At 63.1% G+C, this 45,951-nt stretch carries 43 protein-coding genes and 2 pseudogenes; 26 read left to right on the top strand and 19 right to left on the bottom strand.

Features of this window, described 5'->3' with window-relative positions:
• From B5F88_RS08660 to B5F88_RS08570, 19 genes and pseudogenes are all read left to right on the top strand, one after another.
• A partial coding sequence (locus tag B5F88_RS08660) for a transglutaminase domain-containing protein (RefSeq protein WP_275532925.1) occupies positions 1–719 on the top strand: 719 nt, incomplete at its 5' end.
• A gap of 18 nt (positions 720–737) precedes the next feature.
• Positions 738–1,289: pseudogene (gene rsmD / locus B5F88_RS08655) on the top strand (16S rRNA (guanine(966)-N(2))-methyltransferase RsmD); the annotation flags it as partial.
• A 26-nt stretch (positions 1,290–1,315) separates the two neighbouring features.
• On the top strand, positions 1,316–1,813 hold the full coding sequence (gene coaD, locus B5F88_RS08650; RefSeq protein WP_087344391.1) for a pantetheine-phosphate adenylyltransferase: 498 nt from the start codon (positions 1,316–1,318) through the stop codon (positions 1,811–1,813).
• Positions 1,813–2,319: a hypothetical protein gene (locus B5F88_RS08645; RefSeq protein WP_087344388.1), complete on the top strand. Its 507-nt coding sequence runs from the start codon at positions 1,813–1,815 to the stop codon at positions 2,317–2,319. The genes coaD and B5F88_RS08645 overlap by 1 nt, the downstream gene beginning before the upstream one ends.
• Positions 2,320–2,603: 284 nt before the next feature.
• Positions 2,604–3,020, top strand: coding sequence for a division/cell wall cluster transcriptional repressor MraZ (gene mraZ, locus B5F88_RS08640; protein ID WP_087344385.1), 417 nt, complete (start codon positions 2,604–2,606; stop codon positions 3,018–3,020).
• Entirely contained in the window at positions 3,020–3,961 is a 942-nt protein-coding gene (gene rsmH, locus B5F88_RS08635) for a 16S rRNA (cytosine(1402)-N(4))-methyltransferase RsmH (protein ID WP_087344382.1), read from the top strand. Before mraZ ends, rsmH begins: the two co-directional genes overlap by 1 nt.
• 28 nt (positions 3,962–3,989) lie before the next feature.
• Positions 3,990–4,544 carry a hypothetical protein gene (locus tag B5F88_RS08630; RefSeq protein ID WP_087344379.1) on the top strand — a complete coding sequence of 185 codons (555 nt, stop codon included), beginning with the start codon at positions 3,990–3,992 and terminating at the stop codon, positions 4,542–4,544.
• A 152-nt stretch (positions 4,545–4,696) separates the two neighbouring features.
• Positions 4,697–7,063 carry a penicillin-binding transpeptidase domain-containing protein gene (locus B5F88_RS08625; RefSeq protein WP_087344376.1) on the top strand — a complete coding sequence of 789 codons (2,367 nt, stop codon included), beginning with the start codon at positions 4,697–4,699 and terminating at the stop codon, positions 7,061–7,063.
• A 36-nt stretch (positions 7,064–7,099) separates the two neighbouring features.
• Positions 7,100–8,539 (top strand): UDP-N-acetylmuramoyl-L-alanyl-D-glutamate--2,6-diaminopimelate ligase, encoded by a 1,440-nt coding sequence (locus tag B5F88_RS08620; protein ID WP_087344374.1) that lies wholly within the window; start codon positions 7,100–7,102, stop codon positions 8,537–8,539.
• Positions 8,540–8,659: 120 nt separating this feature from the next.
• Positions 8,660–9,646: a phospho-N-acetylmuramoyl-pentapeptide-transferase gene (gene mraY, locus B5F88_RS08615; protein ID WP_087344371.1), complete on the top strand. Its 987-nt coding sequence runs from the start codon at positions 8,660–8,662 to the stop codon at positions 9,644–9,646.
• Between the two features lie 35 nt (positions 9,647–9,681).
• Positions 9,682–10,890 carry a putative peptidoglycan glycosyltransferase FtsW gene (locus B5F88_RS08610; protein ID WP_242959695.1) on the top strand — a complete coding sequence of 403 codons (1,209 nt, stop codon included), beginning with the start codon at positions 9,682–9,684 and terminating at the stop codon, positions 10,888–10,890.
• Positions 10,891–10,916: 26 nt separating this feature from the next.
• Entirely contained in the window at positions 10,917–12,053 is a 1,137-nt protein-coding gene (gene murG, locus B5F88_RS08605) for an undecaprenyldiphospho-muramoylpentapeptide beta-N-acetylglucosaminyltransferase (RefSeq protein ID WP_087344368.1), read from the top strand.
• 60 nt (positions 12,054–12,113) lie between these two features.
• The gene (murA, locus tag B5F88_RS08600; protein ID WP_087344365.1) at positions 12,114–13,379 is read left to right on the top strand and encodes a UDP-N-acetylglucosamine 1-carboxyvinyltransferase; all 1,266 of its coding nucleotides are present in this window, start codon (positions 12,114–12,116) and stop codon (positions 13,377–13,379) included.
• A gap of 74 nt (positions 13,380–13,453) precedes the next feature.
• Positions 13,454–14,338, top strand: a complete 885-nt coding sequence (locus tag B5F88_RS08595; protein ID WP_087344362.1) for an FtsQ-type POTRA domain-containing protein — start codon at positions 13,454–13,456, stop codon at positions 14,336–14,338.
• Positions 14,331–15,083, top strand: a complete 753-nt coding sequence (locus B5F88_RS08590) for a DUF881 domain-containing protein (protein WP_242959693.1) — start codon at positions 14,331–14,333, stop codon at positions 15,081–15,083. Before B5F88_RS08595 ends, B5F88_RS08590 begins: the two co-directional genes overlap by 8 nt.
• Entirely contained in the window at positions 15,083–15,469 is a 387-nt protein-coding gene (locus tag B5F88_RS08585) for a DUF1290 domain-containing protein (protein ID WP_087344356.1), read from the top strand. Before B5F88_RS08590 ends, B5F88_RS08585 begins: the two co-directional genes overlap by 1 nt.
• A gap of 62 nt (positions 15,470–15,531) precedes the next feature.
• Complete coding sequence (gene ftsZ / locus B5F88_RS08580; RefSeq protein WP_087344353.1) at positions 15,532–16,665, top strand: cell division protein FtsZ; 1,134 nt, start codon at positions 15,532–15,534, stop codon at positions 16,663–16,665.
• 332 nt (positions 16,666–16,997) lie between these two features.
• A complete protein-coding gene (locus tag B5F88_RS08575; protein ID WP_191396571.1) occupies positions 16,998–17,924 on the top strand; it encodes a magnesium transporter CorA family protein in 927 nt (308 codons plus the stop codon).
• 150 nt (positions 17,925–18,074) lie between these two features.
• Complete coding sequence (locus B5F88_RS08570) at positions 18,075–19,439, top strand: citrate/2-methylcitrate synthase (protein WP_087344350.1); 1,365 nt, start codon at positions 18,075–18,077, stop codon at positions 19,437–19,439.
• 44 nt (positions 19,440–19,483) lie between these two features.
• Here B5F88_RS08570 and B5F88_RS08565 read toward each other — a convergent pair whose 3' ends face one another.
• Together B5F88_RS08565 and B5F88_RS08560 are read right to left on the bottom strand one after the other, a co-directional pair.
• Positions 19,484–21,085, bottom strand: coding sequence for a hypothetical protein (locus tag B5F88_RS08565; RefSeq protein ID WP_140402078.1), 1,602 nt, complete (start codon positions 21,083–21,085; stop codon positions 19,484–19,486).
• A complete protein-coding gene (locus B5F88_RS08560; protein WP_087344345.1) occupies positions 21,078–21,563 on the bottom strand; it encodes an RNA polymerase sigma factor in 486 nt (161 codons plus the stop codon). Before B5F88_RS08560 ends, B5F88_RS08565 begins: the two co-directional genes overlap by 8 nt.
• A 137-nt stretch (positions 21,564–21,700) precedes the next feature.
• On the opposite strand from B5F88_RS08560, the gene B5F88_RS08555 reads away from it, so the two are divergent.
• Both B5F88_RS08555 and B5F88_RS08550 read left to right on the top strand, forming a co-directional pair.
• The gene (locus B5F88_RS08555) at positions 21,701–22,060 is read left to right on the top strand and encodes a helix-turn-helix domain-containing protein (RefSeq protein ID WP_087344343.1); all 360 of its coding nucleotides are present in this window, start codon (positions 21,701–21,703) and stop codon (positions 22,058–22,060) included.
• A gap of 89 nt (positions 22,061–22,149) precedes the next feature.
• Positions 22,150–22,653, top strand: coding sequence for a YbhB/YbcL family Raf kinase inhibitor-like protein (locus tag B5F88_RS08550; RefSeq protein ID WP_087344340.1), 504 nt, complete (start codon positions 22,150–22,152; stop codon positions 22,651–22,653).
• An 11-nt stretch (positions 22,654–22,664) separates the two neighbouring features.
• Here B5F88_RS08550 and B5F88_RS08545 read toward each other — a convergent pair whose 3' ends face one another.
• Positions 22,665–24,245 (bottom strand): FAD-dependent protein, encoded by a 1,581-nt coding sequence (locus B5F88_RS08545; RefSeq protein ID WP_087344337.1) that lies wholly within the window; start codon positions 24,243–24,245, stop codon positions 22,665–22,667.
• 434 nt (positions 24,246–24,679) lie between these two features.
• Positions 24,680–26,035 carry an NADP-specific glutamate dehydrogenase gene (gdhA, locus tag B5F88_RS08540; protein ID WP_087344332.1) on the bottom strand — a complete coding sequence of 452 codons (1,356 nt, stop codon included), beginning with the start codon at positions 26,033–26,035 and terminating at the stop codon, positions 24,680–24,682.
• A gap of 283 nt (positions 26,036–26,318) precedes the next feature.
• Between gdhA and B5F88_RS08535 the strand changes: the two genes are divergently transcribed.
• Entirely contained in the window at positions 26,319–26,915 is a 597-nt protein-coding gene (locus B5F88_RS08535) for a cytidylate kinase-like family protein (protein ID WP_087344329.1), read from the top strand.
• Between the two features lie 61 nt (positions 26,916–26,976).
• Here B5F88_RS08535 and alaS read toward each other — a convergent pair whose 3' ends face one another.
• From alaS to mltG, 8 genes and pseudogenes are all read right to left on the bottom strand, one after another.
• Positions 26,977–29,646 (bottom strand): alanine--tRNA ligase, encoded by a 2,670-nt coding sequence (gene alaS / locus B5F88_RS08530; protein ID WP_087344326.1) that lies wholly within the window; start codon positions 29,644–29,646, stop codon positions 26,977–26,979.
• Between the two features lie 288 nt (positions 29,647–29,934).
• Positions 29,935–30,279, bottom strand: a complete 345-nt coding sequence (locus B5F88_RS08525; RefSeq protein WP_087344323.1) for a hypothetical protein — start codon at positions 30,277–30,279, stop codon at positions 29,935–29,937.
• A gap of 13 nt (positions 30,280–30,292) precedes the next feature.
• A complete protein-coding gene (locus B5F88_RS08520; RefSeq protein WP_087344318.1) occupies positions 30,293–30,886 on the bottom strand; it encodes a hypothetical protein in 594 nt (197 codons plus the stop codon).
• Between the two features lie 115 nt (positions 30,887–31,001).
• Positions 31,002–32,159: pseudogene (locus B5F88_RS08515) on the bottom strand (iron-containing alcohol dehydrogenase).
• Positions 32,160–32,448: 289 nt separating this feature from the next.
• Positions 32,449–33,864 carry a hypothetical protein gene (locus B5F88_RS08510; RefSeq protein ID WP_087344316.1) on the bottom strand — a complete coding sequence of 472 codons (1,416 nt, stop codon included), beginning with the start codon at positions 33,862–33,864 and terminating at the stop codon, positions 32,449–32,451.
• Positions 33,861–34,346, bottom strand: a complete 486-nt coding sequence (locus tag B5F88_RS08505; protein WP_087344313.1) for an RNA polymerase sigma factor — start codon at positions 34,344–34,346, stop codon at positions 33,861–33,863. Before B5F88_RS08505 ends, B5F88_RS08510 begins: the two co-directional genes overlap by 4 nt.
• A gap of 88 nt (positions 34,347–34,434) precedes the next feature.
• The gene (locus B5F88_RS08500) at positions 34,435–35,649 is read right to left on the bottom strand and encodes a U32 family peptidase (protein WP_087344310.1); all 1,215 of its coding nucleotides are present in this window, start codon (positions 35,647–35,649) and stop codon (positions 34,435–34,437) included.
• On the bottom strand, positions 35,639–36,865 hold the full coding sequence (gene mltG, locus B5F88_RS08495) for an endolytic transglycosylase MltG (protein ID WP_087344308.1): 1,227 nt from the start codon (positions 36,863–36,865) through the stop codon (positions 35,639–35,641). Before mltG ends, B5F88_RS08500 begins: the two co-directional genes overlap by 11 nt.
• 99 nt (positions 36,866–36,964) lie before the next feature.
• On the opposite strand from mltG, the gene B5F88_RS21045 reads away from it, so the two are divergent.
• Positions 36,965–37,111, top strand: a complete 147-nt coding sequence (locus B5F88_RS21045; RefSeq protein WP_204246218.1) for a hypothetical protein — start codon at positions 36,965–36,967, stop codon at positions 37,109–37,111.
• Between the two features lie 31 nt (positions 37,112–37,142).
• Here the strand turns inward: B5F88_RS21045 and B5F88_RS08490 are convergent, their stop codons facing one another.
• Genes B5F88_RS08490 through B5F88_RS08475 form a run of 4 tightly spaced genes read right to left on the bottom strand, consistent with a single transcriptional unit; the run spans position 37,143 to position 39,689 of the window.
• Complete coding sequence (locus B5F88_RS08490) at positions 37,143–37,745, bottom strand: 5-formyltetrahydrofolate cyclo-ligase (RefSeq protein ID WP_087344305.1); 603 nt, start codon at positions 37,743–37,745, stop codon at positions 37,143–37,145.
• Entirely contained in the window at positions 37,723–38,268 is a 546-nt protein-coding gene (locus tag B5F88_RS08485) for a DJ-1 family glyoxalase III (RefSeq protein WP_087344303.1), read from the bottom strand. The genes B5F88_RS08490 and B5F88_RS08485 overlap by 23 nt, the downstream gene beginning before the upstream one ends.
• A gap of 19 nt (positions 38,269–38,287) precedes the next feature.
• Positions 38,288–38,965: a thymidylate kinase gene (locus tag B5F88_RS08480; protein WP_087344300.1), complete on the bottom strand. Its 678-nt coding sequence runs from the start codon at positions 38,963–38,965 to the stop codon at positions 38,288–38,290.
• 1 nt (position 38,966) lies between these two features.
• Positions 38,967–39,689 (bottom strand): WecB/TagA/CpsF family glycosyltransferase, encoded by a 723-nt coding sequence (locus B5F88_RS08475; RefSeq protein WP_087344296.1) that lies wholly within the window; start codon positions 39,687–39,689, stop codon positions 38,967–38,969.
• A 222-nt stretch (positions 39,690–39,911) separates the two neighbouring features.
• On the opposite strand from B5F88_RS08475, the gene B5F88_RS08470 reads away from it, so the two are divergent.
• From B5F88_RS08470 to B5F88_RS08460, 3 genes are all read left to right on the top strand, one after another.
• On the top strand, positions 39,912–40,919 hold the full coding sequence (locus tag B5F88_RS08470; RefSeq protein WP_204246217.1) for an ABC transporter substrate-binding protein: 1,008 nt from the start codon (positions 39,912–39,914) through the stop codon (positions 40,917–40,919).
• Between the two features lie 92 nt (positions 40,920–41,011).
• The gene (locus tag B5F88_RS08465; RefSeq protein ID WP_087344293.1) at positions 41,012–41,962 is read left to right on the top strand and encodes an ABC transporter permease; all 951 of its coding nucleotides are present in this window, start codon (positions 41,012–41,014) and stop codon (positions 41,960–41,962) included.
• Positions 41,955–42,749, top strand: coding sequence for an ABC transporter ATP-binding protein (locus tag B5F88_RS08460; RefSeq protein ID WP_087344291.1), 795 nt, complete (start codon positions 41,955–41,957; stop codon positions 42,747–42,749). Before B5F88_RS08465 ends, B5F88_RS08460 begins: the two co-directional genes overlap by 8 nt.
• Positions 42,750–42,805: 56 nt before the next feature.
• Here the strand turns inward: B5F88_RS08460 and B5F88_RS08455 are convergent, their stop codons facing one another.
• From B5F88_RS08455 to B5F88_RS08445, 3 genes are all read right to left on the bottom strand, one after another.
• Complete coding sequence (locus B5F88_RS08455) at positions 42,806–44,701, bottom strand: S41 family peptidase (protein ID WP_087344288.1); 1,896 nt, start codon at positions 44,699–44,701, stop codon at positions 42,806–42,808.
• Between the two features lie 93 nt (positions 44,702–44,794).
• Complete coding sequence (locus B5F88_RS08450; RefSeq protein WP_087344400.1) at positions 44,795–45,121, bottom strand: YbjQ family protein; 327 nt, start codon at positions 45,119–45,121, stop codon at positions 44,795–44,797.
• Positions 45,102–45,755, bottom strand: a complete 654-nt coding sequence (locus B5F88_RS08445; RefSeq protein ID WP_087344285.1) for a MerR family transcriptional regulator — start codon at positions 45,753–45,755, stop codon at positions 45,102–45,104. The genes B5F88_RS08450 and B5F88_RS08445 overlap by 20 nt, the downstream gene beginning before the upstream one ends.
• Positions 45,756–45,951: the final 196 nt, after the last annotated feature.

The raw sequence follows: 45,951 nt of genomic DNA, 5'->3' as shown, positions 1-45,951 counted from the left end.
CCCCGGAACCCCCACCCACCTCATCCGTTCCCCCAACTCCGGCTCCAACTCCAGAGCCTACCCTGGATATCAGCGCCTTCGTGCCCTTTGAGCCGCCCAACGAGTACGACATGACCATCTACGACACCTCGGCCATTGTGGCGGCCTGGGAGAGCGGAGACGAGAGCGGCCTCAGCGACAAGGACGCCGCTATCCTGGCCCGCTGCCGGGAGTTGATCGCGGAACATATCACCGGGGACATGACCGACTTTGAAAAGGAACTGGCCCTCCACGACGCGCTGGTACGCCTGGGGGAGTATGACGAGACGGTGTATGACCCGGCCACCCCTCAGGGCAGGCCGGACAACACCAACCCCTATGGCATGCTGGTGGAGGGGTACGGCATCTGCCTGGGCTATGCCACCAGTTTCCAGCTGCTGATGGATCTGGCGGGGGTGGAGTGTATCACGGTGGTGGGGGCGTCTTCCGGCTCCACCAGCGACCATGCCTGGAATATGGTGCGCCTGGAGGGGGAATGGTACTGTGTGGACCCCACCTGGAACGACCCGGTAGGTGGGGAACGTGTGTCTCCCAACCAATGGGACCAGGTCCACCATGCCTACTTCAATGTGACCAGCGACGATATGCGGTGGACTGACCACCAGTGGGACTATGCCAACGTGCCAGAGGCCACCGCCACCCGGTTTTGCTGGAACGGCGCCGGCCGGCTGCCCCAGTGAGAGAACAGAAAGGAAGGAACCGCCATGCGCGTGATTACCGGAATTGCCCGGGGCCGGAGGCTGAAGGAGCTGCCCGGCCTGGAGACCCGGCCCACCACCGACAAGGTGAAGGAGTCGGTATTCAATATCGTACAGTTTGACATCGAGGGCCGGAGGGTGCTGGACCTGTTCGGCGGCACCGGCCAGATGGGCATTGAGGCCCTGTCCCGTGGGGCGGCCTTCTGCTCCTTTGTGGACCTGCGGAAGGAGGCCGCCGCTGTGATCCGGGACAACCTGGCCCACACCGGCCTGGCCGACAAGGCGAAGGTCACCCAGGGGGACTATCTGGCCTTTCTCACCGGCTGCCGGGAGAAATTTGACCTGATTTTCCTGGACCCGCCTTACGGCTCCGGAATGTTGGAGAAAGCCCTGGCCGCCATCGCCAAGATTGACATTGCCACGGAAAATGGTATAATAGTCTGCGAAAGCGCCGCCGAGGCGGCGCTGCCGGCGCTGCCCGCCCCCTACCGGATGGGCCGGGATTACCGCTACGGCAAGATCAAGATCACACTGTACCACCGGGACGTGTAACTCCCGGTTTGAGGATGTGAGTCCACATGAAGACCGCCATCTACCCCGGCAGCTTCGACCCCATCACGCTGGGGCATTTGAATATCATCAAGCGGGCCGCCGTCTGCTTTGACAAGCTGATTGTGTGCGTGCTGGTGAACTCGGAAAAGGTGAACCGGGGCCTGTTCACCCCGGAGGAGCGGGCGGACCTGATCCGCCGGGTGGTGGCCAAGCTGCCCAACGTGGAGGTGGACTGCTCGTCCACCCTGCTGGCGGAATACGCCCGGCAGCGGCGGGCCTGCACCCTGGTAAAGGGCCTGCGGGCGGTGTCCGACTATGAAAACGAGCTGCAGATGGCCCTGATCAACCGCAAGCTCAACCCCCGGCTGGAGACCATGTTTCTGCCCTCCAGCGCCAAATATACTTACGTCAGCTCCAGCGTGGTGAAGGAAATGGCCCGCTACGGAGCGGACCTGTCGGATTTCCTGCCCAGGGAGATCATCGCGGACGTACAGCAAAAAATGGACAGCAGGAGGGATTGCTGATGGCCACCGGCGTGGATGAATTACTGGACATGCTCTTTGAGATGATCGACGAGGCCAAGAGCATGCCGCTGAGCAGCGACAAGTGCATTCTGGAGCGGGACCGCGCCCTGGACCTGCTGGACGAGATCCGGGCCCAGTTCCCCATGGAACTGGCGGAGGCTAAGAAACTCATTGCCGCCCGGACGGAGTATATCGCCTCCGCCAAGCGGGAGGGTGAGCTCATCCGCAAGCAGGCCGAGGACCAGGCCAAGCAGATGGTGGCCGAGGACGAGGTGCTGGCCCAGGCCAAGCAGAAGGCCAACGAGATGCTCCGGGTGGCCGAGGAGCGCAGCCGGGACCTGCGCAAGGCGGCCAACGACTACTGTGAGGACGCCCTCCGCCGCACCGAGGAGGCGGTGGCCGAGGCCTACGACGAAATCAAAAAATCCCGAGCCCGGTTCCGTGCCCTGGCGGGCGGGGGAGCTGTCGCCGGGCGGCAGCCCTATGACGCCGCCGCCGACGAATAGAGCGTGTTTCTCCCGTTTACGTAATATCGAAAACCGGCACTTTTTCACCACCATACCGCAAGGTATGGTGGTTTTTTGTTTCCATTTGTAACTCAAAAGGATCGAACATATGTTTTTCATGTCGAAAATCCTGTATTTCAGGGGGAAAAACGGCATTTTTCTCGTTTAAAAAGTAGAAAAAACTATTGCAATTCCGTTACGGAGCCTTTATACTAAAAAGCAAGTGGAGCGAAGTGGGGGAAAAACCCGCAAAATTTCAGCCGAGTGGGGGGAAGGTGAGAGGCGTGACCGGCACGTATGAGCACAGTATTGATGCCAAAGGCCGCCTTTTTATCCCCGCCAAGCTCCGGGAGGAGCTGGGAGTCACCTTTTATCTGGCCATGGGCGTGGACGCCTGCCTGGCCATCTACCCCCAGTCCACCTGGGACCGGTTTACAGAAAAATTCGCTTCCCTGCCTATGAGCCAGTCCAAGGCCATGCGCCCTCTGTTTGCCAACGCCGCAAAATGCGAGCTGGACAGCCAGGGGCGCATCGTCATCCCCCAGAAGCTGCGCAAGTACGCCGGACTGGACAAGGACGTGGTGATCATCGGCGTCCACGACCGGGCGGAGATCTGGAGCGCCGACGCCTGGCAGGCCCAGGAGGAAGAGGAAATGACGCCGGAGAAGATGTCGGCCTGTATGGAGGCTTTGGGATTCTGATGAGTGAACCGAGCTATACCCACAAGCCGGTGCTGCTGGAGGAGTGTATCCAGGCGCTGGCCATCCGGCCGGATGGAATTTATCTGGACGGCACCCTGGGCCGGGCGGGCCACAGCTGGGAGATCGCCAGACGTCTGACCAGCGGACGGCTCATCTGCGTGGACCGGGACCAGGCGGCCCTGGACGCGGCGGAGGAGCGCCTTGCCCCCTGGCGGGATAAGGTGGAGCTGGTACACAGCAATTTCTGCGAGCTGGACGCCATTCTGGACGGCCTGAAGCTGGACAGGGTGGACGGCATGCTGTTTGACCTGGGGGTGTCCTCCCCCCAGCTGGACGACCCGTCCCGGGGATTTTCCTATATGGCGGACGCCCCCCTGGACATGAGAATGGACAAGACCGATACCCTGACGGCCCGGACGGTGGTCAATGAGTGGCCCCAGGAGGAGCTGCGGCGCATCCTCTGGCAGTACGGGGAGGAGCGGTATGCTTCCGCGATTGCGGGAGCCATCGTCCGGGCCAGGGACAAGGAAGAGATTGCAACCACACTGCAGCTGGTGGATGTACTCCGCTCGGCCATGCCGGCGGCCGCCCTGCGGGAGAAGCAGCATCCGGCCAAGCGGACCTTTCAGGCCATCCGCATCGCGGTGAACGATGAGCTGACGGCGGTGGACAAGATGGTGCGCGCCGCGGTGCCCCGGCTGAACGCCGGCGGCCGGCTGGCGGTGATCTCCTTCCACTCTCTGGAGGATCGAATTGTGAAAAACGCCCTGGCGGAGTTTGCCAAGGGCTGTACCTGCCCGCCGGACTTTCCGGTGTGCGTGTGCGGGAAGAAGCCCCAGGTGAAGCTGGTGAACCGGAAGCCCATTGTCTCCGGTCCGGCGGAGCTGGAGGAAAATCCCCGTGCCCGCAGCGCCAAGCTGCGGGTGGCTGAAAAGCTGTAATTTACCAAAGATAGGAGTGGACGGGAGCATGGCAACTGCCGTGAAGCGCAGGACAAAACTCAATCGGTATACGAACGTTCCCTACGACGCGTATGACGGCTCTGCCGCCCGTCAGCTGAAGGGTTCGGAGGTTCTGCAGCCCCGGCCCATGGTACGGCCCAAGCAGCGGGTGGTGGCCCGGCCCCGGGTGCGGGTGCGGGAGGCCGGGGCGGTGTCCCCCTTTGCGGTGGCCGGTTTTCTGGCCGTGGGGGTGTTTGCCATTCTGCTGCTGTTCAGCTATGTGAAGCTGACGGTGACCTCCCAGCAGATCATCGACCTGCGCAGCGAGATGACCGAGCTGCGCACCGAGGAGGCCAAGCTCCGCGCTCAGTACGAGCTGGCCTATGATCTGGAGAGCATCGAGCAGGAGATGACCGCCAACGGGACCATGGTAAAGCCCCAGAACGGACAGAGCATCTATGTGGACCTGTCGGAGCCCGATTCGGTGACGATCTTCGAGCAGGAGGAGGCCGCGCCGGGGACGGCGGGCTTTGTGGACACGATCAAGTCCATTGTGGAGGAAATCGTGGCATATTTCAGCTGATCCCAGCCATATATTGATTTGCAGACCCCACAAAAACAGAACCGGGCTGCCGCCGGGCGGCCCACCCGTAAGAAGATGGACGAAAGAGGGCGTAAGAAAAGAAATTTTCTTACGCCCTCCACTGTAACTATCCCCAAGCGAGGTGAGCCGAGATGGCACGCAGAAAGAAAGAACGTTTGCTCCGGCAGCAGCCCGACCACCGGGCCAACCGCACCATCCTGATCCGCACGCTGATTCTCATGGGTATCTTCGGCGTGGCGGTGTTTGTGCCGCTGTTTTTTCAGCTGTGGAAGATCCAGATTCAGGATTACGACTACTACCGGGGGCTGGTGGCGGACCAGCAGACCAAGGACAGCACGGTGGAGGCCAACCGGGGCACCATCTATGACAGCAACGGGGTGCCCCTGGCCCTCAGCGCCACAGTGTACAACGTGCAGCTCTCCCCCAAGGAGATCATCCAGTGCCAGGAGAATTACAAGGAGAAGGTGGAGCAGGCCGAGAAGAACGGCAAGGACCCGCCGGACTACCCCGAGCCCACCAATGAGTTTATCGCCGAGAACCTGGCGGAGATTCTGGACCTGGAGGTGGACGATATCCTGGCCCGGCTGGCCAAGGAGAACTCCCTGTATGAGATGATCAAGTGGCGGGTGGAGCCGGAGGAGTCGGAGGCGGTGGAGCAATTCATCACCGAGAACCACATCAGCGGCATCTACCTCATGCCCACCAGCAAGCGGTACTACCCCAAGGGCAGCCTGGCCGCCCAGGTTATCGGCTGGGTGAACCCCAACCTGGGAGAGGGCGCCTACGGAGTGGAGGCCCTGTATGAGGAGGAGCTGGCCGGAGAGACCGGCCGGGTGGTCACCGCCAAAAACGGCGTGGGCACCGAAATGCTCTATTGGTTTGAGGACTACTATGACGCCACCAATGGCGACGATCTGACCCTCACCATCGACGCCACTATCCAGTCCTTCTGCGAGAGCATCCTGAAAAAGGGCGTGGAGCAGTTCGACGTGCAGAACGGCGGCTTCTGCATTGCCATGGACCCCAACACCGGGGAGATCCTGGCATGGGCCAACTCCCCCACCTACGACCTGAACGACCCCTGGGCAGTCACCGACCCAGTGCTCAGCCAGTACCTGGAATCGGTGAAAAACGACCCCTCCACCAGTGAGGAGGCATATGCCGAGGCTCTGGGGAATACCCAGCTTCAGCAGTGGCGCAACAAGGCCATCAACGACACCTATGAGCCGGGCTCCACCTTCAAGTCCATCGTCCTGGCCGCCGCCCTGGAGGAGGGAGTGGTCAGCGAGAGCGACCACTTCTACTGCTCCGGCAGCGTGATGGTGGAGGGCTGGAGCGATCCCATCAAGTGCTCCTATACGCCGGGCCACAAGGATCAGGACCTGGCCACGGCGGTGGCCAACTCCTGCAACCCGGCCTTTGTGGCCATCGGCCAGCGGCTGGGAGCGGAGAAGTTCTACGACTATTTGGAGGACTTCGGCTTCCTGGAGCCCACCGGCATCGACATGCAGGGGGAGTACGACACCAGCTCCCTGATCTGGCCCCGGGATAAGTTCACCAACGTGAACCTGGCCACCGCTTCCTTCGGCCAGCGGTTCAACGTCACTCCCATCCAGCTCATCACCGCCGCCTCCGCCGTCATCAACGGCGGTCACCTGATGAAGCCCTACGTGGTCAGCCAGGTCACCGACGCCAGCGGCAACGTGCTCCAGTATACCGAGCCCACCGAGGTGCGGCAGGTGGTCAGCGAACAGACCAGCGCCCGCTGCCGTGAGATTCTGGAGAAGGTGGTGGACGGCGGCACCGGCAAGAACGCCGCCGTGGAGGGCTACCGCATCGGCGGCAAGACCGGCTCCTCCGAGACCCTGGTGGAGGGACACACCATCGTCTCCTTCCTGGGTTTCGCCCCGGCGGACGATCCCCAGGTGGTGATCCTGCTGGCCTACGACGCCCCCAAGCCCGCCTCTCCCGGAGCCAATACCACCGCCGGCGGCTGGTATATCAGCGGCGGCAACATGGCCGCCCTCATGGCCAGCGAGCTTCTGGAGAACATTCTGGACTACATGGGGGTGGAAAAGACCTATTCCTCCACCGCCGACGTGCTGGTGCCCAACGTCACCGGCAAGACCCTGGCCGACGCCACCGCCGCCCTGAAGAAGAACAACCTGACCCTGCGCACCGTGGGCGACGGCGACACCGTCACCGGCCAGATCCCCGCTCAGGGAGCCTCCATCCCCGGCGGCAGCGAGGTGGTGCTCTACATGGGCGAACAGGCGCCCACCGACCAGGTGCAGGTGCCCAACGTGGTGGGCCTGACTTTGGCGCAGGCCCAGAAGAAGATGACCGAGGCGGGCCTCTACCTGAAGGCCAGCGGCGCCTCCGGCTACAGCACCAGCACCGCCTATGAGCAGGAGGTGGCCGCCGGCACCAGCGTGGACCAGGGCACCGCCATTGAGGTGCGCTTCACCGACTCCGCCGCCAGCGGCGCCGGTCTGTAATCAAACTGACCCAAGGAGGAAAAGCGGGGTGGAAAGATGCGGCTGAATCAGGTGCTGGCGGGGGTGACCCTCACCGCCCGCCGGGCGCCGGACCTGGAGATTTCCGGCATCTGCTATGACACCCGAGAGATGAGCCCCGGCTGTCTGTTTGTGGCCCTGCCGGGGTACAAGACCGACGGCCACAGGTACATTCAACAGGCTCTGAAGGGGGGGGCGGCGGCGGTGCTCTGCCGCACCCCGCCGGAAGGGGAGGGACCCTGGCTGGTCACCCCTGATCCCCGGGCGGCCCTGGCCATCGTGTCGGCCAACTGGTTCGGGCATCCGGCCAGGGAGCTGACCGCCCTGGCGGTCACCGGCACCAACGGCAAGACCACCACGACCTATCTCCTGAAAGCCATGCTGGAGGGAGTGCTGGGGGCCAGGGTGGGCCTGATCGGCACCAACCAGAACATGATCGGGGAGGAGGTCCTCCCCGCCCACCGCACCACCCCCGAGTCCTGGGAGGTGCAGAAGCTGCTGCGGGACATGGCGGACGCCGGTTGCACCCATGTGGTGATGGAGGCCTCCTCCCACGCCCTGGTGCTCCACCGGCTGGACGGCATCCGGTTTGCCGCAGGCATTTTTACCAACCTGACCCAGGACCACCTGGACTTTCACAGGACCATGGAGGCCTACCGGGACGCCAAGGGCCTGCTGTTCCGCCAGTGCGACACGGCGGTGCTCAATCTGGACGACGAGGCCGGGCGGTACTACGCCGCCACCGCCCCCTGCCCGGTGTTCACCTACTCCGAGCGGCGGGACGAGGCGGATCTCACCGCCAAAAACCTGCGGCTCTTTCCCCAGCGGGTGGAGTTCGAGGCGGTGACCATGGAGGCCATTGCCCGGGTGAAGCTGGCCATTCCGGGCGGTTTTACCATCTATAACGCCCTGGCCGCCCTCTCCTGCGGGGTGACGCTGGGTCTGACTCTGAATGACTGCGCCGGCGCTCTGGCCCGCGCCCACGGGGTCAAGGGCAGGATCGAGGTGGTGTCGGTGCCGGCGGACTTCACCGTGCTCATCGACTACGCCCACACCCCCGACGCCCTGGAGAATATCCTCACCACCGTCCGGGACTTTACCAGCGGCCGGGTGCTCTGCCTGTTCGGCTGCGGCGGCGACCGGGACCGGTCCAAACGGCCTCAGATGGGGGCCATCGCCGGAAACCTGGCCGACGTGGCGGTGGTCACCTCCGACAACCCCCGCACCGAGGATCCGGAGGCCATCATCCGGGACATTCTGGCGGGGATGGAGGGCACCCCGGCCCAGCGCCATGTGGAGCCCGACCGAAGGCGCGCCATCGCTCTGGCCCTCTCCCTGGCAGAGCCCGGCGACACGGTGGTGCTGGCGGGCAAGGGCCACGAGACCTATCAGGAGATCAACGGCGTACAGCACCACCTGGATGAGCGGGAGGAAATCGCCGCGTGGTTTGCCAAATAAGCCGGGAAATTTGTTACTATTTTGAGTGGAAAGCCCAAGCCATTTATGATAAAATACCTACCCGGTTCGGTTGGAACGGATCAAATTGAGCTGTGAGAGGCTTTGGAGGTTGCAAAAGAGATGTTGAGGATCATCATCAGCTGTGTGGCGGCTTTCCTCGTCACCGCATTGGCGGGCCGCGCCCTGATCCCCGTGCTGCGGCGGATGAAGGCGGGGCAGTCCATCAAGGAAATCGGCCCCACCTGGCACATGACCAAGCAGGGTACCCCCACCATGGGCGGGCTTATGTTCATTTTCGGTACCGCCGTACTGGTGGCCGTGCTGGGCTGGCCGGATTATACCAATGGGATTCTGGGCGGGGTGTTCGTGTTCCTGTTCTCCCTGGTATTTGGACTGATCGGCTATATCGACGACTATTTCAAGGTAAAAAAGCACGAGAATACCGGCCTCACCGCCCCCCAGAAGTTTTTGCTTCAGCTGGCGGCGGCGGTGCTGTTTACCGTGCTGCTGCGCAATTTCGGCTATCTGACTCCTGATCTCTACATTCCCTTTGTCAATGTCACCATTGCGGTGCCCTGGCCTCTGTATATGGTGTTTGCCGCCTTTGTCATGGTGGGGTGCGTCAACGCCGTCAACATTACCGATGGTATCGACGGCCTGGCCGCCGGGGTCACCGTGCCGGTGATGGCCTTTTTCACCGCCGTGGCGGTGCTGTGGGGCCACGATGAGCTGGGTATTTTTTCCGCCGCCCTGCTGGGCGGTCTGCTGGCCTTCCTGATCTATAATTTCCACCCCGCCAAGGTGTTCATGGGGGACACCGGCTCCCTGTTCCTGGGCGGCGCGGTGTGCGGGCTGGCCTTTGGCCTGGACATTCCCCTGGTGCTGATCCTGGTGGGCATTATCTACATTGCGGAAACTCTCTCTGATATTATACAGGTAGGATACTTTAAACTCACCCATGGCAAGCGGATTTTCCGCATGGCCCCCCTCCACCACCACCTGGAGATGGGGGGATGGAGTGAGGTGAAGCTGGTGTGTGTCTTTTCCGGCATCACCCTGCTGGCCTGCCTGCTGGCCTACTGGGGGGTGCTGGGGCGCTGGGCCTGAACCCCGTTTTTTCCCGCTGAAGGAGGCGAACTGGATTGGCAATACGCAAGCGCGACCTGACCATGGAGCAGCAGTTGGCCCGGGGACCCCTGGACCTGCCCTTCCTTATGCTGGTGGTGCTGCTCACCGGCATCGGCGTGGTTATGGTCTTTTCCGCCTCCTTTGCCACCGCCTATTATGACAGCAAGATCGGCGACCCCACCTATTACTTTTTCCGGCAGGCCCTGTTTGCCGTGGCGGGTCTGGCCATCATGATTGTGGTATCCAAAATCAACTACCAGACCTTCCGCTGGATGTCGGTATTTGTGCTGGCGGTGGCCATCCTGCTGCTCATCGCGGTGCTCATTCCCGGGATACATACCGAGCGCAGCGACAACGTGCGCCGGTGGATCCGCTCCATCGGCCCCATCCCCGCCTTCCAGCCCTCGGAGATCGCCAAGGTGGGGGTCATCATGTACTTTTCCGCCCGGCTGAGCAAGCGCAACCAGGAAAAGCCCGTCCGCCTGAGCCCCCGCTCCTTCTGGAGCGGCCCGGTGGCCTGGCTGGACCGCATCGGCTTTCTGGAGCTGGTGCCCTACGGGGCCATTCTGCTGCTCATCGTCATCCTCATGAAGATGGAGCCCCACATGTCGGGCACCATCCTGATCCTGGCGGGGGCGGCGGCGGTGCTCTTTGCCGCCGGCATCAAGCTCTACTGGTTCGCCCTGGGTGGCGGCGCTATGGGTCTGCTGCTGGCCCTGTCCATGCAGGGCTACCAGTCCACCCGTATTCTGGTGTGGAAGGACCCCTGGGCCTACCCCCAGGACGGCGGCTATCAGATCATCCAGTCTCTGTACGCCATTGGCTCCGGCGGCCTGCTGGGCCTGGGCCTGGGCAAGAGCCGCCAGAAATTCCTCTACCTGCCCGAGCCGGAAAACGACTTCATCTTCGCCATCGTCTGCGAGGAGCTGGGGTACGTGGGGGCGGCCATCGTGATTCTGCTGTTCGTGCTGCTGATCATCCGGGGCTACTGGCTGGCCGTCCACGCCAGGGACCGGTTCGGCTCCCTGCTGGTGGTGGGCATCACCACCCTGCTGGCGGTGCAGGTATTCCTCAATATCTCGGTGGTCACCAATCTGCTGCCCACCACCGGCATTTCCCTGCCCTTCTTCAGCTACGGAGGCACAGCACTGATGATCCAGCTGGCGGAAATGGGTATGGTGCTGTCGGTGTCACGGCAGATCTCGGCGCCCAGACAAGAATAGACTGTTTACGAGAGGGAAGTGGAAGTATGAAAATCCTCTTTACCTGCGGCGGGACCGCGGGCCACGTGAACCCGGCGGTGGCCCTGGCCCAGATGTTCCAGGCTCGCAATCCGGGCTGTGAGGTGCTCTTCGTGGGGGCGGACGGGGGAATGGAGACCCGTCTGGTGCCCAAGGAGGGCTACCCCATCGAGACGGTGACCATTACCAATTTCCGCCGCTCCTTTTCCCCGGCGGCCATTGGCCACAATATGAAAACCCTGCTGAACATGAACAAGTCCAAGAAGCAGGCCAACGCCATTCTGGACCGGTTCAAGCCCGACCTGGTGGTGGGCACCGGCGGCTATGCCTCCTATCCGGTGGTGAATGCCGCCGCCGCCCGGGGCATCCCCACCGCCGTCCACGAGTCCAACGCCGTTCCCGGCCTGACCACCAAGGCTCTGTCCAAGGTGGTGGACGTGGTGATGGTGGGCTTTGCCGAGAGCAAGAACCACTATGACGACCCCTCCAAGGTGGTGGTCACCGGTACCCCGGTGCGGGGGGACTTCTTCCAGTATACCCGGAAGGAGGCCCGGGCCAAGCTGGGCCTCACCGACGAGCGGCCCTTGGTGCTCTCGGTGTGGGGCAGCCTGGGGGCAGAGGAGATGAACCGCCAGATCATGGACTTCATCGCTCTGGAGTGCCGGGACGGGGAGCCTTTTCACCATATCCATGGGGCGGGCCGGGATTTTGCCCGGGTGATGGCCGCCCTGAAGGAGAAGGGGGCCGATCCGGCCAGCCACCCCGCCATCGACGTGCGGGAGTATATCTACGATATGCCGGTGGTGATGGCCGCCGCCGACCTGGTGCTCTGCCGGGCGGGGGCCTCCACCATCTCCGAGCTCACTGCTATCGCCAAGCCCTCCATTCTGGTGCCATCCCCCAACGTGGTGGCCGACCACCAGACCAAGAACGCCCGGGTGCTGGAGCAGGCGGGAGGCGCGGTGCTGCTGCCCGAGGGGGAGAGCTCCGGCGAAAAGCTCTACCAGACCGCCGCCGGGATCCTGAACGACAAGGACAGGCGGGAGGCTATGGGGGCGGCCCTGCGGGCCATGGCGGTGCCCGACGCTGCGGAGCAGATATACGGCGTGCTCTCCGGCCTGCTGGGCAAAAAACAGAGAAAATGAACCCCGATTCCCTCCTCCGCATAGGATGGCGTACCAAAACCCAAGTGCGGAGGAAGGCATATGAGTACATATCTGGTGGAGGGAGGCTTCCCTCTCAAGGGCTCCGTGGCGGTCCACGGGGCCAAGAACAGTGTGCTCCCCATCCTGGCGGCCGCCCTGCTGGCCCCGGGGGAGTGCGTCATCCATAACTGTCCCGACCTGTCCGACGTGGAGGCCTCCCTGGCCATCCTGCGCCATCTGGGCTGCTCCGCCCGGCGGGAGGGGACGGCGGTCATCGTGGACGCCTCCGCCCCCACCCGGTGGGATGTGCCCGACCGGCTCATGCGGGAGATGCGCTCCTCGGTGATCTTCCTGGGGGCGGTGCTGGGCCGGATGGGACGGGCCAGCCTGTGCGCCCCCGGGGGGTGCGAGCTGGGCCCCCGGCCCATCGACCTCCACCTGGCGGCCATCCGGGCCCTGGGGGGGACCATCACCGAGGAGCCGGGAGGGATGCTCTGTCAGGGCGCCCTCCACGGGGCGGACATCGTGCTGTCCCTGCCCAGTGTGGGGGCCACCGAGAACGCCATGCTGGCGGCGGTGTGCGCCAAGGGGACCACCACCATTACCAATGCCGCCCGGGAGCCGGAGATCGTGGACCTGCAGAACTTCCTGCTCACCCTGGGAGCCAGGGTGCGGGGGGCGGGCAGCTCGGTGATCACCATTGAAGGGGGCGCGCCCCTCCACGGCGGGTCGTATACCGTCATGGCCGACCGGATCGTGGCCTGTACCTATCTGGCGGCGGCGGCCGCCGCCGGGGGCGAGGTGGAGGTGACCGGGGTGGACTGGCGCACCCTGTCCACCGTTACCGCCGTGCTCACCGAGGCGGGGTGTGCCGTCCGCAGCCAGCCGGGGGTGATCTCCCTGCGCCGGGATAAACCGCTGAAGGGGGTGCGGCCCATCCGCACGGCGCCCTATCCCGGTTTTCCCACCGACGCTCAGGCGCCGGTGATGGCCGCCCTGTGCAAGGGCAGCGGCTGCACAGTGTTTGTGGAAAACATGTTTGAAAGCCGCTACCGCCATGTGGATGAGCTCATTCGCATGGGGGCGGACATCCGGGTGGAGGGCCGGGTGTCGGTGGTGTACGGGGTGCCCCGGCTCCACGGCGCTCAGGTCCGTTCCTCCGACCTGCGGGGCGGAGCCGCCCTGGTGGTGGCCGCTCTGGGGGCGGAGGGGGAGAGCCGGATTGAGGACCTCCACCACATCGACCGGGGCTACCAGTGCCTGGAAGGGGATCTGGCCGCCCTGGGGGCCCGGATCCGCCGTGTGGCGGAGGACAGAAAAACGTAAGAGCATCTTTACACATTTTTATGCTTTTTGTGAGATAGTATAGGAAAGAAGCAAACAGACAGGAGACCGAAGGCATGGCGGCAAGAAGGAGCAGAAAAGGAAGGCGGCGCAACCGGGGACGCTTCGGCGGCCTCTATAAGCTGCTGTCCATTCTGCTCATCCTTGCCGCCATTATCCTGGGCTGCGTGGTGTTTTTCCGGGTGAACACCATGCTGGTGGAGGGCAACAGCCGCTATACGGCGGAGGAGGTCATCGCCGCCTCCGGCGTGCAGCAGGGGGACAACCTGTTCGCTCTGAACAAAAGCCATATGATCTCCCAGATTCTCACCCGCCTGCCCTATGTGGACGATCTATCCATTCAGCGCAAGCTGCCCGACACTCTGGTGTTTTACGTCACAGAGAGCGTGCCGGTGGCCTGGGTGGAGAGCGGGGGAACCTGCTGGCTGCTGGACCACCGGTGCAAGATCCTGGAGGCGGGGGACTCCTCCCTCACCGAAAATCTGCCCCAGGTCATGGGGCTAACCCCTCTGGACCCGTCGGTGGGCGGGCGGCTGACGGTGGCCCCCGAGGAGCAGAACAAGCTGGACCGGTTGCGGGAATTCTTTACCGCCATCGGAGAGATGCAGATGACCGGCAGCCTTACCGGCTTTGTGGACCTGAGCAGTGAAAATGAAATCCGCTTTGGCTATGGAGCGGACCTGACGGTGATTTTCCCCCTGAACGGGGATTTTGACCAGGAGACCTATGAGCTGAAACGGGCCCTGGAGAGCATGGATGAGCGGGGGATCGCCCGCTCCGGCACCCTGGACCAAAACTACGAGGGCAGGGTGACCCACCTGCTGCCCGACCGGTGGCTGCCCGGCCAGCCCGACCCCACTCCGGAAGGAGAGGGCGGCGGGGAGACCGAGCCGCCGGCGGCCAGCGAGAGCCCACAAGGAGAGAACAATGCGGATGAATGAAAAGAAACGGCGCAGCAAAGGGGAACTGGCGGTGGTGGTGGTTTGCGCCATCGTTGGCTTTCTGCTGGCGGCCCAGCTGCGGGGGGTTAAGCTCACCGGGGCGGCAGACGCCGCCACCGCCAGCCGGCTGGAGACCCTGCAGAATCTGTACAACGAGCTGATGGACCAGAAGGACGGCCTGGCCGACCAGGTGGAGCAGCTCCAGAGCGAGCTGGCCCTCTACCGGGACCAGGCGGCCTCCGGCGATGAGGGGAGCGAGGCCCTGCGGGCCGAGCTGGACAAGCTGGAGATCACCGCCGGCCTCACTGACGTGGAGGGGCCGGGGGTGACGGTGATCCTGGAGGACTCCAGCTCCACCAACGTCACCGGCGACGAGGCCGACTACTTAATCCACGACAACGATCTGCTGTCGGTGATCAACGAGCTGCGCTCCGCCGGGGCGGAGGCCATCTCCCTCAACGGGGAGCGGCTGCTGGCCACCAGCGAGGTGCGCTGCACTGGAGCGGTGGTGACGGTGAACGGCCGGCGATACGCCGCCCCCTACGTCATCTTCGCCATCGGCGACCCGGATACCCTGTATAACGCCGTGACCATGCGCAACGGGGTGGTGGACGTGCTCAGCCAATGGGGGATCACGGTGAAGGTGACCCCCAGCGACCTGCTGCTTATCCCCAAGTACAACGGGACCGTAGAGTATCAATACGCCCATACCGTGACGCCGGGCGAGGAGGAGGGTGAGGAGTAATGCTGGAGCTGGTGGGACTGCTGGCGGGTCTGGCGGCGGGATTTCTGTTCCCCTGGGCCATTCCCAGTCAATACTCTCTCTATGCCGCCGCCGGGCTGCTGGCGGCGCTGGACTCCGCCCTGGGGGGCTTCCGGGCCAGAGTGGCCGGGGAGTTCAAGCTGGATGTCTTTCTCTCAGGCACGGTGGGAAATGCTCTTATCGCGGTGTTTCTCACCTGGCTGGGCCAGAATCTGGGGATTCCCCTTTACCTGGCGGCGGTGGTGGCCTTTGGAACGAGAATGTTCCAAAACTTTGCGGAAATCCGGCGGGAGCTATTGACCTCCAAGCAAAAGAGGGATAAAATAAAACAAGATATGGGTTCTTTGGAGGGTGAGGGTACAAAATAGCTCATTTTTCTGCCCATAAATAGAGAGATAATACGAATTCGTTTTACATAGGAGGAACAATTATGGCGTTTGGGCTGGATACCGGTCCCGATACCGTCGTTACCATCAAGGTCATCGGCGTTGGTGGGGGCGGCAACAACGTGGTCAACCGGATGGTCAAGACCGGGACCAAGGGTGTGGATTTTATCGCGGTGAATACGGACAAGCAGGCGCTTGATGTGTCCAGCGCTACTGTAAAGATTCAGATCGGCGAGAAGCTTACCGGCGGTCAGGGCGCGGGCAGCGACCCGGAGGTGGGGCGCAAGTCTGCCGAGGAGAGCCGCAGCGCCATTTCCAAGGCGCTGGAGGAGACCGATATGGTGTTTATTACCGCCGGCATGGGGGGCGGCACCGGTACCGGCGCGGCCCCTATTGTGGCGGATATCGCCAAGGAAATGGGTATCCTGACGGTGGGCGTGGTCACCAAGCCCTTCAACTTTGAGGGCCGCCGGCGGATGATGCAGGCGGAAAAGGGCATTGAGGAGCTGCGCACCCGGGTGGACAGCCTGGTTATCATCCCCAATGAGCGGCTGAAGCTGGCCACTGACCAGAAGATCACCTTCGCCAACGCCTTCGAGATCGCCGACGACGTGCTGCGCCAGGCGGTGCAGTCCATCTCCGACCTCATCAAGAACACCGGCCTTATCAACCTGGACTTTGCCGATGTCACCGCCGTGATGCAGAACGCCGGCATGGCCCACATGGGCGTGGGCCGGGCCGCCGGCAAGAACCGGGCGGAGGAGGCGGCCAAGATGGCCATTTCCAGCCCTCTGCTGGAGACCTCCATCAACGGGGCCAAGGGCGTGCTGGTCAACGTCACCGGCTCCACCGAGATCGGCCTGGACGAGGTGGACGTGGCCGCCAACATGGTGCAGGAGGCCGCCCATCCCGACGCGCTCATCATCTTCGGCGCCACCTTCGACGACACCCTGGAGGACGAGGTGCGGGTCACCGTCATTGCCACCGGCTTTGAGGAGCGGGAGGACAATATTCCCAACAATCTGTTCTCCAACGCCGGGGAGAAGGAGAAGAAGAACCGGGAGCAGCAGGCGGGACAGGAGCAGAGCGAGCAGAAGAAGGAGCCCGCCGCTGCCGCCCCCTCTGCGGACGACCCCTTTGAGGATATCTTCAAGATCTTCAACCGGGGCGGCCGCTGAGCAGCCGAGCAATCCGGAGCCGCCGTGGGGCCCATGGCCCCGCGGCGGCTTGCCTGAACGAGAGAGCCTTGCAATCCCGAAAGAAAAGGCATATAATGAACCTGACAACACATGATAAGGGAGTGATATGCGCCGTGAGCGGTGACTCTCTGAGTCGAGCATACAGTGTACCAAACGCGGCGCGCAGGCTCCCCGTCTGACCGGCAAGGCCGGCGGACCCGCACGCCTGGACGCCGCGTGCCCTGGCGGGGAGACCCGCGGGGGCGGCTAGAAACAGGCTGCGGGGATTTTTTTGCCCTTTTGGCCCCCGCGCCCAGAAAGGCGTGAGCGGAATGCTTTCCATCTACAAGACCATCAATGGAAAAATGACCCGGCTGGATTCCGTCCAGGACGGCTGCTGGGTGAACCTGACCTACCCCAGCGAGGACGAGCTGAACACGGTGGCGGTGACCCTGGGGGTGGAGCCCACCTTCCTCCGGGCCGCCCTGGACGAGGAGGAGACCTCCCGCATCGACACCGAGGACGGCCAGACCCTCATTATCATCGACGTGCCCTCGGTGGAGAAGGACGACGCGGTGGTGTACTCCACCCTCCCTCTGGGCATCATCGTCACCCAGAAGCACATCATTACCGTCTGTCTGAAGGAGACCTCCATTCTCAAGGACTTTCAGGACGGCCTGGTGCGCAATGCCGAGACCCAGAAGCGCACCAGCTTTATCCTGTATATGCTCCTCCAGGTGGCCAAGCGCTTTCTGCAGTACCTGAAGCAGATTGACAAGATCTACAACTATATGGAGCGGCAGCTGTACAAATCCCAGCGGAACAAGGAGCTCATCCAGCTGCTGGACCTGGAGAAGTCACTGGTCTACTTCAACACCTCCCTGAAGGCCAATGAGGTCACCCTGGAGAAGATCCTCCGGGGCCGCATCATTACCCTTTATGAGGAGGACCACGACCTGCTGGAGGACGTGCTCATTGAGGTGCGCCAGGCCATTGAGATGGCCAATATCTACTCCTCCATCATTTCGGGTATGATGGATGCCTTTGCCAGCGTGATCTCCAACAACCTGAACGTGATCATGAAGGTGCTGACCTCCATCACGATCCTGCTTACCATACCCAATATCATCTTCGGCTTCTACGGCATGAACATCACCACCGGCCTGCCCCTGGACCAGTTCTGGTGGATTCCCCTGGCGGTGGCGGCGGTGGCCATCGTGATCGCCGGCATCCTGCTGAAGCGGAAGGACCTGTTCTGAATCAAAACGGCGGAGGGAGCTCCGCCGTTTTTTGCAAGAAAGGTTGCGTTTTGATTCATAAAATGGTAACATTTTTATGATATCCTTCTTATCAGAAATGTCACAGCCCGCAGGGGGCTGTGTTGGCACGGACGAGAATGGAGGTTTTCTATGGCGAGCAATCCGAACTACTGCGACATCACCCCCGAGATCGAGGCGCTGGCGGCCCAGGCGCTGCGCAACAGCAGCATTGATCCGGACGACTTTGTAAAGTACGACGTAAAGCGGGGCCTGCGGGACCTGAATGGCAAGGGCGTGCTGGCGGGCCTCACCGAGGTCTCCGACATCGTGGCCAAGAAGATTGTGGACGGGGAGGAGCTGCCCTGCGACGGCAAGCTCTACTACCGCGGGGTCGATGTGGAGCAGTTGGTGGAGGGCGCGCTGAAGGAGGGCCGGTTCGGCTTTGAGGAGACCGCGTATCTGCTGCTGCTGGGCCATCTGCCCAACCAGGAGGAGCTGGAGAGCTTTACCAGGCAGCTGTCCTACTACCGGTCCCTGCCCAATAACTTTGTGCGGGACGTGATCCTGAAGGCCCCCAGCCACGACATTATGAACTCCCTGGCCCGCAGCGTGCTCAATCTGGCCTCCTATGACGACCGGGCGGACGATATCTCCCTGCCCAACGTCATGCGCCAGTGCGTGCAGCTTATCTCCCTGTTTCCCATGCTCAGTGTCTACGGCTATCAGGCCTGGAACTACAAGAGCGGCAGCAGCCTGTATATCCACGCCCCCCGGCCGGAGCTGTCGGCGGCGGAGAACATCCTCACGCTGCTGCGGGCGGACTCCACCTACTCCTTCTGGGAGGCCCATGTGCTGGACATCTGTCTGACCCTCCACGCTGAGCACGGCGGCGGCAATAACTCCACCTTCACCACCCATGTGGTTACCTCCTCCGGTACCGATACCTACTCCTGCATGGCGGCCGCCCTGGCCTCCCTGAAGGGTCCCAAGCACGGCGGCGCCAACATCAAGGTGGTGCGCATGTTTGAGGACATGAAGGAGCAGGTGAAGGACTGGAAGGACGAGGACGAGGTGCGCCGCTACCTCCAGGATCTGCTGGACAAGAAGGCCTTTGACAAGGCCGGTCTCATTTACGGCATGGGCCATGCGGTGTATTCCCTGTCCGACCCCCGCGCCAACCTGCTCCACTCCTTTGTGGAGAAGCTGTCCCGGGAGAAGGGCCGCAACGAGGAATACGAGCTCTACTCCATGGTGGAGCGGCTGGGGCCCGAGGTCATCGCCGGGGAGCGGAAGATGTACAAGGGCGTGTCCGCCAACGTGGACTTTTACTCCGGCTTCGTGTACCACATGCTGGACCTGCCCCTGGAGCTGTATACCCCCATCTTCGCGATGGCCCGTATCGCCGGTTGGTCCGCCCACCGCATTGAGGAGCTCATCAACATGGGCAAGATCATCCGCCCGGCCTATAAATATGTAGGCACCCACGCCGATTATGTGCCCATGCAGCAGCGCTGAACCAAGAAAAATGTGCCGCCCCGGCCGGGGCGGCACATTTTTTGCTATTCCGTGATGCGGCGTACCTCCAGATAGTAGTGCTCGTGGGCCGGGTCCAGGGTGACGGTATTCACCCCGTTTTCCAGGTCGAAGCCGAAGTTCTGCCGGACAATTTCGATGAGTCCCCGGTCCTCCAGGGTGGCGGTCTGCCCGGTGCAGGTCAGGTTGGAGCCCAGCTGCGTCACCAGGTCGTAGCCGTATACGCCCCGATTTTTGGTGTCGGCGCAGGCGTAGTCAAAACTGGCCTCTTTGGTGAAGCTGGCCTCCACCGTGACGCTCTCCCCGGCGGGAATGGTGACCTGGGCCTCCAGCCAGCACACCCGGTCCAGCCCCTCCTCAATGTTTTCCAGCCAGCCGGAGTCGTACCGCTCCGCCGTGTGATCAGACAGCACCCCGTAGGAGAGCAGCTGCTCCAGAAAGGCCCGGTAGACCTGCTCAAAGGTCAGCCCCGTGGGCGTGTGCCCCTCCATCTCAAGGAGGTCCAGGTGCTGGGGCAGGATTTCCCGCAGCGCCGCGTCCAGGTTGGTCTCGTACCGCTCCACCGTGGCTCCGCAGCCGTCCAGAGGCACGGCCTCCTCGTCCAGACGGCCCGTGGCAAAACCCTGGAGGGTCAGGTCCTGGATGTCCTCCCCAACGGCAATGAGGTAGTAGGCTTTCGTGCCGCAGTCCCTGTCGCCCGGCTGGGGGATGGAGAAGTCCTGCAGCATGATCCCGCCCTCAGGGTCGAAAGACGCGCCGTGGAAGCCGTAGGTGAGAATTTTGGTCTTGCTGTAGTCCAGATGGAAGGTGGCCCGTAGGGAGGGATTGGTGATCCCCGCCTCTTCGTCCTTGGGCGGGCTGTAGGGGTTGGTCAGCCTGTAGACGGTAACCGGCACGCCGGTCACGTCCGGACCGGGCCCCAGGGCGTTTTTCAGGTAGCTGCCGTCCGCCAGCAGGGCCTGGTAGTCCTCCCAGCCATCGGCGTAGTTCAGGTTGACGCTGCCGTCGGGATCGCCGCCAATGGTACCGGCCCAGGCCCCTTCAAAGGAGCCGGAGTAGGTGCCGATGCGCAGCTCCGTCTGCAGCTCCCTGCCGTTCAGGGTGAGAACAGGCCGCAGGCGGTCTGTCTCATACAGCCCGGAGACAAAGGGGTACAAAACCGTCACCGCCTGGTCCTCTCCGGAGGAATTGGTCAGGGTGTAGGAATCGGTCACCAGAATGTCGGAGGAGCGGCTCCAGTAGCCCCCCTCCTCCCGGTACTCCGACTCCACCCAAACCGGCTCCCAGGGGGAAAAGTCCAATGTGGTGTTCCGCTCCGCCGTGATGCTGTCGTTTTCCTCCCCCAGGGTCAGGGGGAAGATGGGGCCGGCGTAGGACATGAAGGTGGAGGCCTCGTCGTGACCACCGCCGCCGCTTCCGGAGCTGCCTCCGATCCGCAGCAGGGGGATGGTTCCGTTCAGCACCCCCACTCCAAGGAACACCACCGCCAGAGCGGCGCACACCCCCATCCAGGGCCTCAGCCGCCGCCGGGGCCGCTTCACCTCCCCGGCCAGAGCCGTGAGCCGGCTGCGCAGCTCCGGGGAGGCGTGGAGATCCTCCACTTGGACCATGTAATCCAATCTATTCATGCTCAAAGCCTCCGATCATCCGCTCCCGGAGGGCCTGCCGTCCCCGGGCCAGCCAGGACAGCACGGTGTTCCGCTTGGCCCCCAGAATCTCCCCGATCTCCTTGGCGGTGTAGCCCTCAAAGTAGTGCAGGTAGATGGCGTTGCGGTAGGGCTCCGGCAGAGCCCGCACCTCGTCCAGCACCGAGCCGTCCGTCCCCGGCGGGGCGGGGAACTGGGGCGGCAGGGGTACCTCCTCTGACCGCTTGGCCCGGTGTAGGTTTCTGCACTTGTTGATGGCCACCCGCAGCAGCCACGCCTTCAGGTGCTCACCGTCGGCAAAGGCCTTGCCGCTGCGCAGCAGGGCCTCAAAGACCTCCTGGGTCACATCCTCCGCGTCCTCTATGGTGGGGGCGTTGTGACAGGCCGCCCGGTAAACCGTATCCAGATAGTGTTCCATCCCGTAGGAGAAGGGGGCGTCCCCCCGGAGCTGCATGGCCATGGCGCTCTCTCCTTTCCAATCATAACACACCTGAACAGGGCGGATGATTGCATGGAAAAGAAAAAATCCCCCGCGTGCCCTCGACGGCGACCCAGCCCTGTGATATACTGGCCCCAGCAAAATGGGGAGGGGATATGATGAAATTACGAGAGACTTTTACCTGCCCGCTGGAGCTGACCCACGATATGCTCAAGGGCAAGTGGAAGCCCATCATTCTCTGGCGGCTGCGGCTGGGCAAGACCACTCTGGCCCAGCTGGAGCGGGACATCGACGGGATCACCCAAAAGATGCTGCTGGAGCACCTGAAGGAGCTGGCCGCCTTCGGCTTTGTGGACAAGGAGGTGTCCGGTGGTTATCCCCTCAAGACCAGCTATTTTCTCACCCGGCCCCAGGGGGAACGGGTGCTGGCCGCCCTCACCATCATGCAGGAGATCGGCATCGACTACATGAAGGAGCATGGCATGGAGGAGCCCTTGCGGGAGCGAGGGTTACTGTAGGGGGCATACCCACGAAAAAGTGGGTAATTTACGTGGAGGGAAAATCTTGCTATGATGACCGGGCAGATCATCAAAGGAGGATGTTTCCAATGAGAGTAACCAGTCATGGTATTGTAGACGGCGTGATCCACGACCGCTATGGAAAACACGGCCAGCAGCACAATGAAAACGGCGTACCCACCTGTTCCCTCCCCCTGGAGATCCACGACGCCCCCCAGGGTACCAAGAGTTTCGCCCTTTTTCTGGAGGACAAGGACGCCTGTCCGGTGAGCGGGGGCTTTGCCTGGGTCCACTGGGTGGCGGCCAATATCACCAGCACCAAGGTGGAGGAGGATGCCAGCCAGAACAACCCTGACTTTGTTCAGGGCCTGAACAGTTGGGTGAGCATCCAGGGCGGCCGGCAGGACCCCGCTCTGTGCGCATGCTACGGGGGTATGGCCCCGCCCAATGAGCCCCATACCTATGAGCTACACGTCTACGCTCTGGACACCCTTCTGGAGCTGAAGGACGGGTTCTGGTTCCACGAGATGTTCCGCCAGATGGAGGGACACGTTTTGGAGCAGGCCACCCTCAAAGGGACCTACCGCAACTGAGCCAGGGTCCTCTACTGGCTGGCTACCGCCTCGGCCACCCGGATGCCATCCACAGCGGCGGAGGTGATCCCGCCGGCATATCCGGCTCCTTCGCCGCAGGGATAGAGCCCAGTGATTACAGATTGGAAATTTTCTCTGCGGATAATACGGAGTGGAGAGGAGGAGCGGGTTTCCACCCCGGTCAGCAGGCTGTCGGGGGCGGCAAAGCCCCGGAGCTTTTGGTCAAACACCGGCAGCGCACCCCGGAGGGTGTCGGCGACGTAGCCGGGCAGGCAGCGGTCCAGCTCGGTGGGGATCACGCCGGGGCGGTACGTGGGCTCCACTGAACCCAGCCGCACAGAGGGCCGCCCTGCAAGGAAATCGCCCACGGTCTGGGCGGGGGCCAGATAGCCGCCGCCTCCCAGCCGGAAAGCGGCCTCCTCCCAATGCCGCTGGAAGGCCACCCCCGCCAGAGGGTGGTCCGAGCCGAAGTCGGCGGGGTTGACCCCTACCAGAAATCCGCCGTTGATGTTTTTCCCGTCCCTGGCCCGGCGGCTCATGCCGTTGGTTACCAGCCGCCCCTCCTCCGAGGCGGCGGCCACCACCTCTCCGCCGGGGCAGACGCAGAAGGTGAAGGCGGAGCGGCCGTTGGGAAGATGGCAGGACAGCTTGTAGTCAGCGGCGGGCAGTTTTTCCCAGGCCGGGCCGAACTGGGCCAGAGAGACCGCGCTCTGGGGATGCTCAATGCGGACCCCGATGGCAAAGGCCTTCTGTTCCATGGGTACTCCCGCCTCATGGAGCATCTGGAAGGTGTCCCGGGCGGAGTGGCCGGGGGAGAGCACCAGGGCGTCGCAGGGCAGCTGGTAGGCGCCCTGAGGGCCCTCCACCGTCAACCCGGCCACTGCGCCGTCCCGGAGGGTCAGCCCCGACAGCTTGTGGCCGAAGCGCACATCACACCCCAGCCGGAGCAGCTCCAGCCGGATGTTTTTTACCACGTCCCGCAGCACGTCGGTGCCGATGTGGGGCTTGTGCTGGTACAGAATGTCTGCCGGAGCTCCCGCCGCCACCAGCTCCCGGAACACAGTGGCGATCCGGGGGTCGTGGGTGCCGGTGTTCAGTTTGCCGTCGGAGAAGGTGCCTGCGCCTCCCTCGCCGAACTGCACGTTGGAGGCGGGGTCCAGCTGGCCGGTGGACCAGAAGCGCTCCACGTCAACGGTGCGCTCCTCCACCGGGCGGCCCCGCTCCAGTACGATGGGGGCCAGTCCGTTCCGGGCCAGAAAGAGGGCGGCAAACAGGCCTGCCGGGCCCATTCCTACCACCACTGGCGGCAGGGGGGAGCTCCGCCGCACCGGGGGAAAGGCGTAGGGGATGTCCTGGTGCAGGCTGACCCGCCTGTCCCGGCACCGGGCCAGGACCTTCTCCTCGTCGGTTACAGCGACGTCCACCGTACAGACATAGTGGACGTCGCTTTTTTTACGGGCGTCGATGGACTGCCGGGCCAGGGTGAGGCCGGTGATGGCCTCCGGTCTGAGGTCCAGGATCCGGGCGGCCTTCTTTTTCAGCTGGGGAATGCCGCCGTCCAGGGAAAGGGCAATATTTTGAATTCGAAGCATACAGTCACCTCAAATAAATGCTTGTCAACAGACATTATGATACAGGAAAGCAGAAGAAAGCACAAGCGGAAAGGCGGCAGAAGACGAAGAGATGCGCCGAATTCTAAGGACAGACGCAAAGGAGGGACGCGGCAATGCCACGTCCCTCCTCGATAAGCTGGTTTGTCATTTTGGCGTCTGCTTAGTAGGAGACACCCTGCCAGATCATGGCGTCGGCCAGCCCCAACATGCAGGGCATGTTGGGGATCCCAAAAATTTAATCTGCTCGGGCGGAGTGAATCCGCCCGGCATCAAGGTTTTGCCTTTGGCAAAACGCTTGTACGGCGCTTGCGCGCCGCCCCATCTGCGATGGGGCCCCGGTGGCCGACCCAAAGGAGGGACGCGGCAATGCCACGTCCCTCCTCGATAAGCTGGTTTGTCGTTTTGGCGTCTGCTTAGTAGGAGACACCCTGCCAGATCATGGCGTCGGCCACCTTCATGAAGCCGGCAATGTTGGCGCCCGCCACAAAGTTGCCGGGCATACCGTACTCCTCGGCAGCCTTGGCGGCATTGTGGTAGATGTTGGTCATGATGCCGTGGAGCTTCTGGTCCACCTCTTCAAAGCTCCAGCTCAGGCGCATAGAGTTCTGGCTCATCTCCAGGCCAGAGGTGGCCACGCCGCCGGCGTTGGCCGCCTTGGCGGGCCCAAACAGCACGCCGTGCTCCTGGAAATAGGCAACAGCCTCGGGGGTGGAGGGCATATTGGCGCCCTCGGCCACGGCGAAGCAGCCGTGCTCCACCAGAGCCTTGGCGCCCTCCAGGGGCAGCTCGTTCTGGGTGGCGCAGGGCAGGGCAATGCCGCAGGGGACAGTCCAGATGCCCTGGCAGCCCTCATAATACTTGGCGGTGGGCACATAGTCCAGGTAGGTCTTGATCCGGGCCCGCTTGACCTCCTTGATCTCCTGGATCACCTTGTAGTCGATGCCGTTTTCGTCCACGATGTAGCCGTTGGAGTCGCTCATGGCAATGACTTTGCCGCCCAGCTGCGTGGCCTTCTGGTTGGCGTAGATGGCCACGTTGCCGGAGCCGGAGATCACCACGCTCTGGCCCTGGAAGGACTTTCCGGCAGCTCTGAGCATCTCGTCGGTGAAGTAGCACAGGCCGTAGCCGGTGGCCTCGGTGCGCACCAGGGAGCCGCCGTAGGTCAGGCCCTTGCCGGTGAGCACGCCGCTGAACTCGTTGCGGATACGCTTATACTGGCCGAACAGATAGCCGATCTCACGGGCGCCCACGCCGATGTCGCCGGCGGGCACGTCGGTATCCGGGCCGATGTGGCGCTGCAGCTCGGTCATGAAGGACTGGCAGAAGCGCATGACCTCGTTGCTGCTCTTGCCCTTGGGGTCGAAGTCAGAGCCGCCCTTGCCGCCGCCCATGGGCAGGCCGGTGAGGGAGTTCTTGAACACCTGCTCAAAGCCCAGGAACTTGATGATGGACAGGTTGACGGAGGGATGGAACCGCAGGCCGCCCTTGGAGGGGCCGATAGCGGTGGAGAACTGCACGCGGTAACCCCGGTTTACCTGAACCTGGCCCTTATCGTCCACCCAGGATACCCGGAACAGCAGGCTGCGCTCGGGCTCCACCATGCGGTCCATGATGCCCATTTTGGCCAGCTCGGGCTTCTGATTGAACACGGGCTGGAGGGACTCCAGCACCTCGCCCACGGCCTGAAGGAACTCGGGCTCATGGGAATTCTTCTTGCAGACGCCGTCGTAAATACCCTGGAGATAAGAATTGCTGATCGTAAATGCCATATTGCCAAACCCCTTTGTGTGGCGGCCTTACAGACCTGCCGAATTTTCCGGCATAAACCGGGAGAATGCGCTCACTTTTTCACGATGAAGTTATTATAATGCAGCCAATCTGAAAATGCAAGAGAAAAATATAAAATTGCAGATTTGACGAAAAAAGGCCGAACAGTTTGGAGGGAAGTGCACCAATTTTACAGAAGAGTTGCAAATGAGAGGGGAAAAGAAAATCCCCTTTGACGGAAGGGTGAAAATGCACTATACTAAAGGCAGAACAGGAGGTGTCCGTATGAAGCACATTGTTATTACCATCGGCCGGGAATATGGTTCCGGCGGGCGTTTGATCGCCAAGCAGCTGTCGGAGGAGATGGGCATCACCTTCTACGACAAGCAGCTCATCACCGAGGTAGCGAAAAAGACCGGCTTCTCGGAGAATTTTATCCGGGATACGGAGCATCAGCGGCCCACCAACAGCTTTTTGTATGATCTGTACACCACGGTAGCCACCCCCTCCGTCCCCGACCAGGTGTTTATCGCCCAGGCCAAGGTGATTAAGGAGGCGGCGGCCCGGGAGTCCTGCGTGATTGTGGGCCGTTGCGCCGACTATATCCTTCGGGAGGAGCCCCATGTGCTGAAGGTCTTTGTCAACGCCCCCATTGACCAGCGCATCAGGCGGGCCAGGGAGGAGTATGGCGTGACCGAGCCTAATCTGGAGTGCTATGTGATCCGGCAGGACAAGGCCCGTGCGTCCTACTATAACTACTTTGCCACCGGGCGGTGGGGCCAGAGCCGGGAGTATGACCTGTGCGTCAACAGCCGCATCGGCATCAATGCGGCGGTCAAGGTGATCCGGGCGGCGGCCCAGGCCATGCTGGACGAGGAATAAGAAAAAAGTAAGTGCCCGCGGAACCAGGTTCCGCGGGCACTTATTTGTATTATTTGTTGTCTTACACGCCCAGTTTTTCGGCCACGTAGTTGTCCACCTGGGCCAGAGCGTCGTCCAGCTTGAGCAGATCGGAGCCGCCGCCCATGGCGGAGTCCGGCTTGCCGCCGCCCTTGCCGCCGCAGCAGCAGCACACCTGCTTCACCAGGTCGCCGGCCTTGATGCCCTTGGCCACGGCCTCCTTGCCGCACACGGCCAGGAAGGTGATCTTGCCGTCGTTGACGGCGGAGAGCACCGCCACCACGTTGGGCTGCTTATCCCGCAGCATATCGCCCATCTGGCGCAGCTTGGCAGCGTCGGCCTGGGGCATGGTAGCGGTGAGCACCTTCAGCTCGCCCACGGCGTGGCCGCCCATGAGGAACCGGTCGGTCTCCCCGGCGGCCTCCTTGGCCTTGAACTTCTCCACCATGTGGCGCAGCTCCCGCAGCTCGGCGATGGTCTGCTCCGCCTTCTCCCGCAGCTCGCTGGGCTTGGTCTTGAGCACGGCGGCCGTCTCAAACAGCTTCTGCTGGTTCTGGTTCATGATCTTCAGGGACTGAGCGCCGGTGGTGGCCTCGATCCGGCGCACGCCGGAGGCCACGGAGAACTCGCTCTCGATGTGGAACACGCCCACCTTGGCGGTGTTGTCCAGGTGAGTACCGCCGCAGAACTCCACGGAGTAGCCCTCGCCCATGTCCACCACCCGGACGGTGTCGCCGTACTTCTCGCCAAACAGGGCGATGGCGCCCCGCTTCTTGGCCTCCTCGATGGGCAGCACGTCGGTGTGGATGTCGTAGCCCTCCAGCACGGCCTCATTGACCATGGCGGACACCTGACCCAGCTCCTCGGCGGTCATGGCGGAGAAGTGGGTGAAGTCGAAGCGCAGCCGGTCCTCCTCCACCAGGGAGCCGGCCTGGTGGACGTGGTCACCCAGCACGGTGCGCAGGGCCTTGTCCAGCAGGTGGGTGGCGGAGTGGGCCCGCATGATGGCCTTCCGGCGGGACACGTCGATGGCGGCGGTGACGGTGCCGCCCAGCTTCAGAACGCCGCCGGTCAGCTTGCCGTAGTGCATATACTTGCCGCCCTTGTTCTTCTGCACGTCGGTGACCTGGAACTGGGCATCCCCGGCGGTGATCACGCCGTGGTCGGCCACCTGGCCGCCCATCTCGGCGTAGAAGGGGGTCTTATCCAGCACCACGATACCCTCCACGCCGGGCATCAGCTCCTCGGCCTGCTCGTTTTCCACCACCAGAGCCACGATCTTGGCATTGTCAATGGTGGTGTTGGCATAGCCCACGAACTCGGTCTCGGGTACGTCCTTGCCGAACTCCACGCCGGCCCAGCCCAGGTCGCCCAGGGCCTCCCGGGCCTTCCGGGCCCGCTCCTTCTGCTCCTGCATCAGCTGCTGGAAGGCCTTCTGGTCCACTGTCATGCCCTGCTCCTCCACCATCTCGATGGTCAGGTCGATGGGGAAGCCGTAGGTGTCGTACAGCTTGAAGGCGTCGGCGCCGGAGAACACCTTTTCGCCCTTTTCCTTGTGGCCGGCCAGCATGTCGTCAAAAATCCTCATGCCGCCGTCGATGGTCTTGGAGAAGTTCTCCTCCTCGGTGCGGATGACCTTGGTGATATAGTCCTGCCGCTCCCGCAGCTCGGGGTAGTGGCCCTCGTTTTCGTGAATGACGGTGTCGCACACCTCGTAGAGGAAGGGCTCGTTGACCCCCAGCAGCTTGCCGTGGCGGGCGGCCCGACGGAGCAGGCGGCGGAGCACATAGCCCCGGCCCTCGTTGGAGGGGAGCACGCCGTCGCAGATCATGAAGGTGGCGGAGCGGATGTGGTCGGTGATCACCCGCAGGGACACGTCCTTGGCGGCGGTCTCGCCGTAGTGGGCGTGGGTGATCTCGCTCACCTTGTTGGTGATGTTCATGACGGTGTCCACGTCAAACAGGGAGGCCACGTCCTGGCACACGCAGGCCAGACGCTCCAGGCCCATGCCGGTGTCGATGTTCTTCTGCTTGAGCTCGGTGTAGTGGCCCTCGCCGTCGTTGTCGAACTGGGAGAACACGATGTTCCACACCTCGATATAGCGGTCGCAGTCGCAGCCCACGGTGCAGTCGGGCTTGCCGCAGCCCCACTGCTCGCCCCGGTCATAGTAGATCTCGGAGCAGGGGCCGCAGGGGCCGGAGCCGTGCTCCCAGAAATTGTCCTCCTTGCCGAACTTGAAGATCCGGTCGGCGGGAATGCCGATTTCCTCGTTCCAGATCCGGAAGGCCTCGTCATCGGCGGGGGTGGTCTCGTTGCCGGCGAACACGGAGGGGTAGAGGCGGTTGGGGTCCAGGCCCACCCACTCGGGGGAGGTCAGAAACTCCCAGGCCCAGTGAATGGCCTCCTTCTTGAAGTAGTCGCCGAAGGAGAAGTTGCCCAGCATCTCAAAGTAGGTGCCGTGGCGGGCGGTGTGGCCGATGTTCTCAATGTCGCCGGTGCGGATGCACTTCTGGCAGGTGGTCACCCGATGACGGGGGGGCTCCTGCTCGCCGGTAAAGAAGGGCTTCATGGGGGCCATGCCGCTGTTGATGAGCAGCAGGGAGGCGTCGTTCTGGGGAATCAGGGAAAAACTGGGCAGGCGCAGGTGTTCCTTGGTCTCAAAGAAGGACAGGAACATCTCCCGCAGTTCGTTCAGACCGAATTTCTTGGGCATAAACATTCTCCTCTTTCGCAAAAAAATAAGCCCCGCCCCCATGTCAGGGGCGGAGCGAGTTCACTCCACGGTACCACCCTGATCTGCGCCGGAAAAGGGCGCATCTCATTGCATCCGGTAACGGGGATGAGGCGTCCCGGTCCTCCCGGGCGGCTGGTAAAGTGGCGTGCGGACCCGTATCGCGGAGGGCTTGCACCATCCCCTCTCGCTGGACGCGGCGTGGTCCGCTTGGTTTCGTCATAGCCTTTAGCTATGCTATTCTATCACATTTTCCGCCTTTGTCAACCGCTAAAACCACACTTTGTAGGAGAACCAGTGCTCGTCGATCCGCCGGGTTATCCCGCCGTTGTCCGTCCCATCGCTCCACGTCCACTGGCCGTCGGAGACGGGAACCAACTCCATGTCCACGTTCTGGTAGGCGGCGGGCCGGCCGCTCTCCGAGTAGTAGAAGCCGCAATAGCCGGTGGAGGGAACCAGGCCGAATCCGCCAGTGGAAAACTGCACAATGGGATGCGCGCCGGGGAAAACACCCTCCACCTCCACGCCTTTATACCGCTCCGCCGTCCTGTTCTGGTTTAGGCAGTCCGCCGCGATCTCCTCCAGCGTCTCCCGGTGGGAGAGTACGAACCGCATGATCCCCTCCTGGCTAAACCTGCTCCATGCCGGCAGAACCGCCAGGCACATCAGGAGAAGAATTCCCGCTGCAATTATTGCCATTCGTTTTTTCATGAAAATCCTCCTTCACCCGATGGGGCAGCAGCGATCCCAGGAAGAACAGCAGGGGGGGCAGCAGCCCCGCCAGAAACATACACAGATACCAGGTAAGACCGAAGGCGCTCTGGGCGGTGACGTCCGCGATCTGATCCAAGGCGGTCAGCATGAGCATAAACGAGGGGCAGGCCAGAAAGTAGGTGCTCATCAGCATCCAGAAGCCGATACCGTTCAGTAGGGAAGGGCAGGTAAACAGCAGCCATCCCACCAGGGCCCAGCCCCAGGCAAACAGGGCGGGATAGAGGACGGCCTTCCATCCCTCTTTAGGCGAGGGGCGTTCCCAGCCCCGGAGGGCGGCCACGACCCATCCCGCAGGAATGTAGAGGGCCATCATCCAGAGCCAGCCCAGCGGGGTGACGGCAACACCAAAAAAGTAGGGCAGGCAGAACAACAGGGGGGCGCAGAGGGCGGTGACCACAAAGTGCCCTGCGGCAAAGCCCCCGAACCGGGAGGCGGGTGAGGATGTCATTTGGAACCCCTCCTTTCGGGGCCATCCTACCACAGATAGATATGTAAGTCAATATAAATTTATTGAAAAACAATAATTCCGGGCGTACCATGCGGTACGCCCGGTGGTTTTTGCTTTATTCGCCCTCGTAGGCCCGGCGGTAGATCTCGATGATCTGCTCTCTGGTGGCCTTCCGGGGATTGGTGAGGCAGCAGACGTCCTTCATGGCGTTCTCGGCCATCACCTCAAAATCCTCCGGCTTGACGCCCAGCACCTTCAGGTTGGCGGGGATGCCCACCTGGCGGCTGATGGTGCGGATGGCCTGAATGGCCTTGGCGGCGGCGTCCCCGGTGGACAGACCCTCCACCTTCTCGCCCATGGCCTCCGCCAGATCCCGGAAGCGGTTCAGGTTGCCCATGAGGTTAAACTCCTCCACGTAGGGCAGCAGGATGGCGTTGCAGACGCCGTGGGGCAGGTTGTAGTAGCCGCCCAGCTGGTGGGCCATGGCGTGGACGTAGCCCAGGGAGGCATTGTTGAAGGCGATGCCCGCCAGATACTGGGCATAGGCCATCTTGTCCCGGGCCCACATGTAGTCGCCGTTGGCCACCGCCTTGGGCAGGTACTGGTAGATCATCTTGACGGCCATCAGGGCGGCGGAGTCGGTGAGCACGTTGGCGGCGGTGGAGACGTAGGCCTCAATGGCGTGGGTCATGGCGTCCATGCCGGTGGCGGCGGTGAGGGAGGCGGGCATACCCTTCATCAGTACCGGGTCGTTGACGGCGATCTTGGGGGTGACCCGCCAGTCCACAATGGCCATCTTCACCTTCCGGCTGGTGTCGGTGATGATACAGAACCGGGTGATCTCGGAGGCGGTGCCGGCGGTGGTGTTGATGGCCATGAGGGGCACTACGTCGCGGGTGGCCTTGTCCACGCCCTCATAGTCGTGGATCCGGCCGCCGTTGCTGGCCACCAGGCCGATGCCCTTGGCGCAGTCGTGGGAGGAGCCGCCGCCCAGGGAGATGATGGAGTCGCACTGGTTGTCATGGAAGAAGGCCACGCCGGCCTCCACGTTTTTGTCGGTGGGGTTGGGCTCCGCCCCATCAAAGACCACCGAGTGGATGCCCGAGCCGGACAGGATCTCCTAAATGGAGGCGGCCATGCCGGACTGGGCCAGGAACTTGTCGGTGACGATCATGGCGCGGCTGACGTTCAAACTGCCCAGCAGGGCTCCGGCCTCGTTGACGGCTCCTTCGCCAAAGACGTTGCGGGTGGGCAGAAAATAGTAAGTGGACATGAGCGGTTTCCTCCTTTTTCTCCTCCGGGCGGCTGGCCCGTGTGGGTTGGCGCTAGTATAGCTGCCCGAGAAAAAGAAGTTAATAAGTTTTGAAAAGTTTATTTTTTAACGAGTTTTAGTTATTTTTATCACATAATAGTTAAAATTATAACTGGAACATTTTAAAACTGAACTATACGGTTTTATTATCAAGAAGGTGGAATTTGGAAATTAGTTTTGTTTCGTTGTGAGAGAAACGACAATGTAGTTCCGATACGAAAGAACTGGAAAAAAGACGCGGCCCTCCCGGTCAGAACCGGTAGAGATACAGGCAGGTCTGGGTGAAATCCTCCGAGGCATAGCCCCAAATGGCCACCCGGTCCTCATCGAACCAGCCCAGGCTGGCTTCATAAAGACTGGCGTCGCTGTCCCGATCCAGCAGGGTGAAGGCGCCCTGTTCCAGGTCCATCACCCCAAGGCTGGAGATGCCCAGCCCGTCGGCCTGGCCGCCGTAGCTGGCAAACAGGACCTTGGTGCCGGAGGGGTTGGCGATAAAGGTGGGCGTGTCCCATTGGGCCAGAGTGAAGCCCTCCACGGCAGTGGTTTCTCCGGTGACCAGGTCCAGAACGGATACCGAGCTGTCTTTCGCCACATAGATTCCCCGTCCGCCGCCAAAGAAGAACTGGAAGCCCCAGGGCTGCTCTTCATGCCGCTGGTAGACCGGCAGCTGGGAGAAGGTCTGAGTCAGGGTGCCGCTGTCCGGCTGATACGTCCAGACGTCACAGTAGTCCCCTTGAGGACCGGAGAGGGTCAGCAGGATCAGGGTGCTGTCCTCGGCCAAGTAGGCGCTGGAGACCTCCAGGCCGGTGAGTTCGTTGAGGCTGGCGGTGGTGTTGGCCGCCCGGTCACAGTAGTACCAGCCCGTCCGGTCACTGGACAGGATGGCGGCGGACAGATCGTCCGTCCACTGTACCTCGGTGAGGGGGGCGGCCGCCTCCCAGCCGGTGCCCTCCAGCAGATCGGTAATCTCCCCGCTCTCCAGATCCAGCAGCACCGGGTATTGCCGGTAGTCCATCTGGCTGCCCTGGCTGAGGGTAAGGAGCACCGCGTCGGTGCGGCCGCTAATGGAGGAAACATGGTAATCATAGTCCAGAGCCATACCGGCGGTGCCGCTGCAATAGCAGGAGAGCGCTCCCGCATAGTTGCACCAGTAGACCGTGTCCGTATAGGACACCCCGTCCCAGACGGCGGTAAAATCGGTGGTGCGCGTTTCCAGAGGAATCAGCGCGTCCCCTTCCGCCGCCCAATAGTGGAAGTCCAGGACCGTGCCGTCGTCGGCCCGCTCCGCCCGAGACAGAACATTGTCCCCATAGCTCCAGCTGAACCCGTCAGGCAGGCGGATGTACTGGGCCTCCACCTGCTGGCTGATGGTGTTCTGGGTCAGTTCCGGCTGTTCCGGCCCTTCTCCCGTGGGAGCAGGTACCTGCTCGGCCTCCTCCAGCCGGAACAGGGTGAGTACCGCTGTTCGCAGCTCCGGGCTGGCCGCCATGGCCGCCAGGAAGGTGCAGGCCAGCACGGCCGCCGCCGCCAGAGCGGTGAGCCCCGCCCGCCGCTGCCGGGGACGGGAAACAGGAGCGGGGGCCTCCAGACTGGCCTGGATGCGCCCTTTCAGCTCCGGCGGAGGGGTCAGCCGATCCAGCGCGCCCTTGTATTCCTCCCAATTCATACCGAGCCCTCCTTTCCCAGCTCCAGCTCCAGTTTCAGTCGCTCCCGGCCCCGCTTCAGCCGCATTTTCACCGCCGAAGAGGAGAGGCGGAGTAGCTCCGCCACCTCCGCTACCGAGTAGCCCTCGTAGTAGTGGAGGTGGATGGGGGCCCGATAGGCCTCCGGCAGGGTCAGAATGGCCTCCAGCACCCCCCGGTCGGCCTCATGTTCCGCCGGGATATCCGCATCCAGAACCGCCGCCCGCTTCCGCCAAAACCCCTTCAGCTGGTCTTTGCACAGATTGGCCGTCACCTGGAGCAGCCATCGCTTTTTGTGCTCCCCGTCGGCAAAACCGGGAGCCCGCCACAGCAGGCGGCAAAAGACCTCCTGGGTCACGTCCTCCGCGTCGGCCGTCCGGCCCAGGTACACCATGGCCAGCCGGTACACCATGGCTCCATAGGCGTCGTAGCTGGCTTCAAACTGCCGAGTCAGTTCCGCATCCATAGGCCCGACCTCCTTTCGGCCATAAAACGATTGAGGAGTCCCTGAGGTCACAAAAAAGTCCAGGCGAATTTCGCCTGGACTTTTGGAGTCAGGAATTTTCCCGGCAGGCCCGGATCAACGACAGGGGAGGCACCTGGCGGGGCAGCTTCATGTGGAATACCATCTGGGGATTCCGGGGCTGGGTCAGAGGGAACCCGTCGGCATCGGTCATCTCCCCGGCCACAAAGGGGGTGGCGGCCACGTCGGGACCCACCAGCTCCAGCTCGTCTCCGGTGGAAAACTTGTTGCGCAGGGAGAGGGTGGCGTTGCCGGCGGCGTCGCAGGCGGTAACCACCGCCACCACCTGCCAGTCCCGGATATACCGGGCGTCGGCGGTGTACTGCCCCGGCTGGCCGAAATAGAAGCCGGTGGAGTAGTGCCGGTGGCTCACCTTTTCCACTTCCTCCCGCCATACCGGTTCCAGGGGCTTTCCCGCCGCCGCCGCGTCAATGGCATGGCGGTAGGCGGCGGTGACGATGGCGGCATAATAGGCGCTTTTGGCCCGCCCCTCGATCTTCAGGGAGTCCAGTCCCGCCGCCATCAGCTCCGGGATGTGGTCGATCATGCACATGTCCCGGGAGTTGAGGATGAAGGCGCCTCCCTCGTCCTCACCAATGGGGAAGTACTCGCCGGGGCGCTTTTCCTCCACCAGGGCGTACTTGTACCGGCAGGGCTGGGCGCAGGCGCCCCGGTTGGCGTCCCGGCCGGTCATATAGTTGGACAGCAGGCACCGGCCGGAGTAGCTGACGCACATGGCCCCGTGGACGAAGCCCTCGATCTCCAGCTCCCTGGGGGTCTTAGCCCGCAGCTCGGTAATCTCCTCCAGGGACAGCTCCCGGGCCAGGATCACCCGGCTGGCCCCCAGGTCGTACCAGGCGCTGGCGGCCTGATAGTTGGAGATGCTGGCCTGGGTGGAGATGTGGGCCTTCACCCGGGGGGCGTACCGCTTGAGCAGGGAGAGCACCCCCACGTCGGCCAGGATCACCGCATCCACCCCCAGGTCCTGGAGATACTCCAGCCACTCCGGCAGCCGGGCCACCTCGTCATTGCGGGGCATGGTGTTGCAGGTGACGTGGACTGACGCCCCATAGCTGTGGCACAGGGTTACCGCCTGACCCATCTCGTCGGGGGTGAAATTGCCTGCGAAGGCCCGCATACCAAAGTCGTTGCCCGCCAGGTATACCGCGTCCGCTCCGTAAGCCAGGGACATCTTCAGCCGCTCCATATCCCCGGCGGGGGAGAGCAATTCGATTTTATTTCTCATTCTTGTACAGCTCCTGGGTAGCAATAAAGTTCTGGTGCTCCCGGTAGGTGGCGAAGAAGGAGTGCTTGCCGTCGTCGCCCAGAGCATAGTAGTAGTACTTGGTGGTGTCGGGGTAGACCGCCGCCCTCAGTGCGTCGGTGCCCGGGTTGGCGATGGCCGTGGGGGGCAGACCGGTGTGGGTACGGGTGTTGTAGGGGGTGTCGGCGTTGAGGTCCACTACGGTGCCGCCGGTGGCGTACAGAATGGTGGCGTCGATGTTCAGATAGCCTGCCGTCTCGCTGGTGGGCCGGTCCAGACGGTTGTAGATGACCGAGGAAATCTTGCCCTGGTCGGAGCCGTCGGTCTCCTTCTCAATCATGGAGGCGATGATCACCGCCTGGTTGATGGTATAGCCCGCCTCCTGAATGTCGGCGCGCATCTCGTCGGTAAAGACCTCATCAAACCGGAGGATCATCTTGTTGAGCACGTTTACCGGGTCCTCCCCCATATAGAACTCATAGGTGTCGGGGAAGAGGTAGCCCTCCAGCCGCTTGGGGTCGCCCAGGGGCTGGACGCCCTTGAGGAAGGAGAAGTTGAAATCGTAGTTGGCGGCGGTGTCCTCCAGCTGCTCCACCGTGGACACGCCCTTCTCCTCCAGCAGCGCAAAGATCTGGGCCTCGGTCATACCCTCGGGGATGGTGACGGTGGTGACCATCCGGTTGGCCGAACTGGAGCCCATGCTGGAGATCAGGGCCCGGTAGTCCATATCGGTGTTCAGTTCGTAGGTGCCGGGGGTGATTTTGGCGTCCTCCTCTCCAGCCTTGCCGGAGACATGGGTGAGGGAACAGAACAGCTGGAATACAAATTTATATTCAATCAGGCCCTGTTCCTTCAGCTTGTCGGCCACATCGCCCACCGTGTCACCCTCGCTGATCTCCACTGCGGCGGTGTGCTCGGCCTTGTTGAGGGCCAGCACGTCGTTGGCCCACATCCAGCCCACCCCTGCCAGCAGGGCGGAGATCCCCAGCACGAACAGAATATAGATCAGCGTGCCCCAGGCCCCCATCTTCCGCCGCTTTTTGCGGCGGGTGGAGGGGGAGCGGCGCTCCGGTTGTTCCGCACGCTCGGCATGCTGCGTGCGCTCCGTGCGGGAGGAGGGAGCCACCCGCCTGCCCCCCTGACTGCTGCGGGGGGTGCGCTGGTAACGGCGCTCCTCATGATTGTCTTGCAGAGACATTGGTTCAACTCCTAACAGAAAAAACGGTCCCGTGGCCGGAACCACCGCTCACCCTTTTGCATATGATAGGTCAGATGAAGCAAGTGAGGTGAGAAGTCAATGTGTTTCGGCAATAACGGGTTTGGCGGCAACAACTGCCTGTGGATCATCCTGATCCTCATCATCATCTGCTGCTGCGGTTCCGGCGAGAGCTCCTGCGGCTGCGGCTGCGGCAACAATTGCGGCTGCGGCGACAGCTGCTGCTGAACGCCTACCTAATCCCGGGCGGAGGCGGGGCTCAGGCCCCGCTTTCGCCGTCCCCGGCGGGGGACAGGCCGTACACCGCCGTTTCGGTAACCACCAGGTCCACCGGGCGGTCGTGGGCCTGCCGGGGTACCCGGTCCAGCAGGGTCAGCTGCCGGCACAGGGCCACCGTCAGACCGGAAAATCCGGCCAGCCAGCGGTCGTAGTAGCCGCCTCCCTGGCCCAGCCGTCCGCCGGAGCGGTCAAAGGCCAGGCCGGGCACCAACACCAGGCCGATCTCCTCCGGTTCCACCGGAGGACAGTCCTCCCCCGGCTCCCACATGCCGTAGGCGTGGCGGACAAGACTGCTGTCCGGCCGGACCAGCCGGGCCTCCAGAGTGTTTCCCGACAGGCACCGGGGCAGGCAGAGCCGCTTGCCCGCCTCCCACAGGGGGACAAGCAGGTGGGAAGTATCCGGCTCAGTCCCCATACCGTGGTAGAGCAGCAGGGTTTGGGCCGCCTCCACCTGGGGAAGGGACAGAAACCGGCGAAGCAGCGCATCGTCGCCGGCCTGCCGCTGAGCGGGGGACAGGGCCTTCAGCCTGGAGCGGAGCTCCCGCCGCAGGGCGGCTTTCTCAGCCGTGATAGTGGACGGCATCCTTCACCTGAGCGGCGGCGGCAGGCCCCTTCAGGATCTCCACCAGCTTCAGGCCGAAGGGGTAGGCGGAGCCGGCGGCTTCGCCGGTGATCATGTGGCCGTCCACCACCACGGGAGTACCCTTCTGCACCACGGCGGAGCCCATCAGCTCCTCCATACCGGGGTAGCACACCGCCTTCCGGCGGTCCAGCATACCCAGGTTGGCCAGGATGGTGGGGGCGGCGCAGATGGCGGCCAGCCAGCGGCCGTGGTCATAGCAGTACTGGATCAGGGCCTGGGCGTGTATGTTGGAGCTGATAGTCTCCACGCCGCCCAGTCCGCCGGGGAGCACGAGCATATCCACCTGCTCCTGGTCCAGCTCTTCCAAAGTCAGGTCGGCGGTGATGGTGATGTTGTGGCTGCTCACCACCTGGCGGCCGTCCAGACCCACCAGGGTCACCTCCACGCCGGCCCGGCGGAGCAGGTCGGCGGGTACGATGGCCTCGGCTTCCTCAAAGCCGGTCCCCAATAAAATTGCTACCATAATTCACAGCACCTTTCTTTTATCGATCCTCTATCGTCCGGGCCAGCAGGCCCCAGATCTCTTCATGAATCTCCTCCGGCCCGCGCAGGCTGCCGTGCCCATCCAGGCAGGAGATTCTGATCCAGCCCAGGGTCTCCGCCGCCCGGAGGGCGGTGCGGCGGCACAGGGCCAGATAGCCGGTGTCCACCTCGTGGATGTCCCCCTTGGTGTGGGTGGCGGCCTCCCGGCTGCGGAGCAGCTCCACCGCCTTCTCGGTGGGCATGTCCAGGTAGAGCACCTGGTCGGGGAGGGGGAGGCCCAGCTTGGCGCACTCAAAGTCGTAGAGCCACTGGAAGAACCCCTCCCACTGGTCCTCCGGCAGCTTGCAGGCCTGGTGGACGGCGTTGGAGGTGGTGTACCGGTCGGAGAGCACCAGCCCGCCGCCCTGATAGTAGGCTCCCCACACCTTTTTCCAGGAGGCGTACCGGTCCACCGCGTAGAAGGTGGAGGCGGCGTAGGGGTTCACGTCGGAGGGGCGGGAGCCGAATTCTCCGTTGAGATACATCCGCAGCAGGGCGGAGGAGGGCTCCTGGTACTGTGGAAATACCAGTCTCTGGAAGGAGATCCCCTCCCGCTCCATCCGCTGGCAGAGCAGTCTGAACTGGGTGGACTTGCCCGACCCGTCGGTGCCCTCCAGCACGATCAGTTTGCCTGCCATGTCACTTGCCTCCTATCCGCCCGGCCAGGGCGTATACCAGCACCAGCGGCAGCTTGGCCATGCGGCCGAACCGCTTGGGCTCCTTCATCAGGCGGTAGAGCCACTCCAGGCCCAGCTTCTGAAAGCCCTCCGGGGCCCGCTCCACCACCCCGGCGAATACGTCCAGGGAGCCGCCCAGCCCCACCATCAGGTGGGCGCCGGTGGCCGGGCCGTGCTTGGCCATCCAGAATTCCTGCTTGGGGGCTCCCAGGCAGACGAACACCACGTCGGCCCCCGACTCCCGGATGGCCTGCACCACAGGCTCGTCCTCTTTAAAATACCCGTCGTGGGTGCCGCAGAGGATCAGGCCGGGATACCGGTCCCGCAGGTTGGCGGCGGCCAGCTCGGCCACCCCCGGCTTGGCACCCAGCAGAAACAGCCGCTTGCCGTGCTTGGCCATCCAGCCCATCAGGGCCTGGGCAAATTCAATGCCGGGCACCCTGCCCTTCAGGGGGCGGCCCAAAAGCTTGGCGGAGTAGACCACGCCGACGCCGTCGGCCAGCACCAGGTCGGCGTCCAGCAGAGCCTGGCGGAACGGCTGGTCCTTCCGGGCGGCCAGCAGAAACTCCGGGTTGGGGGTGACGGCGTAGTGGAATCCCTGGTCTTCCACCAGGCTGGCCCCGGCGGCGGCGGCCTCCTCCAGCGTCAGGTCGTCAAAGCCCACGCCCAATATGTCTGTCCTCAAAATCAACTGCCTCCGATTGGATCATATCCATAATATCATGCCATTTTACCATACCTTTCCCCAAAAGTCTATGCAGAAACCCGCTGAAAGGAGGGGGATGATTGTTAAGATTCTGTGAAGATCACCGTTGACAGCGGGGGAGAAAGTGGCTATAATAAAACGCAACATATTGCTTTAACCATTAAAAGAGCTAAAGCACAGTAGGAATTGGAGGAACCGGAAATGAAACAGTGGAACAAGCTGGCCGCTCTTGCGCTGGGCGGCGCCATGGCTGTGAGTCTGGCCGCCTGCGGCGGCACCCAGGGGAATGCGGAAAGCCCCGCCGCCGGCGGGGAGAGCGGCAGCTCCGGCGGCGGGAGCTACACCGTGGGCATCTGCCAGCAGATGACCCACCCCGCTCTGGACGAGGCCACCCGGGGCTTCAAGGAGGCCCTCACCGCGGCGCTGGGCGACAGCGTAACGTTCAAGGAGCAGGACGCCGGCGGCGAGTACGCCAACTGCGGCACCATTATGGACGGCTTCGTATCCGAAGGGGTGGACCTGATCCTGGCCAACGCCACCTATCCCCTTCAGGCGGCCGCCTCCGCCACCGCCGACATTCCCATCCTGGGCACCTCGGTGACCGACTACGCCACCGCCCTCTCCATCACCGACTGGACGGGCACCGTGGGCGGCAACATCTCCGGCACCTCCGACCTGGCCCCTCTGGACCAGCAGGCGGCCATGCTGCAGGAGCTGTTCCCCGACGCCACCAACGTGGGCCTGCTGTACTGCTCCGGCGAGCCCAACTCGGTGTACCAGGTGGAGACCATTGAGGGCTATCTCACCGAGATGGGCTATACCTGCACCCAGTACGCCTTTACCGACGTCAACGACCTGTCCTCCGTGGCCCAGTCCGCCTGCGACAGCTCCGACGTGATCTACATTCCCACCGACAACACCGCCGCCGCCAACACCGAGACCATCGCCAACGTGGTCATCCCCGCCGGGGTGCCGGTGGTGGCTGGCGAGAGCGGCATCTGCGCCGGCTGCGGCGTGGCCACCCTGTCCATCAGCTACTATGACATCGGCTACGCCACCGGAGAGATGGCCGCCAAGATCCTCACCGGCGAGGCGGACATTTCCACCATGCCCATCGAGTACGCGCCCAATGTGACCAAGATGTACAACGCCGCCAACTGCGAGGCTCTGGGGCTGACCATGCCCGAGGACTACGAGCCCATCGCCTGAGCAAACCCCAAAAGGGCGGAGAAGGGAACAGCCTTCTCCGCTCTTTTCTGGCATACAACCGACGATTCTATCACTTGTTTGGAGGCAGACCCATGGACGTCCTGATTTCGTTTTTCAACTCCCTGCCCGGGGCCTTCGGGCAGGGGCTGGCCTGGGGCATCATGGCCATCGGGGTGTATATCACCTTTCGGATCCTGGACATCGCCGACCTGACGGTGGACGGCTCTCTGGCCACCGGCGGCGCGGTGGCGGCCCTGTGCATCACCCAGGGCTGGAACCCCTGGCTGGCCCTGCTGATGGCGGTGCTGGCCGGTATGCTGGCCGGGCTGATCACCGGCCTGCTCCACACCGGCTGCGGTATCCCCGCCATTCTGGCGGGTATTCTGACCCAGCTGGCCCTCTACTCCATCAACCTGCGGATTATGGCCATCGGGGATGAGAAGGCCACCACCAAGGCCACCCTGGCCCTCAGCGTGGATCGGCAGGAGCTGCTGGTCTCCTCCCGGTATATCCGGGAGCTGACGCTGGAAAATCCGCTGTTTCTGCTGGTGATCTTCACCGTGGCGGTGATTGCCCTGCTCTACTGGTTCTTCGGCACCGAGCTGGGCTCCGCCCTGCGGGCCACCGGCGCCAACCAGAACATGGCCCGGGCCCAGGGCATTGACGCCAACTGGTGCAAGGTGCTGGGGCTGGTGGTGTCCAACGGTCTGGTGGCCCTGTCTGGCGGCCTGCTGGCCCAGTACCAGGGCAGCTCCACCGTGGACATGGGCCGGGGCGCCATCGTCATCGGCCTGGCCGCCGTGATCATCGGCGAGGTGCTGCTGGGCAAGGTGTTCCGGAATTTCGCCCTGAAACTGCTCTCTGCCGTAATCGGCTCCATCATCTACTATATTGTACTGCAGTTTGTGCTGCGCCTGGGGCTGGAGTCCACCGACCTGAAGCTGCTCTCCGCTGTGGTGGTGGCCCTGTTCCTCACCATTCCCTACTGGAAGGGAAAGTATTTTACAAAAGCCGTGCGGAAGGAGGCGGGACGCCATGCTTGAGGTACGGGAGATTTACAAGACCTTCAACGCCGGCACCATCAACGAAAAGCGGGCGATGAACGGGGTGTCCCTCACCCTGGCCGACGGGGATTTCGTCACCGTCATCGGCGGCAACGGGGCGGGCAAATCCACCCTGCTGAACCTGGTGGCGGGGGTGTTCCCGGTGGACAGCGGTTCCATCTCCATCGACGGCCAGGACGTGACCCGCCTGCCCGAGCACAAGCGGGCCAAATTCATCGGCCGGGTATTCCAGGACCCCATGATGGGTACCGCCGCCACCATGCAGATCGAGGAAAATCTGGCCCTGGCCGCCCGCCGGGGGCAGGGCCGCTCCCTCCGGGCGGGGATCACCCGGGCCGAGCGGGAGGAGTACCGGGAGCTGCTGAAGATCCTGGACCTGGGCCTGGAGGACCGGCTGACCAGCAAGGTGGGCCTGCTCTCCGGCGGCCAGCGGCAGGCCCTGACCCTGCTGATGGCCACCCTGAAGAAGCCCAAGCTGCTGCTGCTGGACGAGCACACCGCCGCCCTGGACCCCAAGACGGCGGCCAAGGTGCTGGATACCACCGAGAAAATCGTCCAGCGGGATAAGCTCACCACCCTGATGATCACCCACAACATGCGGGACGCCATTGCCCACGGCAACCGGCTCATTATGATGTTCGAGGGCCGGGTGGTGGTGGATGTGGCCGGTGAGGAGAAGAAGAATCTGACCGTGGAGCACCTGCTGGGCCTGTTCAGCAAGGCCAGCGGCTCCGACGAGGCCGACGACAAGCTGCTGCTGGGCTGAGCGGAAAAAAGGCCCCGCCTGCCGGAATGTTCCGGCGGGCGGGGCCTTTTTGGGCTTTATACAGGCAGGAGCCCGGTGTGGACCAGCAGGGAGCTGGTGAGGGCGGCGGCCTCCTCCCGGGTGGCGGGGGCGGTGGGGTCGATGTTTTCCGGCTCGTCCCAGAGCAGGCTGGCGGACTCTCCCAGCAGCCAGACGGAGTCTCTGGCCCAGCCGGCGTACTCCGCCAGCTCAGGGGCCTCCGCGGCGTCGGCGGGCTGGCTGGAGGCGGTGAGGTCCAGGGCCAGGTTGAGCTGCCGGCCCAGCCGGGCCATCATGGTGATGAATTGCTGGTGATCCACCGGAGCGTCGGGGTCAAACCGTCCGTCTCCCACACCCTCTACCAGACCCATTCTGGCCATGGTATTGACGGCGGAGGCGTACCAGCTGTCCTCCGGCACATCGGAGAACAGGTTGGCTCCGGTGTAGCTTTTGAAGTGGAGCGCCTGGGCCAGCAGGGCGCACAGCTGGGCGCGGGTCAGGCCCTCCGTGGGACGGAAGGTGCCGGAGCCATCCCCCTGGAGCACCCCATAGGTGGCCAGCAGCTGGATCGCCTGGCGGTAGGGGGAGCCTGCGATGTCGGAGAAGGTGCGGGGGGTATAGTCGGTCAGGCCGTACTTCTCTGCCAGGGCGTCGGCGGTGGTGTTGATCCAGCCGTCGGCGCCGCCGGTGCCCTCCAGCACCGGCACCGTCTCGGGCAGGGCCTCCAGCAGGGCGGTAAAGGCGGGGCGATGGTCCTGGCTGAGGGCGGCGTCCAGGTCCACGTACCACGTCTGCGCAAACTCAATGCGCAGGGTGTTTCCGGTGTCCTGGTCGGGACAGGCCGAGCTGAGCAGCAGGGCCACTTCGGGGGCGATGGCGGAGTCCACCAGCAGGTGGGGGAATACGCCGATGGTGTTGGTGGTGGAGCCGATGGGGCTGAACAGCCGGTAGGTGGTGATTTTCAGGGCGTCCCCGTCGGGGAAGTAGTCGGGTAGTACCGCTTGGTCAAACACGTTCTGGGCTACCCCTTTGCCGTAGGTGCGCCCGCCCACCACCAGACCGGCGTCGTGATCCCGGATGGCGGCGGCAAAGAGCTCGGATGCGCTGGCGGTATTTTCATTGGTGAGCACGATGACCGGCTGAGTGGTCTGCTGCTCCTGATCGCTGCCGAAGGGGGTGATCCTCCCGCTCTTATCCCGGTAATAACCGGTCATCTCGTCCCCGGTAAAGCAGGAGGAGGTGGCGGCCGCGGCGTTTACCATGCCGCCGCCGTTGTCCTGCAGATCCACCAGCCACTGGTCGGCCTGGCTGGCATAGGTCTCCAGTCCGTCCAGAAAGTGCTCCAGGGTATCTCCGCCGAAGGTGTCGCAGTCGATGTAGCCGATGTGGCCGTCCACCAGCTCGGTGTAGGTGGCGGGGAGGACAACGGCCCGGCGGGTGAGGGTGACGGTATGCTCCGTCCCGTCCCGCAGATAGGTCACTTCCACCTGCGTGCCCTCCTCTCCCTGAAGCCAGGAGGCGGCCACCAGCAGATTGTCCCCGGTGATGGCTTTCCCGTCCACCGCCACAATCAGGTCCCCGGTCTGCAGGCCGCCCTCAGCGGCGGGGGTGTCCTGGTATACCCGCTGAACCAGCAGCCCCTCCTGGACGGTCAGCATGGCGATGCCGATGCCCACCAGGCCGGTGTCCTCCATGGAGCTGTTGAACTGGGCGTACTCCTCGGCGGTAAAGTATTGGGTGTAGGGATCCCCCAGAGCCTCCACAATCTGCTGGACCGTCTCCTGATCCAGCACAGACTGGGGGATTTCATCAATATAATAATCCGTCAGCAGCTCTCTGGCCTGATCGGTGGTCAAGGCGGAGGCGGCGGGCGTCAGGGCAAGGGTCAAAGCGAGGGTCAGAGCAAGGGGGCGGAAAAGGTGTCTGTGGGCCATAGGGAAGCCTCCTCAAGAGTTATGTAACCTGATTGTACGACAAAGTGGGGACGGGCGCAAGGCCCGTCCCCACTTTGTAGCAATTTGTCACTTTTATTCAGCCCGGTCTCCCAGCACCCGCACGGCGGTGCCGTAGGCCGTGACCTCCGCCGCCCCCTGCATCAGGGAGGAGGAGGCGTAACGCACGTTGATCACCGCGTCGGCCCCCTGGGCCTGGGCGTCCTCCACCATGCGCTTGGTGGCGATCTGCCGGGCCTCCACCAGCATCTCGGTGTAGCTCTGGATCTCGCCGCCCACCAGGGTCTTCATGCCCGCCATAAAATCCTTGCCGAAGTGCTTGGACTGGACCACGCTGCCCTTGGCGATCCCAATGGCCTCAATCTTTTTTCCGGGAATGTACTCAATATTTAGCAGCAGCATCTTCTTCTCCTCCTCGAATTTGTTTGATCCGCTGGTACAGGGCCAGCAGCACGCCGATGATCACCGCCACGGGAATGGCCAGCAGCACCACGAACAGGGCCAGGGGCGGGGCGTCCTGGGGGTCCACCGTCAGCGCCCAGAGCATCAGGCCGATGGTCCAGCCCATCAGGGCCACAAAGACCACCGCCGCCACCACCGGGCCGATGTAGCGGTTGGTGGTGTCCTTCTTGTGGATATTCACGAATCGGGTCCCCTCCTCTTGTTCCATCCGCGCCATTTCTGTCAACCAGCGGTCCGCGTCCAGGGTGGGCAGCTGTTCCCCGGCCTCCGCCAGCTCCTGACACAGGGAGCGGATGGTGGCCAGGTTTTCCTGCTCCCGCTCCAGCTGGATCATGTGCCGGCGCAAGCCGTCGGTCAGGGTCAGGGCGCCCTGCTGCATCTTCCGGATTTCCTCCATGGGTACGTCCAGCTTACGCAGCAGCTTGATTTTCCGCAGGACCTCCACGTCCCCGTCGTCGTAGTTGCGGTAGCCGTTGTCCGCGTTCCGGCCGGGGGTCAGCAGGCCCTCCTTTTCATAAAAGCGGATGTTGCGTTTTGTGATGCCGACCAGCTGTTCCACCTCGTTGATCTTCAATGCCTATCACTCCTGACATGCTCAACATATACCCTCCACCCAATGGAATGTCAAGAGAAAATTTCGGAAGCCGGAAGCTTCTGCCGGATGGCGATGCCTCCGGCGGGCTGTGCAGGTGCCCCTCTGGGGGGTACATCCAATAGGGGGGCCCGCAGGCCCCCCTGATTGGTCGTTTCAAGGGGTGGGGTGTCGGGGC

The organism is Flavonifractor sp. An306 (assembly GCF_002159455.1).
Taxonomy (GTDB): domain Bacteria; phylum Bacillota; class Clostridia; order Oscillospirales; family Oscillospiraceae; genus Flavonifractor.
Note: the sequence above shows the minus strand (reverse complement) of the source record. Positions and strands in the feature narration are given on the sequence as shown.

What these genes read in the sequence shown, in the direction of transcription:
- coaD (WP_087344391.1), top strand. Translation starts at nt 1,316, where the DNA reads ATGAAGACCGCCATCTACCCCGGCAGCTTCGACCCCATCACGCTGGGG.
- B5F88_RS08645 (WP_087344388.1), top strand. Translation starts at nt 1,813, where the DNA reads ATGGCCACCGGCGTGGATGAATTACTGGACATGCTCTTTGAGATGATC.
- rsmH (WP_087344382.1), top strand. Translation starts at nt 3,020, where the DNA reads ATGAGTGAACCGAGCTATACCCACAAGCCGGTGCTGCTGGAGGAGTGT.
- B5F88_RS08630 (WP_087344379.1), top strand. Translation starts at nt 3,990, where the DNA reads ATGGCAACTGCCGTGAAGCGCAGGACAAAACTCAATCGGTATACGAAC.
- B5F88_RS08625 (WP_087344376.1), top strand. Translation starts at nt 4,697, where the DNA reads ATGGCACGCAGAAAGAAAGAACGTTTGCTCCGGCAGCAGCCCGACCAC.
- B5F88_RS08620 (WP_087344374.1), top strand. Translation starts at nt 7,100, where the DNA reads ATGCGGCTGAATCAGGTGCTGGCGGGGGTGACCCTCACCGCCCGCCGG.
- mraY (WP_087344371.1), top strand. Translation starts at nt 8,660, where the DNA reads ATGTTGAGGATCATCATCAGCTGTGTGGCGGCTTTCCTCGTCACCGCA.
- murG (WP_087344368.1), top strand. Translation starts at nt 10,917, where the DNA reads ATGAAAATCCTCTTTACCTGCGGCGGGACCGCGGGCCACGTGAACCCG.
- murA (WP_087344365.1), top strand. Translation starts at nt 12,114, where the DNA reads ATGAGTACATATCTGGTGGAGGGAGGCTTCCCTCTCAAGGGCTCCGTG.
- B5F88_RS08595 (WP_087344362.1), top strand. Translation starts at nt 13,454, where the DNA reads ATGGCGGCAAGAAGGAGCAGAAAAGGAAGGCGGCGCAACCGGGGACGC.
- B5F88_RS08590 (WP_242959693.1), top strand. Translation starts at nt 14,331, where the DNA reads ATGAATGAAAAGAAACGGCGCAGCAAAGGGGAACTGGCGGTGGTGGTG.
- B5F88_RS08585 (WP_087344356.1), top strand. Translation starts at nt 15,083, where the DNA reads ATGCTGGAGCTGGTGGGACTGCTGGCGGGTCTGGCGGCGGGATTTCTG.
- ftsZ (WP_087344353.1), top strand. Translation starts at nt 15,532, where the DNA reads ATGGCGTTTGGGCTGGATACCGGTCCCGATACCGTCGTTACCATCAAG.
- B5F88_RS08575 (WP_191396571.1), top strand. Translation starts at nt 16,998, where the DNA reads ATGCTTTCCATCTACAAGACCATCAATGGAAAAATGACCCGGCTGGAT.
- B5F88_RS08570 (WP_087344350.1), top strand. Translation starts at nt 18,075, where the DNA reads ATGGCGAGCAATCCGAACTACTGCGACATCACCCCCGAGATCGAGGCG.
- B5F88_RS08565 (WP_140402078.1), bottom strand. Translation starts at nt 21,085, where the DNA reads ATGAATAGATTGGATTACATGGTCCAAGTGGAGGATCTCCACGCCTCC.
- B5F88_RS08560 (WP_087344345.1), bottom strand. Translation starts at nt 21,563, where the DNA reads ATGGCCATGCAGCTCCGGGGGGACGCCCCCTTCTCCTACGGGATGGAA.
- B5F88_RS08555 (WP_087344343.1), top strand. Translation starts at nt 21,701, where the DNA reads ATGAAATTACGAGAGACTTTTACCTGCCCGCTGGAGCTGACCCACGAT.
- B5F88_RS08550 (WP_087344340.1), top strand. Translation starts at nt 22,150, where the DNA reads ATGAGAGTAACCAGTCATGGTATTGTAGACGGCGTGATCCACGACCGC.
- B5F88_RS08545 (WP_087344337.1), bottom strand. Translation starts at nt 24,245, where the DNA reads ATGCTTCGAATTCAAAATATTGCCCTTTCCCTGGACGGCGGCATTCCC.
- gdhA (WP_087344332.1), bottom strand. Translation starts at nt 26,035, where the DNA reads ATGGCATTTACGATCAGCAATTCTTATCTCCAGGGTATTTACGACGGC.
- B5F88_RS08535 (WP_087344329.1), top strand. Translation starts at nt 26,319, where the DNA reads ATGAAGCACATTGTTATTACCATCGGCCGGGAATATGGTTCCGGCGGG.
- alaS (WP_087344326.1), bottom strand. Translation starts at nt 29,646, where the DNA reads ATGCCCAAGAAATTCGGTCTGAACGAACTGCGGGAGATGTTCCTGTCC.
- B5F88_RS08525 (WP_087344323.1), bottom strand. Translation starts at nt 30,279, where the DNA reads ATGCGGTTCGTACTCTCCCACCGGGAGACGCTGGAGGAGATCGCGGCG.
- B5F88_RS08520 (WP_087344318.1), bottom strand. Translation starts at nt 30,886, where the DNA reads ATGACATCCTCACCCGCCTCCCGGTTCGGGGGCTTTGCCGCAGGGCAC.
- B5F88_RS08510 (WP_087344316.1), bottom strand. Translation starts at nt 33,864, where the DNA reads ATGAATTGGGAGGAATACAAGGGCGCGCTGGATCGGCTGACCCCTCCG.
- B5F88_RS08505 (WP_087344313.1), bottom strand. Translation starts at nt 34,346, where the DNA reads ATGGATGCGGAACTGACTCGGCAGTTTGAAGCCAGCTACGACGCCTAT.
- B5F88_RS08500 (WP_087344310.1), bottom strand. Translation starts at nt 35,649, where the DNA reads ATGAGAAATAAAATCGAATTGCTCTCCCCCGCCGGGGATATGGAGCGG.
- mltG (WP_087344308.1), bottom strand. Translation starts at nt 36,865, where the DNA reads ATGTCTCTGCAAGACAATCATGAGGAGCGCCGTTACCAGCGCACCCCC.
- B5F88_RS21045 (WP_204246218.1), top strand. Translation starts at nt 36,965, where the DNA reads ATGTGTTTCGGCAATAACGGGTTTGGCGGCAACAACTGCCTGTGGATC.
- B5F88_RS08490 (WP_087344305.1), bottom strand. Translation starts at nt 37,745, where the DNA reads ATGCCGTCCACTATCACGGCTGAGAAAGCCGCCCTGCGGCGGGAGCTC.
- B5F88_RS08485 (WP_087344303.1), bottom strand. Translation starts at nt 38,268, where the DNA reads ATGGTAGCAATTTTATTGGGGACCGGCTTTGAGGAAGCCGAGGCCATC.
- B5F88_RS08480 (WP_087344300.1), bottom strand. Translation starts at nt 38,965, where the DNA reads ATGGCAGGCAAACTGATCGTGCTGGAGGGCACCGACGGGTCGGGCAAG.
- B5F88_RS08470 (WP_204246217.1), top strand. Translation starts at nt 39,912, where the DNA reads ATGAAACAGTGGAACAAGCTGGCCGCTCTTGCGCTGGGCGGCGCCATG.
- B5F88_RS08465 (WP_087344293.1), top strand. Translation starts at nt 41,012, where the DNA reads ATGGACGTCCTGATTTCGTTTTTCAACTCCCTGCCCGGGGCCTTCGGG.
- B5F88_RS08460 (WP_087344291.1), top strand. Translation starts at nt 41,955, where the DNA reads ATGCTTGAGGTACGGGAGATTTACAAGACCTTCAACGCCGGCACCATC.
- B5F88_RS08455 (WP_087344288.1), bottom strand. Translation starts at nt 44,701, where the DNA reads ATGGCCCACAGACACCTTTTCCGCCCCCTTGCTCTGACCCTCGCTTTG.
- B5F88_RS08450 (WP_087344400.1), bottom strand. Translation starts at nt 45,121, where the DNA reads ATGCTGCTGCTAAATATTGAGTACATTCCCGGAAAAAAGATTGAGGCC.